The sequence below is a fragment of the Lysobacter antibioticus genome (assembly GCF_000731095.1).
In the GTDB taxonomy this organism is placed as follows: domain Bacteria; phylum Pseudomonadota; class Gammaproteobacteria; order Xanthomonadales; family Xanthomonadaceae; genus Lysobacter; species Lysobacter antibioticus_B.
In genome coordinates this window covers 57,126-114,372 of sequence record NZ_JMTZ01000021.1, presented here as the reverse complement: position 1 = coordinate 114,372, position 57,247 = coordinate 57,126, and the positions used below count along the sequence as shown (strand labels likewise).

At 68.1% G+C, this 57,247-nt stretch carries 49 protein-coding genes (2 of these 49 only partly in view); 22 read left to right on the top strand and 27 right to left on the bottom strand.

Annotated features, from left to right (window positions below; translation table 11 throughout):
• On the bottom strand, positions 1-34 hold the 5' portion of the coding sequence (gene glyA / locus EX88_RS0108505; RefSeq protein WP_031371573.1) for a serine hydroxymethyltransferase. The gene continues 1,220 nt to the left of window position 1, outside the view; 34 of the gene's 1,254 nt are visible here — the first part of the coding sequence; its start codon is at positions 32-34; its stop codon lies off the left edge, out of view.
• A 223-nt stretch (positions 35-257) separates the two neighbouring features.
• On the opposite strand from glyA, the gene lpxO reads away from it, so the two are divergent.
• The 5 genes from lpxO to pyrF all read left to right on the top strand — a co-directional run bounded on the left by lpxO (position 258) and on the right by pyrF (position 5,566).
• Entirely contained in the window at positions 258-1,163 is a 906-nt protein-coding gene (lpxO, locus tag EX88_RS0108500; RefSeq protein ID WP_031371572.1) for a lipid A hydroxylase LpxO, read from the top strand.
• A gap of 291 nt (positions 1,164-1,454) precedes the next feature.
• Positions 1,455-3,116 carry an energy-dependent translational throttle protein EttA gene (gene ettA, locus EX88_RS0108495; RefSeq protein ID WP_031371571.1) on the top strand — a complete coding sequence of 554 codons (1,662 nt, stop codon included), beginning with the start codon at positions 1,455-1,457 and terminating at the stop codon, positions 3,114-3,116.
• A 256-nt stretch (positions 3,117-3,372) separates the two neighbouring features.
• On the top strand, positions 3,373-3,783 hold the full coding sequence (locus EX88_RS0108490) for a hypothetical protein (protein WP_031371570.1): 411 nt from the start codon (positions 3,373-3,375) through the stop codon (positions 3,781-3,783).
• Between the two features lie 77 nt (positions 3,784-3,860).
• A complete protein-coding gene (map, locus tag EX88_RS0108485; protein WP_031371569.1) occupies positions 3,861-4,598 on the top strand; it encodes a type I methionyl aminopeptidase in 738 nt (245 codons plus the stop codon).
• A gap of 155 nt (positions 4,599-4,753) precedes the next feature.
• Positions 4,754-5,566, top strand: a complete 813-nt coding sequence (gene pyrF, locus EX88_RS0108480; protein WP_031371568.1) for an orotidine-5'-phosphate decarboxylase — start codon at positions 4,754-4,756, stop codon at positions 5,564-5,566.
• Between the two features lie 33 nt (positions 5,567-5,599).
• Here the strand turns inward: pyrF and EX88_RS0108475 are convergent, their stop codons facing one another.
• Positions 5,600-6,409, bottom strand: a complete 810-nt coding sequence (locus EX88_RS0108475) for a hypothetical protein (protein ID WP_031371567.1) — start codon at positions 6,407-6,409, stop codon at positions 5,600-5,602.
• Between the two features lie 244 nt (positions 6,410-6,653).
• Here EX88_RS0108475 and EX88_RS0108470 point away from each other — a divergent pair, with 244 nt between their 5' ends.
• Positions 6,654-7,700 carry an MBL fold metallo-hydrolase gene (locus tag EX88_RS0108470; RefSeq protein WP_031371566.1) on the top strand — a complete coding sequence of 349 codons (1,047 nt, stop codon included), beginning with the start codon at positions 6,654-6,656 and terminating at the stop codon, positions 7,698-7,700.
• Between the two features lie 417 nt (positions 7,701-8,117).
• Here the strand turns inward: EX88_RS0108470 and EX88_RS0108465 are convergent, their stop codons facing one another.
• The 16 genes from EX88_RS0108465 to xerD all read right to left on the bottom strand — a co-directional run bounded on the left by EX88_RS0108465 (position 8,118) and on the right by xerD (position 28,553).
• Positions 8,118-9,038 (bottom strand): glycosyltransferase, encoded by a 921-nt coding sequence (locus EX88_RS0108465; protein ID WP_430536900.1) that lies wholly within the window; start codon positions 9,036-9,038, stop codon positions 8,118-8,120.
• Positions 9,022-9,861, bottom strand: coding sequence for a glycosyltransferase family 2 protein (locus tag EX88_RS0108460; protein ID WP_031371564.1), 840 nt, complete (start codon positions 9,859-9,861; stop codon positions 9,022-9,024). Before EX88_RS0108460 ends, EX88_RS0108465 begins: the two co-directional genes overlap by 17 nt.
• A gap of 304 nt (positions 9,862-10,165) precedes the next feature.
• Entirely contained in the window at positions 10,166-12,409 is a 2,244-nt protein-coding gene (gene gspD / locus EX88_RS0108455; RefSeq protein WP_051884753.1) for a type II secretion system secretin GspD, read from the bottom strand.
• A gap of 9 nt (positions 12,410-12,418) precedes the next feature.
• A complete protein-coding gene (locus EX88_RS0108450) occupies positions 12,419-13,249 on the bottom strand; it encodes a hypothetical protein (protein WP_031371562.1) in 831 nt (276 codons plus the stop codon).
• Positions 13,239-13,904 carry a type II secretion system protein GspM gene (gene gspM, locus EX88_RS0108445; protein WP_031371561.1) on the bottom strand — a complete coding sequence of 222 codons (666 nt, stop codon included), beginning with the start codon at positions 13,902-13,904 and terminating at the stop codon, positions 13,239-13,241. Before gspM ends, EX88_RS0108450 begins: the two co-directional genes overlap by 11 nt.
• Positions 13,894-15,066 carry a PilN domain-containing protein gene (locus EX88_RS0108440; RefSeq protein WP_051884751.1) on the bottom strand — a complete coding sequence of 391 codons (1,173 nt, stop codon included), beginning with the start codon at positions 15,064-15,066 and terminating at the stop codon, positions 13,894-13,896. Before EX88_RS0108440 ends, gspM begins: the two co-directional genes overlap by 11 nt.
• Positions 15,063-16,028 (bottom strand): general secretion pathway protein GspK, encoded by a 966-nt coding sequence (locus tag EX88_RS0108435; protein ID WP_081930768.1) that lies wholly within the window; start codon positions 16,026-16,028, stop codon positions 15,063-15,065. Before EX88_RS0108435 ends, EX88_RS0108440 begins: the two co-directional genes overlap by 4 nt.
• A 20-nt stretch (positions 16,029-16,048) precedes the next feature.
• Entirely contained in the window at positions 16,049-16,732 is a 684-nt protein-coding gene (locus tag EX88_RS0108430) for a prepilin-type N-terminal cleavage/methylation domain-containing protein (RefSeq protein WP_051884749.1), read from the bottom strand.
• On the bottom strand, positions 16,732-17,220 hold the full coding sequence (gene xpsI, locus EX88_RS0108425; RefSeq protein ID WP_081930749.1) for a type II secretion system protein XpsI: 489 nt from the start codon (positions 17,218-17,220) through the stop codon (positions 16,732-16,734). Before xpsI ends, EX88_RS0108430 begins: the two co-directional genes overlap by 1 nt.
• Positions 17,217-17,651, bottom strand: coding sequence for a type II secretion system protein XpsH (gene xpsH, locus EX88_RS0108420; protein ID WP_051884774.1), 435 nt, complete (start codon positions 17,649-17,651; stop codon positions 17,217-17,219). Before xpsH ends, xpsI begins: the two co-directional genes overlap by 4 nt.
• Before the next feature lie 151 nt (positions 17,652-17,802).
• On the bottom strand, positions 17,803-18,237 hold the full coding sequence (gspG, locus tag EX88_RS0108415) for a type II secretion system major pseudopilin GspG (protein WP_081930747.1): 435 nt from the start codon (positions 18,235-18,237) through the stop codon (positions 17,803-17,805).
• A 228-nt stretch (positions 18,238-18,465) separates the two neighbouring features.
• On the bottom strand, positions 18,466-19,683 hold the full coding sequence (gene xpsF / locus EX88_RS0108410) for a type II secretion system protein XpsF (RefSeq protein ID WP_031371554.1): 1,218 nt from the start codon (positions 19,681-19,683) through the stop codon (positions 18,466-18,468).
• A 128-nt stretch (positions 19,684-19,811) separates the two neighbouring features.
• A complete protein-coding gene (gspE, locus tag EX88_RS0108405; RefSeq protein WP_081930745.1) occupies positions 19,812-21,605 on the bottom strand; it encodes a type II secretion system ATPase GspE in 1,794 nt (597 codons plus the stop codon).
• A gap of 359 nt (positions 21,606-21,964) precedes the next feature.
• On the bottom strand, positions 21,965-25,921 hold the full coding sequence (purL, locus tag EX88_RS0108400; RefSeq protein WP_031371552.1) for a phosphoribosylformylglycinamidine synthase: 3,957 nt from the start codon (positions 25,919-25,921) through the stop codon (positions 21,965-21,967).
• Positions 25,922-26,188: 267 nt separating this feature from the next.
• Complete coding sequence (locus EX88_RS0108395; protein WP_051884747.1) at positions 26,189-27,073, bottom strand: DsbC family protein; 885 nt, start codon at positions 27,071-27,073, stop codon at positions 26,189-26,191.
• A gap of 532 nt (positions 27,074-27,605) precedes the next feature.
• Positions 27,606-28,553 carry a site-specific tyrosine recombinase XerD gene (gene xerD / locus EX88_RS0108390; RefSeq protein ID WP_031371550.1) on the bottom strand — a complete coding sequence of 316 codons (948 nt, stop codon included), beginning with the start codon at positions 28,551-28,553 and terminating at the stop codon, positions 27,606-27,608.
• A gap of 44 nt (positions 28,554-28,597) precedes the next feature.
• Between xerD and EX88_RS0108385 the strand changes: the two genes are divergently transcribed.
• Complete coding sequence (locus EX88_RS0108385; RefSeq protein WP_031371549.1) at positions 28,598-29,086, top strand: RDD family protein; 489 nt, start codon at positions 28,598-28,600, stop codon at positions 29,084-29,086.
• A gap of 653 nt (positions 29,087-29,739) precedes the next feature.
• Here the strand turns inward: EX88_RS0108385 and lptG are convergent.
• Both lptG and lptF read right to left on the bottom strand, forming a co-directional pair.
• The gene (gene lptG, locus EX88_RS0108380) at positions 29,740-30,840 is read right to left on the bottom strand and encodes an LPS export ABC transporter permease LptG (RefSeq protein WP_031371548.1); all 1,101 of its coding nucleotides are present in this window, start codon (positions 30,838-30,840) and stop codon (positions 29,740-29,742) included.
• The gene (gene lptF / locus EX88_RS0108375) at positions 30,837-31,919 is read right to left on the bottom strand and encodes an LPS export ABC transporter permease LptF (protein WP_031371547.1); all 1,083 of its coding nucleotides are present in this window, start codon (positions 31,917-31,919) and stop codon (positions 30,837-30,839) included. Before lptF ends, lptG begins: the two co-directional genes overlap by 4 nt.
• 200 nt (positions 31,920-32,119) lie before the next feature.
• Between lptF and EX88_RS0108370 the strand changes: the two genes are divergently transcribed.
• The 5 genes from EX88_RS0108370 to EX88_RS0108350 all read left to right on the top strand — a co-directional run bounded on the left by EX88_RS0108370 (position 32,120) and on the right by EX88_RS0108350 (position 38,663).
• The gene (locus EX88_RS0108370) at positions 32,120-33,589 is read left to right on the top strand and encodes a leucyl aminopeptidase (protein ID WP_031371546.1); all 1,470 of its coding nucleotides are present in this window, start codon (positions 32,120-32,122) and stop codon (positions 33,587-33,589) included.
• Positions 33,590-33,591: 2 nt separating this feature from the next.
• Positions 33,592-33,969 carry a hypothetical protein gene (locus tag EX88_RS0108365; RefSeq protein WP_051884746.1) on the top strand — a complete coding sequence of 126 codons (378 nt, stop codon included), beginning with the start codon at positions 33,592-33,594 and terminating at the stop codon, positions 33,967-33,969.
• A gap of 9 nt (positions 33,970-33,978) precedes the next feature.
• The gene (locus tag EX88_RS0108360; RefSeq protein ID WP_031371544.1) at positions 33,979-34,404 is read left to right on the top strand and encodes a DNA polymerase III subunit chi; all 426 of its coding nucleotides are present in this window, start codon (positions 33,979-33,981) and stop codon (positions 34,402-34,404) included.
• A gap of 140 nt (positions 34,405-34,544) precedes the next feature.
• Entirely contained in the window at positions 34,545-37,313 is a 2,769-nt protein-coding gene (locus EX88_RS0108355) for a valine--tRNA ligase (RefSeq protein ID WP_031371543.1), read from the top strand.
• Positions 37,314-37,781: 468 nt separating this feature from the next.
• The gene (locus tag EX88_RS0108350) at positions 37,782-38,663 is read left to right on the top strand and encodes a DUF2785 domain-containing protein (RefSeq protein WP_031371542.1); all 882 of its coding nucleotides are present in this window, start codon (positions 37,782-37,784) and stop codon (positions 38,661-38,663) included.
• Between the two features lie 19 nt (positions 38,664-38,682).
• Here EX88_RS0108350 and rimI read toward each other — a convergent pair whose 3' ends face one another.
• From rimI to pssA, 3 genes are read right to left on the bottom strand one after another with little or no spacing between them, the layout of a single operon-like run.
• Positions 38,683-39,117: a ribosomal protein S18-alanine N-acetyltransferase gene (gene rimI / locus EX88_RS26495; RefSeq protein ID WP_051884772.1), complete on the bottom strand. Its 435-nt coding sequence runs from the start codon at positions 39,115-39,117 to the stop codon at positions 38,683-38,685.
• Between the two features lie 53 nt (positions 39,118-39,170).
• The gene (locus EX88_RS26490) at positions 39,171-39,548 is read right to left on the bottom strand and encodes a hypothetical protein (RefSeq protein WP_031371540.1); all 378 of its coding nucleotides are present in this window, start codon (positions 39,546-39,548) and stop codon (positions 39,171-39,173) included.
• Positions 39,545-40,321 carry a CDP-diacylglycerol--serine O-phosphatidyltransferase gene (gene pssA / locus EX88_RS0108335; RefSeq protein WP_031371539.1) on the bottom strand — a complete coding sequence of 259 codons (777 nt, stop codon included), beginning with the start codon at positions 40,319-40,321 and terminating at the stop codon, positions 39,545-39,547. Before pssA ends, EX88_RS26490 begins: the two co-directional genes overlap by 4 nt.
• A gap of 112 nt (positions 40,322-40,433) precedes the next feature.
• On the opposite strand from pssA, the gene EX88_RS0108330 reads away from it, so the two are divergent.
• From EX88_RS0108330 to EX88_RS0108320, 3 genes are all read left to right on the top strand, one after another.
• Entirely contained in the window at positions 40,434-40,916 is a 483-nt protein-coding gene (locus EX88_RS0108330) for a DUF4124 domain-containing protein (protein ID WP_081930741.1), read from the top strand.
• Positions 40,917-41,075: 159 nt separating this feature from the next.
• Positions 41,076-42,788, top strand: a complete 1,713-nt coding sequence (locus EX88_RS0108325) for a proline--tRNA ligase (protein ID WP_031371537.1) — start codon at positions 41,076-41,078, stop codon at positions 42,786-42,788.
• A gap of 421 nt (positions 42,789-43,209) precedes the next feature.
• Positions 43,210-43,593 (top strand): H-NS family nucleoid-associated regulatory protein, encoded by a 384-nt coding sequence (locus EX88_RS0108320; protein WP_031371536.1) that lies wholly within the window; start codon positions 43,210-43,212, stop codon positions 43,591-43,593.
• A 204-nt stretch (positions 43,594-43,797) separates the two neighbouring features.
• Here the strand turns inward: EX88_RS0108320 and EX88_RS0108315 are convergent, their stop codons facing one another.
• Entirely contained in the window at positions 43,798-45,048 is a 1,251-nt protein-coding gene (locus EX88_RS0108315) for a threonine/serine ThrE exporter family protein (RefSeq protein WP_031371535.1), read from the bottom strand.
• A 133-nt stretch (positions 45,049-45,181) separates the two neighbouring features.
• On the opposite strand from EX88_RS0108315, the gene EX88_RS0108310 reads away from it, so the two are divergent.
• The 6 genes from EX88_RS0108310 to EX88_RS0108285 all read left to right on the top strand — a co-directional run bounded on the left by EX88_RS0108310 (position 45,182) and on the right by EX88_RS0108285 (position 51,218).
• Positions 45,182-46,303 carry an ABC transporter permease gene (locus EX88_RS0108310; protein ID WP_031371534.1) on the top strand — a complete coding sequence of 374 codons (1,122 nt, stop codon included), beginning with the start codon at positions 45,182-45,184 and terminating at the stop codon, positions 46,301-46,303.
• Between the two features lie 85 nt (positions 46,304-46,388).
• Positions 46,389-47,234, top strand: a complete 846-nt coding sequence (locus EX88_RS0108305) for an ABC transporter ATP-binding protein (protein WP_031371533.1) — start codon at positions 46,389-46,391, stop codon at positions 47,232-47,234.
• Positions 47,231-48,115 (top strand): CPBP family intramembrane glutamic endopeptidase, encoded by an 885-nt coding sequence (locus EX88_RS0108300; RefSeq protein WP_036148350.1) that lies wholly within the window; start codon positions 47,231-47,233, stop codon positions 48,113-48,115. Before EX88_RS0108305 ends, EX88_RS0108300 begins: the two co-directional genes overlap by 4 nt.
• Positions 48,116-48,161: 46 nt before the next feature.
• Positions 48,162-49,091, top strand: coding sequence for an MlaD family protein (locus tag EX88_RS0108295; RefSeq protein WP_031371531.1), 930 nt, complete (start codon positions 48,162-48,164; stop codon positions 49,089-49,091).
• 77 nt (positions 49,092-49,168) lie between these two features.
• Positions 49,169-49,855 (top strand): ABC-type transport auxiliary lipoprotein family protein, encoded by a 687-nt coding sequence (locus EX88_RS0108290; protein ID WP_081930739.1) that lies wholly within the window; start codon positions 49,169-49,171, stop codon positions 49,853-49,855.
• Between the two features lie 175 nt (positions 49,856-50,030).
• Positions 50,031-51,218, top strand: coding sequence for a glycoside hydrolase family 16 protein (locus EX88_RS0108285; RefSeq protein ID WP_031371529.1), 1,188 nt, complete (start codon positions 50,031-50,033; stop codon positions 51,216-51,218).
• 244 nt (positions 51,219-51,462) lie between these two features.
• Here EX88_RS0108285 and EX88_RS0108280 read toward each other — a convergent pair whose 3' ends face one another.
• Positions 51,463-52,056, bottom strand: a complete 594-nt coding sequence (locus tag EX88_RS0108280; protein WP_031371528.1) for an alpha-ketoglutarate-dependent dioxygenase AlkB family protein — start codon at positions 52,054-52,056, stop codon at positions 51,463-51,465.
• A gap of 231 nt (positions 52,057-52,287) precedes the next feature.
• Between EX88_RS0108280 and EX88_RS0108275 the strand changes: the two genes are divergently transcribed.
• The gene (locus tag EX88_RS0108275; protein WP_031371527.1) at positions 52,288-53,937 is read left to right on the top strand and encodes an electron transfer flavoprotein-ubiquinone oxidoreductase; all 1,650 of its coding nucleotides are present in this window, start codon (positions 52,288-52,290) and stop codon (positions 53,935-53,937) included.
• 83 nt (positions 53,938-54,020) lie between these two features.
• On the opposite strand, the gene EX88_RS0108270 is transcribed toward EX88_RS0108275, so the two are convergent.
• Both EX88_RS0108270 and EX88_RS0108265 read right to left on the bottom strand, forming a co-directional pair.
• Entirely contained in the window at positions 54,021-56,294 is a 2,274-nt protein-coding gene (locus EX88_RS0108270) for an FG-GAP-like repeat-containing protein (RefSeq protein WP_152566169.1), read from the bottom strand.
• Between the two features lie 54 nt (positions 56,295-56,348).
• Positions 56,349-57,247: the end of an FG-GAP-like repeat-containing protein gene (locus tag EX88_RS0108265; RefSeq protein WP_031371525.1), read on the bottom strand. It continues 1,396 nt past the right edge of the window; only the last 899 of its 2,295 coding nucleotides appear in the window; its start codon lies beyond the right edge, outside the window — the gene reads right to left on this strand; its stop codon occupies positions 56,349-56,351.

Sequence of the window (57,247 nt, the reverse complement as noted above, 5' to 3'; positions counted from 1 at the left end):
CAAATCCGGCAATACGGGTGTGGCTCGGGAACATTACGCGGCCTCGGGAGGGGAGAGTACGGACGGGAGGGAGGGGGAACCTCGCATCAGGCCGGGCCGTGTGGATCCGCGGGCGGGCTTGACGTAAGACTTGAAATGTTAGCCTAGGGGCGTATGGCGGCCAACCGCCAAAGCGGGGCTGCCGCCGGCCCCGGCGCCGACGGACAATACAGCCTGCGCGCTCCGCCGCCTCCCCTGCCTTGCTTCTGGATGTCCCGATCGTGAAATGGGTCTTCGTTTTCCTGTTCCTCGCCAGCGCGGTGTACGTGCACCTGCGCGGCCGCGTACGCCACCGTCTTGGCCGCCAATTGCTCGACCACTCGACCTTCATGGCGCCGGTCAACGTGCTGATGTACGCCTGCTCGCGCGTGCCGACCACCGCTTTCCTGAGCCCGGACCAGCATTTCCCCGAGCTCGAACCGCTGCGCGCGCGCTGGCGCGACATCCGCGCCGAAGCCCTGCATCTGCGCGCGATCCAGCAGATCAAGGCCGCCGACGGCTACAACGACGTCGGCTTCAACTCGTTCTTCCGCCGCGGCTGGAAGCGCTTTTACCTGAAGTGGTACGACGACGCCCACCCCTCGGCGGCCGAGCTGTGCCCGGTCACCACCGAGCTGCTGCGGCAGATCCCCGGGGTCAAGGCGGCGATGTTCACCGAGCTGCCGCCCGGCGGCGAGCTGCGCCCGCACCGCGACCCCTATGCCGGCTCGCTGCGCCTGCACCTGGGCCTGGACACGCCCAACGACGACGCCTGCTTCATCGACGTCGACGGCACCCGCTACAGCTGGCGCGACGGCGAATGGACCATGTTCGACGAGACCTATATCCACTGGGCCCAGAACGGTTCCGAGCAGAACCGCATCATCCTGTTCTGCGACATCGAGCGGCCGATGCGCTGGGGCTGGGCGCGCGGCCTGAACCGGTTCATCGCCAAGAACCTGATCGCCGCGGGCGCATCGCCGAACATGGAAGGCGACAAGACCGGCGGCATCAACCGCCTGTTCAAGTATTTCTATGCCCTGCGCCTGAAGACCAAGGCCTTGCGGGCGCGCAGCAAGGGCACGTATTACGCGCTCAAGTACGCCCTGGTCGCCGGCGTCATCGCGCTGATCGTCTGGCTGTAACCCCGTCGGCGAAGCTGAACCCAGGCACGGCAAGGCTTTCGATCTCTCCAGCCCTGTCCGCAACGAGGCGCCGGCCGCCTGAGGCGCCGATCCGGCCACCGTACAGCCCCCAGCGGCCCTTTCCGGGCCTCGTCTGCGGGCTCTCGGCGGCTCCCCGTCCCGCTACACCCGCCCTATCCCGCCGGCCCTCGCGCTGGAACGCAGCCAGCGCCTGCGGGATAATCGCGGTTTCCCGCCCCGCCCCAGGCCATCCCTCGGCCCGGCTCGGCGCGTCCATGCTTCGGAGCCCGCATGCAATACATCTACACCATGAACGGCGTCAGCAAGACCGTGCCGCCGAAGCGTCAGATCATCAAGGACATCTCGCTGTCGTTCTTCCCCGGCGCCAAGATCGGTCTGCTCGGCCTCAACGGCGCGGGCAAGTCGACGGTGCTGAAGATCATGGCCGGCGTCGATACCGATTTCAGCGGCGAAGCGCGCCCGGCCACCGGCATCAAGGTCGGTTACCTGGCCCAGGAACCGCAGCTCGACCCCACCCAAACCGTGCGCGAAGCGGTCGAAGTGGGCGTCGGCGACGTGCTCAGCGCGCAGGCCGCGCTCGACAAGATCTACGAGGCCTACGCCGAAGAAGGCGCCGACTTCGACAAGCTCGCCGCCGAGCAGCAGCGCCTGGAAGCGATCCTCGCCTCCGGCGATGCGCACACGCTCGAGCATCAGTTGGAAGTCGCCGCCGACGCGCTGCGCCTGCCGCCGTGGGACGCGATCATCGGCAAGCTGTCGGGCGGCGAGAAGCGCCGCGTCGCGCTGTGCCAGCTGCTGCTGCAGAAGCCCGACATGCTGCTGCTCGACGAACCGACCAACCACCTCGACGCCGAATCGGTCGAATGGCTGGAGCAGTTCCTGGCGCGCTACACCGGCACCGTGGTGGCGGTGACCCACGATCGCTACTTCCTCGAAAACGCCGCCGAGTGGATTCTCGAACTCGACCGCGGCCGCGGCATTCCGTGGAAGGGCAACTACACCGCGTGGCTGGAGCAGAAGTCCGAGCGCCTGAAGCAGGAAGAAAACACCGAGAAGGCGCGCCAGAAGGCGCTGGCCAAGGAACTCGAGTGGGTGCGCAGCAACGCCAAGGGCGGCCGCAGCAAGGGCAAGGCCCGTCTGGCCCGCTTCGAAGAACTCAACTCGGTCGAGTACCAGCGCCGCAACGAGACCAACGAAATCTTCATCCCGCCGGGCGAGCGCCTGGGCAATTCGGTGATCGAGTTCAAGAACGTCTCCAAGTCCTTCGGCGACCGCCTGCTCATCGACGACCTGAGCTTCATCATTCCGCCGGGCGCGATCGTCGGCATCATCGGCCCCAACGGCGCCGGCAAGTCGACCCTGTTCAAGATGATCACCGGCCAGGAAACCCCGGACACCGGCGAGATCGTCAAGGGCCCGAGCACCAAGATCGCCTACGTCGACCAGAGCCGCGACAAGCTCGAAGGCAACCACAACGTCTTCCAGGAAGTCTCCGGCGGCGCCGACATCCTCAACATCAACGGCGTCGAGATCCAGTCGCGCGCCTACATCGGCCGCTTCAACTTCAAGGGCCAGGACCAGCAGAAGATGGTCGGCTCGCTGTCGGGCGGCGAACGCGGCCGTCTGCACCTGGCCAAGACCCTGCTGCAGGGCGGCAACGTGCTGCTGCTCGACGAACCGTCCAACGACCTCGACGTCGAAACCCTGCGCGCGCTCGAAGACGCCTTGCTGGAGTTCCCGGGTTGCGCGGTGGTCATCTCGCATGACCGCTGGTTCCTCGACCGCATCGCCACCCACATCCTCGCCTTCGAAGGCGATTCGCACGTGGAGTTCTTCCAGGGCAACTACCGCGAATACGAGGACGACAAGAAGCGTCGCCTCGGCGAAGAAGGCGCACGTCCGCACCGCCTGCGCTTCAAGGCGCTGAAGTAAGGCTCCGGGCCGCCCGCGCTCAGCGCGCGGGCGGCTTGGCCGCATCGATCCCGACGACGGGGCGTCCGTCGTTTTCGCCCGTCCCGAGCCTGCGCGGCAAAACCCGCGCAGCGCAGATCGAGATCGGCGCCGGCATTCGCCGGAACGACGGGACGCGGGTTCGCGCTCTCGCCGCGACGACCGGGCCTTGCCCACCTATCGCCCGATGCGAACCCGGGCCAGACCCGCCATCGCCACTACGCCCACCGGTCCGCACATGCCTGCCGTCCTGCTTCCACTGCTGTGCTTCATCGCCTTTCTCGCCTTCGCGCCCGAGGCGGCGATGAAATTCGCGGCTTGGTTCCTGGTCACCACCGCGGTGGTGCGGGTCGCGGCCGATAAGGCCGTCGGCCTGGAAACAGGTTGGAGCGAGGCGGCCAAGGCGGTGATCTGGGCCGCAGCGCTACCGCTGCTGGCGATCTTCGGCCTGCTCAGTTTCGGCCTGTCCACCGGCATCACCCAGTTCGAAGGTCTCGCTGCGATCGCGATCCTCGTCATGTTGTCGGGCTCGTTCGTCGCCGCCTTCATGCTGGCTTTGCACACCAGCCTCAAGGACAGTGCGATCATCGCCTCGATCACCACCGTCGCCAGCGCGGCGATGGCGATGCTGGTCCGCGCGCTGGCCTGAGGCCGAGGCCCGATACGAACGATGCGCACCGACCGATCGCCGCCGCCCTGCCTCCCCCACCGACCGAGGAGCGCATCATGACCGTCGAACAAGCTTACGAACTCGAAGGGCTGCGCCGCGCGGGCGCGCTGGTGTCGGGCATTCTGGCGACCATGCGCGAAGCCGCGGTGGCCGGTGCGGTCTCGCGCGACCTCGATGCGATCGGCGCGCAGATGATGCGCGCGGCCGGCGCGCGCTCGGCGCCGGCACTGACCTACGATTTCCCCGGCGCGACCTGCATCAGCATCAACGCGGTCGCCGCCCACGGTATTCCCGACGGCACCGTGCTGCGCGACGGCGACCTGGTCAACATCGACGTTTCGGCCGAGCTCGACGGCTACTTCGCCGACACCGGCGGCAGCTTCGTGGTCGGCACCGCCAGCGAGGCGCAACAGCGCCTGCTCGATGCCACGCGCGAGGCTCGCGACGCGGCGATCGCGCAGTTGCGCGCCGGCAACCTGATCAACAGCATCGGCCGCACCGTCGAAGGCATCGCCGCACGGCGCGGTTTCCGGGTGATCCGCAACCTCGGCAGCCACGGCGTGGGCCGTTCGCTGCACGAAGCGCCCGGCAGCATTCCCGGCTACTACGATCCGCGCGATACCCGCCGGCTGCACGACGGCATGGTGATCACGATCGAACCCTTCCTGGCCACCCATTGCACCCAGGTCGACGAAGGCGACGACGGCTGGGCGATGCGTTGCCGCCGCGGTTATGCCGCGCAGTTCGAACACACCGTCGTGGTCACCCACGGCGCGCCGATCATCGTGACTTGAGGGCCGGGAATCGGGAATCGGGAATCGGGAATCGGGAATCGGGAATCGATAAGCGTACAGCGGCGTCGGGACGCTAATCCCGGCACAGACATAGAAATGAAACAGCCGGGTTTGCAACCAACCCAAGCACGGCATCACCACGAGGAATCGCATCGATGAGCTTCATGCAGGCATTGCGTCAACGCTGGCAACAGGCCGGCACTCTCGTCTGCGTCGGCCTCGATCCCGAGCCGGCGAAGTTTCCGGCGCGTTTCGCCGGCGACGCCGATGCGGTGTTCGCCTTCAACCGCGACATCATCGACGCCACCGCCGAATACGCCTGCGCATTCAAGCCGCAGATCGCGCATTTCGCCGCACTGCGCGCCGAAGACGCGCTCGCCCGCCTGATCGCCTACGCGCACGCGAACCATCCCGGCATCCCGGTGATCCTCGACAGCAAGCGCGGCGACATCGGCAGCACCGCCCAGCACTACGTCACCGAAGCCTTCGACCGCTACGGCGCCGATGCGGTCACCGCCAACCCCTATCTCGGCCGCGATTCGGTCCAGCCCTTCCTCGACCGCGCCGACCGCGGCGTGGTCGTGCTGTGCCGCACCTCCAATCCCGGCGCCGGCGACCTGCAGGACCTCGAAGTCGCCGGCCGCCCGCTCTACCAGCACGTCGCCGAGAAGGTCGCACGCGAATGGAACGGCCACGGCAATTGCGCGCTCGTGGTCGGCGCGACCTGGCCGTCGCAGCTGCGCGAAGTACGCGCGATCGTCGGCGAGGTGCCGTTCCTGGTACCCGGCGTCGGCGCGCAAGGCGGCGACGTCGAGGCGGTGGTGAGCAATGCCAAGACCGCAGACGGCACCGGCCTGATGGTCAGCAGCTCGCGCGCGATCCTCTACGCCTCCAACGGCGACGACTATGCCGCCGCCTCGGCTGCGGCGGCGAAATCCCTGCGCGACGAAATCAACCGCTACCGCTGAGCCGCCGCCGAACCTGCGTCTACGCCACCGAGCTTAGCTGGCGAACACTTGCAGGCCGCCGTCGCGGTGGATGAACAAGGCGCGCGACAGGTTGTAGCTCGACGACAGCGCGATCTCGTCGGCGATGTCGCGCAACGAAGCGACGCTGTCGTCGTCCTCGCTGCCGCACAGCATCAGCTCGTCGCGTGCGGCGATCGCGAACACCGGATCGCCCTTGATCTCGATGCGGTCGCGCCAGCGGTCGAACAGCAGCACCATGCTGGCGTCGTAGTTGCGGTCGAGCCGGGCGACATAACGCCCGCCGCCGCCCTGCACGTCGAGTTCGGGCAGGAAACGGGTCAGGTTGTCGAGCGCCTGGGTGTACAAAGTCTCGCGGTCGAAACCGCGGCGCTCGGCCTCGGACGGCGACAGGAAACTCATCGAATCCGGCGTGTCCTCGACATAGGTCAGGACCAGATCGCCGGCCAAGGGCTCGACGATGAAGGGCAGCATCGATTCGCTGCCGAACGAACGCGCCTGCTGCAGCGCGGTCTCGTGCCAGCCGCGCGTCTTCAGCACCGGCAGGATCACCGCATTCGCGGCCTCGGGGCCGCTGACGAAATCGCGTTGGATCGCGCGCGCGCCGGCCAGTTGCTCGGCGAAGATCGCTTCGAGCTCCTGCGGCGCGCCGAGATAACGCAGATAACTGTTGCCGAGGAAATGGGTGGCCTTGAAGCCGTCCGGCAGGCTCCAGTCGACCCGGGTATCGGCGGTCGCCGCGCCGTGCCCGATCTCGACCCGGGCCTCGGGCCAGGCCGCGCGCACCGCCGCGGCGTAGCGCTCGGCGAAGGTCACCAGGTCCATCGGTGCCGCATTTTCCGAACCGTCTGGCTTAGTACCGAACCACCTGCTGAAGATAGACATCACCGACTCCCTGTCGACTGACCGACCCCCTGTGGTCGCCCGACCGACTATACGGCCGGGTTCAAGCCCGCAGCGGCGCGGCGCTGCATTTTCCGACTGGCGGCACAGGCCGCTAGCGAGCGCCGCTCCAGATACGTCCCGGCCGATGTGATCGAGCCCGGGCCGCAGGCATTAGGCTGTCGCCATGGCCGCCATCGACACCCTCTCCCGCAGACGCTTTCTAGCCGCCGCCGGCGCCTTGGGTCTCGGCGCACTCGCTGCGCCGAACTGGCGCTCCGCGCTCGCCGCGCCGAGCTGTCACTCCGCACTCGCTGCGCCGAACTGGCGCTCCGCGCTCGCCGCGCCGAAGCAGCGCGCCGCATTGGCCGCGCCCGTGGACACGACCGCACGCTCGCGCCTGATCCTGCTCGGCACCGCCGGCGGCCCCACCCCGAAGGCGCTGCGCGCGGCGCCAGCACAGGCGGTGGTCGTCGACGACGCGGTCTACATCGTCGACTGCGGCAACGGCGTCGCCCGCCAGATGGCCCTGGCCGGGTTGGCGCTCGGCGCGATCCGCGAGGTCTTCCTCACCCATCACCATTCCGACCACAACGCCGACTACGGCAATCTGTTGTTGCTGGCCTGGGCCGCCGACCTGCGCCGGCCGGTCGGCACCTGGGGCCCGCCGCCGCTCGTGCGCATGACCCGGCGCTTCCTGCAGCTCAACGCCGAGGACATCCGCATCCGCATCGCCGACGAAGGCCGCCCGCCGCTGGCGCCGCTGATTCGTCCGCACGAACTGCGCCGCGGCGGCGTAGTGATGCGCGACGAGCGGGTCAAAGTGACCGCGGCCCTGGTCGATCACCCGCCGATGGCGCCGGCCTTCGCGTACCGCTTCGACTGCCCGGACCGCTCGATCGTCTTCTCCGGCGACACCCGGCCGTCGCCGGCCCTGGTCGAGCTGGCGCGCGGCGCCGACATGCTGGTGCACGAGGTCATGTACCTGCCCGCGCTGGAACGCCTGATCGCCAGCGAAGCCCAGGCCGGGCGCCTGCGCCAGCATCTGCTCGACAGCCACACCACCACCGAACAGGTCGGCCGCCTCGCAACCGAAGCCGGCGTGAAGACCCTGGTATTGAGCCACTTCGTGCCGGGCGGCGATGCATCGCTCACCGACGAAGTCTGGCGCGCAGCGGTCGCGCCGTATTTCGCCGGGCGCTTGGTGATCGGACGCGATTTGATGGAGTTGTGAGGGTACAGCCCTCCCTTCTCCCGCTTGTCGAAGAAGGTGTGCAGTGCGGATGAGGACACGGTTGCATCGCAGGCCGTGCAGACTGCGCTTCCGTCCCGGCCCGGACGCATAGCGTTCGGGCGTTCGGAGCCGTGCGAACCAGTGGCTCGCAGACGCGCCCCCTCACCCCGCAAGCGGGAGAGGGGCTAGAACACGATCTGTGGAGAGGATCGAAGCGAGCGGATGATCCGTTGCAAGCGATGCTTCGCCTTGCCCTCCTCCCGCCTGCGGGAGAAGGTGCGCGGAGCGCGGATGAGGGCGCACGCGACGGAATTCGCCTGGCACATGCAGCCTCAAGAGCCGTCGCGCCATTCCTCGCGCGTGTGCTGAAGAGGGGCTAAGCAGAACGTGGACGACGGCGAGGTACAGCGCCTCAGCTCAACGCCACCACGCCCGCAAGGCCGCAATCGGAAAGCGCCCCCAGATCGCCGCGAACACGCCGGCGCGCACCAGCGCGCCGCGGCGCGAGGCCTCGAACTTGCGGAAATAGCGCCACAAGCCGCGATGCTTGTGCCACTCGACGAAGAACGGCCGCGAACGGCTCGACACGCCGCGCACGTGCACGACGCGGACGCGATTGGCCACCGCCACGATCGCACCGGCTTCGCGCACGCGCCGGCACAGGTCGAGGTCTTCGGCGTGCAGGCGATAGCCTTCGTCGAAGCCGCCGATGCGCGCGAACAGGCGCCTGGGCATCAGCATCAGCGCGCCCGAGGTCGCCTCGACCAGCTGCAACGGCTGCGCATCGTCGGGCGCGACCGCCATCTTCGGCGCCGCCGACGGACGCAGCAGGCCGGCCAGCATCGCGCCGAAATCGGGGTCGCGGCGGCGCACGGCGACATCGCGCTCGCCCTGTTCGTTGATCAGGTCGGCGCTGACCAGGGCCTCGCCGAGCGGCGCCGCCAGGGCGTGCAGTTGCAGCAGGGTGTCGCGCTCGACCATGCAGTCGGGGTTGACGAATACCAGCCAGTCGTCCTCGTCCGCCGACGGCTCCAGGTCGGCCGCGCCCTGGTTGCAACCGACCGAGAAGCCTGGGTTGTCCGGGTTGGCGATGAAGCGCAGGCGCGGGTCGGCGGAGGCGTGGCGCTGGACGATGTCGAGAGTGCCGTCGTCGGACTGGTTGTCGACGACGCGGATCGCCCGGACGCCGAGACTGTTGCGCAACCGGCTCAGGCATTCGTCGATCGTCGCCGCGCTGCGGTAGGTGACCACGATCGCCTTGAGAGCAGGCTCGTTGACAGCCGGCGCGCGCTCGCCGGCGTCGGTGCGCGCCTGGCCGGGGTCAGAGAAAGAGATCACGTTGCGGTTCCGGTGGGCCGACGCGCTCGAGGCGTTCGGCGAGTTGTTGGCGCAGCTCGCGCAGAGGGTCGTCCATGAGGAAATTCGCCAGGCGCGCATGCCAGTCCGGCCAGCGCGCGGCCAGCGCGTCCATGTCGCCGTCGCTGGGCCGGCCTTCGCCGCCGCGCGCGACATAGGCGGTATCGCACAACACGTTGCGCCAGCCCAGTCCGGACAGGCGCAGGGACAGGTCGGTCAGGGCCGCATACCAGGAGCCGTAGCTCGCCGCGTCGAGGCCGCCGGCGCGGCGGCGGGCGCTGCCGCGCAACAGCACGGCGTGGCCGATCGCGGCCGGCAGTTCCGGATGCAGGGCCGGCATCTGCTGCAAGGCCCGCGACAGGCGTTCTGCGTCTTCGGCGTCGGGCAAGGGGGCGATTTCGCCGATCCGCGGCCAGGCCGCGGCTTCGCCGGCGTTGCACCAGGGCGTGGCCGAGGCGATGGCGCCGTCGGCGGCCAGGCAGGCGCTCAGGCGCGACAGCCAGCCCGGCGCCGGCACCGCGTCGGGCGCGAGCACCGCGACGTCGGCGTCGCCGCAAACGCTCAGCACTTCGTCCAGGTGCGCGACTTCGCCCAGGCTGCGCTGACGGCGGCTGTAGTCGGCCTTGAGCGCGGTGCGCTTAAGCCAGCGCTCGACGATCGCGTAGCCGCGGGGCCCGGCGCGGGCGTCGTCGGCCAGCCACACCCGCGCACCCGGCGGCGTGCACAGCTCCAGTGCGGCGAGGCAGGCATCGAGTGCGTCGTCGTCGGCACCGACCGGCACTACGACGATGGGCAATTCAGTCATGGCGGGGTTCTATCACGAAGCCGCATGGTCCCATAGCCCACGCCACCGCGCGCATCGCCGGCACGGCGACCGATCGTTGGTTCCAGCAGTGACGGGCGGCGGACATAGCGGTACGTATTCGACCTGAAGCCGGATCACGACGGCGTCGTCGTATCGTCGGTCACGCACAAAGCACTCGGGCGGCGTGTCGGCTACGGCCCGCGGCGCAATGGAGCCGGCAAGCCGGCGACGGCCTGCACAGCAATGGGGCCGGCAAGCCGGCCCCAGTCAAACACCCCGCATCAAACACCGCACAGCGCGAGGCTTACTTCCTCGGTTTAGGCTGCTTGGATTGCAGCGGCTCCATCGCGCGGAAGCGGCGGCTGTATTCGTCGGTCAGGTCGCGCGACTCCTGCGGGTTGCGCACCAGGGTCGGGGTCAACAGGATGATGGTTTCGCGACGCGTGGTCGCCGACTTCTGCGAGCCGAACACCGCGCCGATTATCGGAATGCGGCTCAGACCCGGCAGCCCGCCCGAGCTGCGCCGGGTTTCGTCGTTGATCAAGCCGGCCAGCATGACCGTCTCGCCGCTCTGCACCGCTGCCTCGGTCTTGAGCTTGCGGGTGTTGACGGTGACGTTGGGGCTGTTGTTGTTAAGCCGTGGGCCGACCGAGCTGACTTCCTGGACGATGTCCATGAACACCATGCCGTCGCGGCTCACCCGCGGGCGCACCTTGAGGATCACGCCGGTGTCCAGGTACTGCACCTGGCTGACGGTGTTGTTGTTGCCGGTGCCGGCATTGACCGAGACCGATTCGATCGGGATCTTGGTGCCGACGTTGAGCGAACCCTCGGCGTTGTTGCGCACCAACAGCGACGGCGTCTGCAGCATATGCACGTCGGTGACCGAGTCCAGGGCCTTGAGGATGGCCGCGGCGTTGTTCTTGATCAGCGACCACGACAGGCCGTTGCCGCTGACGCCGCCGATGCTCGCCGCAACCGTGCTCCACTTCGGCGGCACCGCCGGATTGGTGCTGCGGTTGAGGTCGCCGAAGCCGTTGTCGATGGTGGCGCGGTCGAGGAACCACTGCACACCGTATTCGAGCGCGCCGCCGAGTTCGACCTCGGCCACCTGGGCCTCGATGTGCACCTGCATCGGCATCACGTCGAGCTTCTGGATGACGTCGCGGATCGATTTCCAGGCCTGCGGGCTGCTGCGCACCAGGATCGAATTGGTTTCCTCGACCGCCGATACGCCGACCTTGGCGCCGTCGACCTCGAGGGTGACCGAGCCGTTGCCGGACTGGCGCGAGCCCAGCGATGCGCCGCTGCCGAGGCCGCCGCCGCTGGAGCCCGAGTCACTGCCGCTCTTGCCGATGTCGGCGCTGGAGCCGTTGTCGCTGTCGCGCAGCTCGACCGATTCCAGGCCCGGCATCAGCGAAGGCGGGCCGTTGTCGCCGCCGCCGTTGCCGCTGCGGTTGGAGCCGTACACTTCGGCAAGGCGGTCGGCGAGATCCTTGGCCTTGATGTATTTGAGTTCCAGGGTGAACAACTGGACGTTGTCGCCGGCGCTGTCGATGCGGTCGAGCCAGTCCTTGATGTCGTCGAGGTAATCGGCCTGCGGGGTGATCACCATGACCGCGTTGGCGCCTTCCAGCGGCATGAAGCGGAACATGCCCGAGACCGGCGACTTGCTCTGTTCGCCGAACACTTTTTCCAGGTCGGCCACGACCTTGGTGGCCTTGCCCGACTGCAACGGGAACACGCCGACCGACATGCCGGACAGCCAGTCGACGTCGAACACTTCGATCGTGCGCAGGTAGTTTTCGAGTTCGGCGCGGGTGCCGCCGACGCTGATCACGTTGCGCGAGTTGTCGACGGTGACGATCGCGTTCGGGCGCGCATACGGCTTGAGGATCTTTTCCATCTCGGTGGCCGAGATGAACTTCAGCGGTACCGTGCGCACTTCGAAGCCGCGCGCGGCCGTGGCCGAGCCGGTGCGCGGCGCGACGTTGCCGGCCAGGGCCTGGTCGGACGGAACGATGTTGTAGCGCCCACCGGTGTAGACCAGGCGCGCGTTGTTCCAGCTCAGCACCATCTCGAGCAGGTTCAGCGCCTCCGCGGCGCTGACCGGCTTGGGCGTACCCAGGGTCACGGTGCCCTGCACGCCCGGCGCGATCACGTAGTTCTGGCCGAGCATGTCGCCGAGGATGGCCTTGGCCACCGCATGCACCGACTCGCCTTCGAAGTTGAAGGTGGCGGTGCCGTTGGTCGCGCCCAGGCCCGGCGGCGGCGCCGCGGCGGCGCTGCGGTTGATGACCTGGCCGGTGCCGCGGCGGATCTGCGCCTTCGGACCTTCCTCGTCGGCCTGCCCCTCCAGCGGCTGCTGGACGACGCCGTCGCGGACCAACCGGGCGCGGGCATCCTCGCCCTGGGGTCCCTTGAGAGAGGCCGGATCGCCGTCGCGATGCAGCCGCGGCGACATCACACTGGCGCACGAGGCCAGCTGCGAGGCGATGATCGCCGCAACCAGTGCGTGAGAGGCGTATTGCTGGGGACGTAGCTTCATGCGTTCACTCTACGGCGTGTTGGCCGGTGGTTGAGCGGCTTGTTGCTGCCGCAGTTGCGCGCGACGCGCTTCGATCCGCTTGCGGATGGCTTCCATCTGCGCCTGCTCGGTGAGCGGCGCGGATGCGTTGTTGTCGGTCTGTCCGGCTTCGTTGGGCTTGTTCTGCACCGGCGGTGGCGGCGCAGGCGGCACCTGCGAAACCGTGGAAGCCCGGTTCGTCTGCGATTGCGGTTGCGGCGAAGGCACCGGCATCGGCGGAGGCGGCACCGGACGCACGCCCGGTTGCGGCGCGCTGCCGGGCTGCGGCGGGGCGATCGCGGTCGGCGGTTCGCCGCCCTGGCCGTTGAATACGCGCAGGTCGAGTTCGCGGCGGCCTTCCGGCCCTTCGAACACGGCCCGGCGCGGCTCCAGCGAAGTCAGGCGCCAGGCCGGGTGCGACTCGGGCACCTCGCCCAGCTTGACCCGCACCGACTCGCTGCCGTCGGCCGGCTGCAGGAAGGCCATCGACAACTGCGGGGTGATCAGCACGCTGGTCAGCAGGTAGTCGAACGCGGCGGCCTGGTTCTCGCCCTCGCCCTTGCCCTGCATGAAGAAGGGCTTGGGCCGGCGGTCGTCGACGAACAAGGGGCGCGCGGCGATTTCGCCGTACTTGCTCAGGGGGCCGAGCGCGTCGGTCGCGCTCTTGCGTACCTGCGGCAGGGCCTTGACCAGGCTGGGGTCTTCATCGAGCGGATCGACGCTGCGGCCCATGCCGGCGAGCGCCAGCACCCAGGTCAACAGCGCCCAGCCGGCGGCGGTGGCCAGCAGCCAGGTGCGCGGGCTGGCGTCGTCAAGGCGCATTGGAAGTCACCGCCGCTGGGTTGGCATTGGATGCGGCCGCCGGCGCCGGGCTCGGGCGCAGGTAGCCGTACAGATCGAAGCTGACGTCGAGGCCACCGTCGTTGGCCGGACCGGCGGTGCCGGGCACGAAGTAGCCGCGCGTCGACAACAGGTTGAGGTTGCCGACGAACAACCGCGGCGAGCCGCTTTCGAGCGAGTGCAGCACCGCCGCGGTCTCGGGCGCACCGCAGCGCAAGCGCACCTGCACCACCACGCGCGCGTAGCGGTCGCGCCGCGGCTCGGCCAACGGCGAGCGATTGACGATGCCGCAACTGCGGTTGCCGGGGCTGGCCTCCAGCACCACGGTCTCCAGACGCTGGACCAGGCCGGCGGTGGCGAGTTCGGCGGTGGCCTCGGGCAGGAAGCCGGGACGGCTGGCCTGCTGCTTGCGCACTTCCTCCAGGCGCAGGCGGATCTGCGGGGCCTGCTTGAGCTCCATGCGCTGGCGCAGTTCGCGCTCTTGCAGATTGTCGATCTGTTCGCCGGCTTCCATCATCGGCACCGTCCACCACGGGTGGACCAGCACCGCATAGGCGATCGCCAGCGCGGCCAACAGCAGGCCCAGCGCGAGCCAGCGCTCGCGGTCGGCGGCCCAGGTACGCCAGTTACTGCTCACGCGCGGCCTCCGGGGTCTGCTGCTTGGGCGGTCCGATCTCGGCGGTCAGGGTGAAACGGTCGCGGCTCGTCGCCGGGTCGGGCTGGACCGCACCGGTCAGGGCCGGCGAGCGCCACAGCTTGGTGCCCTGCAACTTGCCGATCAGCGACGAAGCCTCGCGGCTCAGGCCGATCATCAGCAGGCTTTCGTCCTCGATCGCGAGCTTCTCCAGATAGGTCGAATCGGGCAAGCGGCGGCTGAGTTCGTCGATCACCTCGACCGTGCTTGGGCGCGCGGCGCGGGTGCGGTCGAGGAAGGCCTGGCCGTCGATCAAGTCGACCAGCAACTGGCGCTGGGTCGCTGCCTGACGCGCGGCGTTGGCGTTCTTGGCGATGGTCTGCTGCAAGGTCTGGGTGGCCGCGCGGCGGTTCTCGAGCACCTGCCACATCGCGGCGGCGAGCGCGAACAGCGCGACCGCGGCCAGGGCCAGGTTCCAGTAACGGAAGGGGTCGCTGCGGGTACGGCGCTGCGACGGCGGCAGCAGGTTGACCCCGAGCGGCACGCCGTCGGCGCCGGCGACCTCGATCCCGGACAGGGTCGAGGCCAGCGGCCCGATCGCGACGAGCTGCGGGTCCAGCGACTGGCGCGGCACCGCCACCAATTCGGCGTCGAGCTGGCCGTCGCCGTCGCGGCGGGCCAGCACGCGCGCGTCGTAGGCGACGGCGTCGGCGGTGAAAGGGGTCTGGCGGTCGATCTCGAAACCGACCACGTCGCGCAGGCGGTCGGCCGCGGCGGCCGGCAAGGTCAGGCGCCGACGCAGGCTCGCGGCCGGCGGCAACAGCAGCCAGCGCGGCAATTCGCCGACACGCGGCGGCAGCAACGGCGCCAGCGGATCGGCGGCGATGGCCCCGGCCGGCGCATTCAAATCGGCCAGGCTCGGCAGCACGGCCAAGTCGCGCACCTCGTTGGCCTGCTGCAGACGCAGGTGCACGCTGTCGCCGTCGACCTGCAATAGTAAACGGCCGCGATCCACGCCCAAGGCCTGGCGCATGCGCAACGGCAACCACGAGGCCAGGGTGCGTCCCCACCACGAGAAGAAGCCGCCCGCTCCGGGTGCGAAGCGCGCGCTTAAACGTCTGAACCGGTTTTCCCCCAACCGGCTTTCGGCAACCTGCGAGTTCATCGTGACGAAGCTCCCTCCTCCCAACGCAGCGGTGTATAGGCCATTCCGGGAACGGAACTCCCCCCTGCACGCACAACCACTCGCAATACCGATTCACGGCCATCCGCTAGCCGTGCATGGCTGTCGATACTATAGGTGCCGCTGCGTTCGCCGACGAGACCAGCGAGTTCGCCGCCGACTTGCGCACCCGTCAACTGTGACCCGGGCGGCGTTCTGCGCCGTTGCTCTACGAGCTGGGCGCCGTTCATTCCCATAGCATCCAATACTTCCTTCGCTGCGAACGCCGGCTCCGGGCGCGTGCGACCGCTGTAAACCGTGACCAGCGGCTCGATCTTGGCATACAAGGCCGGCGTCATGCCCAGCACTTGTTCCAACTCCGCAACGCTTTCGAATTCGGCATCCTTGGCGCCGTAAGGGCGGCCGGCGGACGCATAGTCGGCGTCTTCGGCGCCGCCTGCGGGTTGGGTCAAGGTGTCGGCATCGCGCCAGTCGAGGATGGCCGCGGCCAGGCGCGCGGCCTCGCCCTGCTCCATCCCGCCGACGCCCTGGATCAACGCGGTCAACAAGGCGAAATCGCCCTGATTGAGGTCGACCTTGCCGTTCTCGTCGACGATCTTGATCTCGAGCTTGGCCTCGCCGAAGCGCCACGGGTTCGGGCGCCCATCGGGCTGCCACTGCAGCTTGGAGTCGGTCATCGCGACTCGCGTCATCGCGTACTCGAGCCCGGCCCGGGCGGCGTTCTGCGCGACCAGGCCGCGCACCAGCACCCGCCCTTGCAAGTTCTCGGTGCGTGCCGACAACGCGAATGCGCCAATCAGCGCAGTCAGCAGAGCGATCACCCACAGCACCAAAAGCAGCGCCGCACCACGCGATCGCCGGGACGCGGTTGTCGCATCGCGACGTTTTCCAACGCAGACCGGCCGCTGCGCCGCGCGCCGCGCGATGCCGTCTGCCGTCGTCATCGTTGCTCGCACCGTCCTCATCACAGCTCCGGCACGAAGCCGCCGGCCGTCGCGCTGGCCAGCGGCAGGGCCACCACCAGCGGCGGCCAGGCACGGCCGTCGCGGTCGGTGAGTGTGACTTCGACGAACAAGGGCAGTTGCTCCGGCGTCTGCCAGCGCTCCTGCCACTCCCCGAGTTCGCCGCGTTGCGGGTCCATTGAACGGTAACGGAAGCGCGCCGACTTCAAGCCTTCGACCAATAGCTCGGGCGGACGCTCGCGTGCCTCCTTGATGGTTTCGCCGGCCAGCACCATCGACAAGGACAACAGGATGCGGGCCTGATCGCCATCACCTTCGATCACGAAGTCGTGCAGGTACGGCCCGCCCTGGCCCAGGTAATCGGGCAGGTCGGCGACGAAACGCAGACGGTCGGGTTCGCCGACGAAGCGCTGCGGCACCGCGGTGCTCTGATCGAACGCGAACGGAATCGGCCGGGTGGCGGCGATGCGCTTGCGCAGGAAACCCTCGACCGCGCGTTCGCGTTCGCTGCGGTGGGCAAGGGCCTCGCCGCGCGCGGCGGTCTTGGTCGCCGCCGACAAGGTCGCGAAGGCCAGGGTCAGGCCGGCGACCAGCAAGACCATCGCCAACAGCACTTCGATCAGGGTGAAACCGCGCGCACCGCGGCGCGCCGGCAGGTTCCGCACCGGGCTCGCCGCGCGCGCCATCAGAACTGCACCTCGTTGGAGGCGGCCGCGCTGCGCAGGGTGCGCAGCAGCAGGCGCCGACCGCCGCCGCCCTCGCCCCACTCCACCGCGAGTTGGACCTCGAACAAGCGCATCGCATTCGGATCGATCGGCTGCGAGGACGCCGGCATGGGATCGCGCCACTGCGCCACGCCGAGGGTCCAGCGATAGCGGCCGTTCTCGAACTCGCCGCTGCGTTGGCCGGGCTTGAGCGGTTGCCCGACCCCGACCTGGTCCATCAGCGATTGCGCATACAAGGCGGCGCGGCCGGCGTCGCTGGACCAGCGCACTTGCCGCGTCGCGCCGGACAAGGTGCCGAGCAACAGAGTCAGCGCCATCGCCAACAGGGCGAAGGCGACGATCACTTCCAGCAAGGTATAGCCGCGTTGACGCGACGACGGCGCGCTACGCAGCGCGCCGAGACGGCGCAAAGAGCCGGCCGAGGCGGCGGACCGCGCGCGCGCGCTCATCGCGGCGCCTCGCCGCGCTTGAGCTTGACCTCGCCGGTCAGCCAGGCGACATCGACGTTCCACGCCGCCTGCTTGACGTTGAGCTTGATCCGCCCGCCGGTGGACGCGCCGTCGGCGAAGAACACGATTGCGCCCTCGCCGCGTCGCGGCTGCACTTCGCGCGCGCCGGTGAAGGTCACTCCAACCGCCTTGGGAATATCCCCATTGCGCCCGTTCGGCGCGGTCCAGGTGCGCGCGGCCGGATCGATGGTGAACTTCTGCGAACGTCCGGTCGAGATCGCCTGGCTGCGCGTATAGCGCAGTTGCGAGGCGATTTCCTTGGACGCCGAGCGCAGCTGCATGCCGCTCATGCCACCGCTCATCATGCCGACGGTCAACACGCCGATCGCCGCGATCAGGGCGATCACCAACAGCATTTCCAGCAGCGACATGCCGCGCACCGCGGCCGGCCGCGGCGCGCCGCCTGCGCGGCTCGCGCGCACGACGCACGCAGGAGCGCACCGGACGGCGTTCGCCCCGGCCCGGTCCCCCCGCCCTCCGGCGGAGGGCCTGTGCCGCAGGCGTTTCATCGCAGGCGCTTACTCAGTTGTTCTTGATGTCGCCGTCGACGCTGCTGCCGCCGGCCTTGCCGTCCTTGCCGAAGCTGACCAGGTCGTAGGGACCGCTTTCGCCGGGCTGGCGGTACTCGATGGCATGACCCCAAGGGTCCTTCAACTCGGTTTCCTTGGCGTACGGCCCCAACCAACCGTTGGCGTCGGCCGGCTGCTTGACCAGTTCCTCGAGCGAACCCGGCAGGCGGCCGGTGTCCATCTGGAACGAGTCGATCTTGCCGGCGAGGGTCTGCACCTGGCCCTTGGCGAGGTTGTAGTCGCCGCGGTCCTTGCCGCCCAGCACGCGGTTGCCGACGAAGGCGAGAACTGCGCCGATCAGCACGATCACGATGATGATCTCGATCAGGCTCATACCGCGCTGGCCGGCCGGAGACGGGGAACGGGTAATCGAACGGGGATTGCGCATCTCAGTGATCATCCATAGTGGTGGGTTCTGGACAGACGTTGTGCTTCAACGGACGAACGATGGCAACGGGGTCGAGTCCGGCCGTTCGCATCCGAAGATGCATAGGATTCTGTTCCGCGCCGATCGGCGAAGTTCGCGCGAATCCGGCCCCGGTACAGCCGGCGTTCAAGCGCACGGCGTGAACGGGCGCCCCGGGGCGAGGACAGGCAAGCGCGGACATCGCCATGCTCAACCGATCGCATTGGTCAGGTCGTACAGCGGCAGCAGCACCGCCATCACGACCGTGGCGACGACGCCGGCCAGGACCACGGTCACCACCGGAACCAAGGCGGCGAGCATGCGGTCCAGGGCCATGCCGGTGTCCTGCTCGAAGGTCTCGGCGGTCTTCATCAGCATCGCGTCGAGCGCGCCGGACTCCTCGCCGACCTGGATCATCTGCAGGGCCAGGCGCGGGAAACGCTTGCCCTTGCCGAGCGCGGTCGACAGGGCGACGCCGTTCTTGACGTCTTCGCCGGCGGCATCGACGTCGGCGGCGAGGATGCGGTTGTTGAGCACGTTGCGGCCGATGCCGATCGCCGTCATCAACGGCACGCCGTTGCGTACCAGAGTGCCGAGGGTGCGCGCCAGGCGCGCGGTCTCGATCTTGGCGATCAGCGGGCCGACGAACTTACGCTTGAGCAGCCAGGCATCGAGCGCCTCGCGGAACGCCGGGTCGCGGCGCTTGCGATCGAACCAGAGGAAGCCGAGCGCGGGAATCGCGATCAACACGATCCACCAGTCGCGCACGAACAGGCCGAGCCACAACACCACCTGGGTGAACATCGGCAGCTCGGCGTCGAGGCTTTCGTACATCGCGCCGAACTGCGGCACCACGTAACCGAGCAGGAACATCAAACTGAGGCCGACCATGACCATCAGGATCGCCGGATAGATCAGCGCATTGATGACCCGGCCCTGCAGCACGCGGCTGCGTTCGAGGTAGTCGTCGAGCCGCGACAGGGTTTCGTGCAGATTGCCGCCGGCCTCGCCGGCCCGGACCATGTTGATGTACAGGCGCGAGAAGGTGCCGTGCTGGCGCTCCAGCGCGACCGACAGCGAGGTGCCGCCGCGCACCGCGTCGCGAATGTCGGCGACCGTGCTCTTGGCGGTGTCGTCCTCGGGCAGGTCGAGCAGGATGGTCAGCGCGCGGTCCAGCGGCTGACCGGCGCCGAGCAAGGTCGACAACTGTTGGGTGAACTGCACCAGCCGCGCCCCGGTGAAGGGCTTGGGCTTGAACAAGGCCTTCCACGACGAAGACGCACCCGCTTCCGAGGCCAGCTTGGCCTCGACCGGCAGATGCCCCTGCTCCTGCAGGCGCTGCACGACTTCGGTGCCGCTCGCGGCCTCCATCTGGCCATCGAGCAGCTCACCGCGCGCGTTCAGGGCTTTGTAGTGGTAGAGGGGCATAAAGGCCGGGAATCGGGAATGGAAAATCGAAAATCGGTTAAGGCCAAAGCATCGGAACTTCGAAGCCAGGGGAATGAACCAGCCGGGACGACCACGATTCCCGACTCCCCATTCCCGATTCCCGGCTCTCAAGCATCCTCGGTCACCCGCAGCACTTCCTCGATGGTGGTCTGGCCGGCGAGCGCCTTGACGATGCCGTCCTCGTACATGGTGCGCATGCCTGCGCTGTCGCGCGCGATCTGTTCGATCTCGCCCATGCCGGCGTGACGCATCACCGCACGCCGCAGTTCGTCGTTCATGACCAGGAATTCCATGATCGTGGTGCGGCCGTGGTAACCGCTCGGCGCCAGCGCCGAACCGCGCGGTCGGAACAGGTAGATGTCGCCCTCGGGTTGGTAGCGGCGCAGGTTGAACTTGTCGATTTCCTCGGGCGAGGCGAGGTATTTCTCGGCATGGGTCGGCTCGAGCCGGCGCACCAGGCGCTGGGCCAGGATGCCGTTGATGGTCGAGGTCAGCAGATAGTCTTCGACGCCCATGTCGAGCAAGCGGGTGATGCCGCCGGCGGCGTTGTTGGTGTGCAGCGTGCTGAGCACCAAGTGGCCGGTCAGCGCCGACTGGATCGCGATGCGGCAGGTCTCCAGGTCGCGCATTTCGCCGATCATGATGATGTCCGGGTCTTGGCGGACGATCGAACGCAGCGCATGCGAGAAGTCGAGACCGATCTGCGGCTTGGCCTGGATCTGGTTGATGCCCTCGATCTGGTACTCGACCGGGTCTTCGACGGTGATGATCTTGACGTCGCTGGTGTTGAGCTTGCTCAGCGCCGTATACAAGGTGGTGGTCTTGCCCGAACCGGTCGGGCCGGTCACCAGCATGATGCCGTGCGGCTGGTCGAGCACCTTCTGGAACTGCGGCAGGAATTCGTCGGTGAAGCCGAGCTTGTAGAAATCGAACACGACCGTCTCGCGGTCGAGCAATCGCATCACCACCGACTCGCCGTGCGCGGTCGGCACGGTGCTGACGCGCAGGTCGAGCTCCTTGCCCTGCACCCGCAGCATGATGCGGCCGTCCTGCGGCAGGCGGCGCTCGGCGATGTTGAGCTTGGCCATGATCTTGATGCGGCTGATCACCGCGGCGGTGAGGTTGGCCGGCGGGCTCTCGCCCTCGGCCAGCACGCCGTCGACGCGGTAGCGCACCTTCAGGCGGTTCTCGAACGGCTCGATGTGGATGTCCGAGGCGCGCAGTTCGACCGCGCGCTGGATCACCAGGTTGACCAGCCGGATCACCGGCGCTTCCGAAGCCAGGTCGCGCAGATGCTCGACGTCGTCGAGATCGCCCGCGCCCTCGCCCTCGGCGGTTTCGACGATCGCGCCCATCGCGCTGCGGCCCTGGCCGTACCAGCGCTCGACCAGGTCGCCGACCTCCGAGCGCAGCGCCACGTAGGGACGGACCTCGCGCTGGGTCGCCAGACGCAGGGCGTCGAGCTGGTAGATGTCCTGCGGGTCGGCCATCAGCACGTCGACGTGGTGCTCGCCCTCGCCGACCGGGCAGACCGCGAACTGCTTCATGAACTTGGGCGTCAGCGCCACCCCCTCGGGCGGCAGCTCGGGCGCGTCCTTGATGCTGACCAAAGGCAGCTCCAGCGCCGCGGCCACGGTTTCGGCGTGATCGCGCTCGGACACCAGCCCGAGCCGCGCCAACAGCGCGAGCAGGCTGCCGCCGGTCTCCTCCTGGAGCCGGCGCGCACGCGCCAGGTCGGGCTCCTTGAGGCGCCCCTTCGCCAGCAAGGCGTCGACGATGCGGATGTCGACCGCCGCTTGGGCGTCCCCCGCCGGTAAGGCGCTGGCGCTCGGTTCGTTGGATGTGGCTACTGCGTTCACGTCACCCTCCTGCGCGTGATCCCCGGACTTTAGCAGTTTCATTCGCCGTCTCGACCAGCCCTGAACAGCGCCGGTGAGCGTCGGTGAGATAAGCACAGTCGTCGAAGCGAGATCGAGGATGCCCGGCGCGAGTCGCAGGGCTTCGGATTCATGAACAGGGGCAGTTACGGACTGAAGGATCAGTCACATTTTGTTCGCGCGGGCGCCATCGGCCGGCGATGCCGGTGCAGCGGAGCTGTGCTAACTGGCGACGCGCGCTCGCAACCGCACCGTAATGTGTGACACCGCTGCTGTCGGTCGATCCAGACGATACCGGCGAGTCGGCCCGAGCACAAAAACAAACGGACGCCCGAATGGGCGTCCGTTCTATAGACAACGATCGAACGACCTCGCCGCGTGGCTTACCCCACCCACACCCGCGCATTGCGGAACATGCGCAGCCACGGCGAGTCGCCGCTCCAGTCGCGCGGCGACCAGCTGAAGTTGGCGTTGCGCAGGGTGCGCTCGGGGTGCGGCATCAGGATCGTGGCGCGACCGTCGTTGCTGGTCAGGCCGGCGATGCCGTCGGGCGAGCCGTTCGGGTTCAGCGGATAGCGGTCGGCGATGCGGCCGTCGCCGTCGATGTAGCGCAGCGAGACGTTGGCCGCGGTCTGGTCGAGGTTGCTGGCGAAGCTGGCCTGGCCTTCGCCGTGGGCGACCGCGACCGGGATGCGCGAGCCGGCCATGCCGCGGAAGAACAGCGACGGCGATTCGGCCACTTCCAGCAGGCCCAGACGCGCCTCGAACTGTTCGCTGCGGTTGCGCAGGAACACCGGCCAATGCTCGGCGCCGGGAACGATCGGCTTGAGCTGGGCCAGCATCTGGCAGCCGTTGCAGACGCCGAGCGAGAAGCTGTCTTCGCGGGCGAAGAACGCGGCGAAGGCGTCGCGCAGGGCGCTGCGTTCGAGGATGCTGGTCGCCCAACCGCGGCCGGCACCGAGCACGTCGCCGTAGCTGAAGCCACCGCAAGCGGCGAAGCCCTTGAAGTCTTCGAGCTGGAAGCGGCCGCTGATCAGGTCGCTCATGTGCACGTCGAAGGCTTCGAAGCCGGCGCGGTCGAAGGCCGCGGCCATTTCGATCTGGCCGTTGACGCCCTGCTCGCGCAGGATCGCTACCTTCGGGCGCACGCCGGTGTTGATGAACGGCGCGGCGACGTCCTCGGCGGTGTCGAAGCTGAGCCTGGTTTTGAGGCCCGGCGCGCTGAAGTCGCGCGCGATCGCCCGCTCTTCGTCGGCGCACTCGGGGTTGTCGCGCAGCTTCTGCAACGCATGGCTGGTCGACCACCAGGCATCGAACAACTCGTCCCAACGCCATTCGACCAGGACCTTGCCGTCTTCTTTAACGCGTACCGCGGCGGCGGTGGTCGGCTTGGCGATGCGCTGAGCGCAATCGATCAGGCCGTGGCGGGCGACGAGGTCGGCGAATTCGGCGCGGTCCTCGGCGGCGATCTGCACGATCGCGCCGAGCTCTTCGTTGAACAAGGTGCGGAACGGATCCTCGCCCCAGCCGTCGAGGCTGATGTCGAGGCCCAGGCGCGAGCAGAACGCCATTTCCGACAGCGCGGCGAAGGCGCCGCCGTCGCTGCGGTCGTGATACGCAAGCAACAGGCCGGCTTCGCGCGCATCGCGGATCAGCTCGAAGAAATCGCGCAGGCGCTGCGGGCTGTCGAGGTCGGGCACGCCGGTTTCATGCCGCGCACCCTCGCCCGGCAGGCCGGCGAAGGCGGGCAAGCCGCCGTCGCTGCCGGCTTCGGGATGGCACTGGGCCAGCACCGAGCCGCCGAGGCGCTGTTTGCCGGCGCCGAGGCCGATCAGCCACAACTCGCTGTCGGTGTCGCGCGACAACAGCGGAGTCAGTTGCTGGCGCACGTCGACCACCGGCGCGAACGCGCTGACGATCAACGACACCGGCGACACCGACTTCGAGGCGTTCTCGCCCGAGCCCCACTGGGCCTGCATCGACAAGGAGTCCTTGCCGACCGGGATGCTCAGTTCGAGTTCCGGACAAAGCTCCAGGCCGACTGCCTTGACCGCGTCGAACAGCAGCGCGTCTTCGCCCGGGTGCGAGGCTGCCGCCATCCAGTTCGCCGACAGCTTGATACGGTTGAGCGATTCGACCGGCGCGGCGCACAGGTTGGTGATCGCCTCGCCGACCGCCATGCGCGCGGCAGCGGCGGCATCGAGCAAGGCCAGCGGCGTGCGTTCGCCGATCGCCATCGCTTCGCCGACGTGGCCGTCGAAGTCCGACAAGGTGATCGCGCAATCGGCCAGCGGCAACTGCCAGGGGCCGATCATCTGGTCGCGGGCGACCAGGCCGCCGACGGTGCGATCGCCGATGGTGATGAGGAAGTTCTTCGCGGCGACGGTCGGGTGCGCGAGCACGCGCAGGCCGGCGTCGTGCAGATCCAGTCCATCCCACTGCAGCGCCGGCCACGGCGCGTCGGCGGGATAACGGGTGTCGCGATGCATCTTCGGCGGCTTGCCGAACAGCAGGTCCATGGGCAGATCAATAGCCCAATCGGCGTCGGCGATCTTGTTCTCGCCATACACCGATTCGACCGTCGCGCCGTAGCCGACCACCAAGCGCTCTTCCGCGGTCGCATAACCGACCACGGCGAAGGGGCAGCGCTCGCGCTCGCAGATCGCGGCGAAATCGGCGACGCGGTCGGCCGGCAGGCCGAGCACGTAACGCTCCTGCGATTCGTTGCACCACAGTTGCATCGGCGACAGCGAAGGATCGTCGCTCGGCACTTTGGCCAGGTCGATCACGCCGCCGAGGCTGGAGTCGTGCAGCAATTCCGGGATGGCATTCGACAGACCGCCGGCACCGACGTCGTGGGCGCTGTCGATCGGATTGGCTTCGCCGAGCGCGACGCAGCGGTCGATGACTTCCTGGCAGCGACGCTCCATCTCCGGGTTGTCGCGCTGGACGCTGGCGAAGTCGAGCGCTTCGGCGCTGTCGCCGGAAGCGACCGAGCTGGCGGCACCGCCGCCGAGACCGATCAGCATCGCCGGGCCGCCGAGCACGATCACCGCATGCCCCGGCTTCAGGCCGAGCTTGGCAACCTGCACCCGGTCGATCGCGCCGAGACCGCCGGCCAACATGATCGGCTTGTCGTAGGCACGGGCCAGGCGGGCGTTGCCGGCCTGGCCTTCGGCCAGCTCGAAGCTGCGGAAATAACCGACCAGGTTCGGGCGGCCGAATTCGTTGTTGAACGCGGCCGCGCCGAGCGGGCCGTCGAGCATGATTTCCAGGGCCGGCGCCATGCGCGGATTGAGCGCGCGTTCGCCTTCCCACGGTTGCGGCAGGGTCGGGATGCGCAGGTGCGACACGCTGAAACCGCACAGGCCCGCCTTGGGACGGCCGCCGCGACCGGTGGCGCCTTCGTCGCGGATCTCGCCGCCGTTGCCGGTGCTCGCACCGGGGAACGGCGCGATCGCGGTCGGGTGGTTATGGGTTTCGACCTTGATGCAGAACGCCGAGGGAATCTGCGCTTCGGCCGCATAGGACTGGCTGCCCGGCTGCGGGCGGAAGCGCCGCGCCGGATAGCCTTCGACCACCGCCGCGTTGTCGCTGTACGCCGAGAGCGTGTTCTCCGGCGTCTGCGCGTGGGTGTGCTTGATCATCTTGAACAGCGACTGCGGCTGCTCGCGGCCTTCGAGTGTCCACGAGGCGTTGAAGATCTTGTGCCGGCAGTGCTCGGAGTTGGCCTGCGCGAACATCATCAGTTCGACGTCGGACGGGGTGCGGCCGAGCGCGGCGTAACGCTCGCGCAGGTAGCCGATCTCGTCGTCGGCCAGGGCCAGGCCGAGACGGCTGTTGGCGGCTTCGAGATCGTCCAGGGCGATGCGTTCGAGCTCGCCGCGCGCGGGCACGGCGAACAGCGCCGCCGCATCGTCGCGCGCTTCGAGCAGCGACTGGGTCATCGGGTCGTGCAGGACCTTGGCCAGCGCGCCCTGGGTGGCGGCATCGCTCGGCCAGCCTTCGAGGTCGTAGCGGGTGCCGCGCTCGACGCGCTTGACCGGCTGGCCGGCGCCGCGCAGCAATTCGGTGGCCTTGCTCGCCCACGGCGACAAGGTGCCCAGGCGCGGCGTCACGTAGCGCGAGACCGCCGCATCGCTGCGGGCGGCTTCATGCGGTTCGGCCTGGAGGATGCGGCGCAGGGTCGCGTCGTCGGGCGTAGCGCCGGTGTCGGGCTCGACCCAGTAGACGGGCCAGGCATCGAGCAGGCGGATACTCGGATGAAGGGCGGACAGTCGAGCTTGGAGACGCTCGCGGCGGAACGAAGACAGGGCCGAATGGCCCTCGAGGACGATCATGTCCGGGGAACCGTGCAACGCAGGGCCCGGTATTGTATCCAAAACCGCCCTCCAGCTTCGGCCCGGCATCCGACCGGGCCGCGCGGCGGTCCACGGCCCCTTGGCCAGCGCGGCCGAAGCGCCCGCTTACACCCCGGCTGCGGCCCCTTCCCGCCCTTGAGCAGGACCCGGCCACCCGCGAAACGCAGCCCCGGAAACGACATCGCCGCCCAGTGGGCGGCGATGCGGTCGAACCTGGCCCGGAGCGCCCGGGCGCGGGGTCGTTACTCAGCGCCCGCCGGTCGGCACGGCGACGGCCGCGGTCGGCTTGGCGCCGGAAGGGGCCGGCTTGGCGTCGGCGGCGATCTTGTCCAGCGCCTCGCGCAACTGCGCCGGCGGCACGTAGCCACCGAGCTGGATGCCCTCGGAGGTCAGGATCATCGGCGTGCCGGTCAGGCCGGCGCGCTGGCCGACGTTGTACTGCATGGTCACGGTGTTCTTGCAGTCCTTGTTCGGAATGCTCTGCTCGCTCTTGGCGTCGGTCAGGGCCTTGCGGCGGTCGGCCGCACACCACACCGAGACCATCTTCTTGTAGTCCTCGCTGCCGATGCCCATGCGCGGGAAGGCCAGGTACTCGACCGCGATGCCCTGCCGGTTGTACTCGGCGATCTCGCTGTGCAGCTTGCGGCAGTAACCGCACTCGACGTCGGTGAAGATCGTCACCGTGTGCTTCGGATTGGCCGGAGCGAAGACGATGCGCTCGCTGGCCGGGATGGTCTTCAGCAGGTCCTTGCGCATACCGGCGAGGCTGCTTTCGCTAAGGTTCTTCTTGGCCTGGGTATCGAACAGCGCGCCGCCCGAGCCCGGCAGGAACAGGTAACGGCCGTCGTCGCTGACGTACACGACCTGGCCCTGGGCCAGCGCCTCGCGGAAGCCCGGCACCGGCGACGGGCCGACCTTGTCGATGCTGACGTTGGGATTGAGCTGGCGGATGGCTTCGACGGCCAGCGCATCGGCGCTGCCGGCCTTGACCTCCGGCGCCGAACCCTTGGCGGCGGCCGCGGTCTTGGCCGGGGCGGCCGGATCGCTCTTGGCGGCGGCGCCCTGCGGCGCCTGGGCACAGGCGGACAGGCTGATCGCGCCGAGCACGGCGAAAATGATGCGCTTCATCAATCGAATCCTTGGCGTTCTGAGGTCGGGGTCTTGGACCGCTCGACGAGGAATAGGTTCTGCCGATTGTGGCACGGCCGGCCACGCGAACGCCGTTCCGCAACCGCAGTCACACGGCGAAGTGGCGATGGGGGTCGCGGTTTGGGGTGCGGATGCCCGCGAAACGGGCCCGGGGCTGCCAAAGCTGCCGGGACTCCCGGACAGGAGCGACTCACACAGATGGCCAATCGCCCGGCATCCAAGGGTAGGAGCGGCGCGAGCCGCGACCGCGTAACTGAGGCCTGCGGCGCCGGCCGGGTTCAAGCAGGCGGTACCAACTATCGCGGCAGTGCCGCCGGCCGCTTCGATGGGGTACTCGCGATCGGCCAGGACGTGCCCCGGCCCGGCGCAGCGCGCCGGGCGTTCGCCAAGCCCAGGCGGCAGTGCCGCCGGCCGCTTCGATGGGGTACTCGCGATCGGTTAGGACGTGCCCGGCCCGGCGCAGGGGCGCCGGGCGTTCAGAGCAGCAGGCGGCAGTGCCGCCTAGCGCTGCTCTTCACCCCCTCGGATGGTGCTTCGCGTGGAGGCGTTTGAGCTGCTCGCGCGCCACCAGGGTGTAGATCTGGGTGGTCGACAGGGAGCTGTGGCCCAGCAGCATCTGCAGGGCGCGCAGGTCGGCGCCGTGGTTGAGCAGGTGGGTGGCGAAGCTGTGGCGCAGGCCGTGGGGGCTGATCTTGGCCGGGTCGATGCCGGCGACGGCGGCGTAGCGTTTGACCAGGTGCCAGAACTCCTGCCGGCTCGGGGCCTCGCCGCTCGCCGCCAGGAACAGCGGCGCCAGCGCGCGTTTGCCGGCCAGTTGCGGGCGCGACTGCGCCAGATAACGTTCGAGCCAATGCTGGGCCTCTTCGCCCAGCGGCACCAGCCGCTCCTTGCTGCCCTTGCCGGTGACCCGCAACACGCCCTGGCGCAGGTTGACCGCGGTTGACGGCAGATTGACCAATTCGCTTACGCGCAGGCCGGAGGCGTACATCAATTCGAGCATCGCGCGGTCGCGCAGCCCGAGTGGCTCGTCCACCACCGGCGCCGCCAGCAAGGCTTCGATCTGGCTTTCGGCCAAAGCCTTGGGCAAGGAGCGCGGCAGCTTCGGCGGCGCCAGCAATGCGGTCGGGTCGTCGCTGCGCTCGCTGCGGCGCAGGCGGAAGGCATAGAACGCGCGCAAGGCCGACAGCAGGCGGGCGTTGCTGCGCGGCGAATAGCCTTCGCGGGTGCGCCAGGCCAGGTAATCGAACAAGGCTGCGCGGTCGGCATTGGCGATGCCGCTGCCGTCGCGCCAGCGCGCCAGGCCTTCGAGGTCGCGGCGGTAGCTGTCGAGGGTCTGCTGGGCCAGTCCGTTCTCGGCCCAGATCGTGTCGAGGAAGGACTTGATCGCCGCATCGTCGGCTTCGCCCAAGGGCGGCAAGGCCATCGCCTGGCTGCGGCGTTCGGCGGGTGTACTGGCACTCATCGCAGCAGCTTAGCAGGCGGTCCGGCTGCCTATATCCTGATGCGATGAGCTCGAACGACACCTCCGCCGCCGATCCCGCATCCGCCAAGCCCGCCGCCCTGGTGGGCTGGCGCCTGTTCGCGTTGTTCTACGACTTTTGGCCGGTCGCGGCGCTGTGGCTGGTCGCAAGCGCGGCGTTCACCGTCGCCTACACCTTGTCCGGGCATGGGCAGCGCGAAAACATTCCGCCTTTCAGTGCGCTGCAATGGACGTTGTGGTTCGTCTGCTGGCTGATCGCCGGCGGCTACGCGATGCTGAGCTGGCGGCGCGGCGGGCAAACCCTCGGCATGCGTCCGTGGCGGCTGCGCGTGGCCGGTGCCGACGGCGCTGCGCCGGCATGGCGGGCGCTGTCGATCCGCTATGCGGTCGGCACCCTGTCGCTGGCCGCGCTCGGCCTGGGCTTCTGGTGGGCCTGGTTCGATCGCGAGCGCCTGACCTGGCACGACCGCGCCAGTGGGACGCGGATGTTGCGGGTGCCTAAGCGGCCGAAGTGAGTGCTGGCGGCCACAGAGTCCAGCGCGGCCACGAGACCTGATCGGACTATCGCTGTAGGAGCGGCGCGAGCCGCGACCCAAGATCGCCGCGTTACATAAGAACGGTGGTTACCTAAGCTTCCAAAGGCTCTCGGCAGGTTTTAAATCGCAGAGTCCTGCGAAGCTGCGGGTACCGATATCGTCAGCACTGTAGGAGCGGCGCAAGCCGCGACCAAGGGACATGTAGAGGCAGCACCGCCCGCGTCGATGATCGAAGCCTCGAACTATCGCGGGGTAGGAGCGGCGCGAGCCGCGACCGCGTAACTGGAGGTGCCGGCGCCGGCCGAGTTCGCGCAAGGGCTCCAGCCATGGAGTCAGTACCCCCGCCGCTTCGTTGGGGTAATCGCGATCTGACCCGACGTGCCCCGGCCCGGCACAGCGCGCCGGGCGTTCATCGACAGCGCGAGCCAATGGCGAAGCTCCGTTGCGAGAACGCATGGACTGGTAGTTGCGACCCCGGCCCGGCGCAGCGCGCCGGGCGTTCATCGAAAGCGCGAGCCAATGGCGAAGCTCCGTTGCGAGAACGCATGGACTGGTAGTTGCGGCCCCGGCCCGGCGCAGCGCGCCGGGCGTTCACACAGTCCACGCGGCAGTGCCGCGTGAGCGGACTGTGTTCACCCCGACCGACGTTTGAACAGATAGGCCGAAACGGCCAGCATCACCACGGTCGGCGCGGCATAGGCCAGGCGGAAGTCGAAGCGGAACACCTTGGCCAGTTCGACGAACTGGGTCTGCAACTGCCAGAACAACAGCGCGAAGACGATGCCGATGAACAAGCGTTTGCCCATACCGCCGCTGCGCAGGCTGCCGAAGGCGAACGGAATCGCCGCCAGGCACAAGGTCAGCACGTTGAGCGGGTAGAACCAGCGGCCCCAGTAATAGGCCTCGAATTCGGCCGCATCGAGGCGGTTGCGCTCGCGGTCTTCGATCGCCTTGTGCAAGGCCTTGGCGCTGAGGTAACGCGGGCGGTTGCTGCCGCTCATCAACGCGGCGCTGTCGAGTTTGGACTCCCAACGCTCTTCGGCGACATGGACCTGCTCGGCCGACTTGGCCAGGAAGGTGGTGCGGGTGACGTCGCGCAACAGCCAGCCGCCCGGGCGGTGTTCGGCGATCTTGGCCAGCGCCAGCGACACCAGGCGCCCGTCCTGGCCGAACTGGTACAGGCTGACGTCGCGCAATTCCAGCCAGCGGTCCTGGCCCTCGCTGCGCTCCTGGCCCTGGCTGGCGCTGAGGATGACATCGCCCTCGCGCGCCCAGACCCCGGAATATTGAGCCACCACCTGGTTGTTGGACTTGGCCGCGGTCTTGAGCGCATCGGCGCGACGCTGGCCTTCCGGCGCCAGGGTCTCGCCGTTGACCACCATCAGCAGGGTCAGCAGCGCGAGCGCGCCGGCCACGGCCAGGCTCAGGCGCCGCCGCGACAGGCCGACCGCGCGCAGCACGGTCAGCTCCGAGGTCGAGGCGAGCTGGCCCAGCGCCATCAGGGCGCCGATCACCGCCGCGTACGGGAACAGCGCGTAAGCGCGGCGCGGCACGGTCATGGCCATATAGGCCAGGGCCTGCATCAGGCCGTAGCGGCCCTTGCCGACGTCGCCGAACTCGCCGACCAGGCTGAGCATGAAATCCAGGCCGAGCAGCACCGCCCAGGTCAGCAGCACCGTGCCGAGCACGGTCTTGCCGACGTAGACATCGTGGATCTTCGGGAACGGCTTCATCGGGCCACCCGCCTGCGCGCGACGCGGCCGTCACGGAAATACAGCCAGCCGGCGACCGCCAACAGCGGCAAAGTCAGCCACCACAGGCCGAGGAAGGTCGGGATCTTGCCGTCCTCGATCCAGCCCTTGCCCATCATCATGAAGTTGTTGCCGATCAGGTAGGCCAAAAAGCCCATCAACACGCTGCCGTAACGGGCCTGGCGCGGAGTGCTGCGCGCCAGCGGCACCGCCAGCAGGGCGAAAGCCAGGGCCAGCAGCGGCGGTGCGATCCGGTAATGCAGCTGGGCCGCGGCCTCGCGGCGCGGATCGCCGAGCAACTGCGTGGTCGACATCATCTCGGGCAGGGACGGGTCGTAGCGGTCCTCGCTGGCCGGCAGCAGCACGTCGTTGCTGGCGTAGCGCATCAGCCGGTAATTCAGGCCGCCGTCCTTCGGGCCCTCGACCTCGAAACCGTCCTCCAGGGTCAGGTAACGGTCGCCGTTCGGGCGCACCGTCAGGTGACCGGCCTTAGAGGTGGTGACGTCCTGACGGTCGGGCTTGTTGCGGTAGATGAAGATGCGTTCGAAACGGGTGCCGTCGTTGGACATCGCGCCGACGTAGATCACCCCGTTGTCGTTGGGCAGGCCGGTGAAGGCGCCCGGCTCCAGGCCGGCCACGATCAGGCTGCGGCTGGCCTCGTTGATCATCTCGCGCGAGGCGCGGTCGGCCCAGGGGCCCAGCCACAGCGAGCAGGCGGCGACCACGGCCACGATCGGCCCGACCACCATCAGCAAGGGCTTGAGCAGCCGGCGCGGGCCGACGCCGATCGAGGCGATCACCGGCATTTCCGAATCGCGATAGAGCCGGCCGATGCCCAGCATCAGCCCCAGCATCAACGCCAGCGGCAGGATCAGCGGCAGCCATTTGATCAGCACCAGGCCCAGCTGGAGCAGCATCAGCCCGGCCGGGACCTTGCCCTTGGCGATGTCCTCGAGCACGTCGGTGAAGGCGCCGCCGACGCTCACGATCAGCAACACCACCAGGGTCGCGAAGACGGCCTGGGCGAATTCGCCAGTCAGGTAACGGTCAAGCTTGAGCATCGGGCTTCGGCATCGGGCAGGCTTGCTTTAAACTCGGGGGTTCGTTCGACGGCCGACCTGTCTGCTGGCGCTCCGGGATAGCCGGAGGCGCGAGGTCGAGGACCCAGGATGGCGGCACGGGCATCGAGCCCGGGACCGACGCCCCGCAAAGCCGTTCGATTGTACGGACAAACTCTTCTTAGCTGCTGGGAATCTGTTGGATGACCCTCGAATTCGACCTGAACCGCGACGCGCTCGCGGCCGCTCAAACTGATTGCGTCGTGGTAGGCGCCTTCGCCGACAAGACCCTGACGGCTGCCGCGCGAACGCTGGATGAAGTCAGCGGCGGGCGCCTGACGGCTTTGCTCGAACGCGGCGACATCAGCGGCAAGACCGGCAAGACCTCCCTGCTCCACGACCTGCCCGGCGTGACCGCGCCGCGCGTGCTCGTGATCGGCCTCGGCGAGGCCGGCAAGTTCGGCGTCGCCCAGTACCTCAAGGCGGTCGGCGACGCCGCACGCGCGCTCAAGGCCGGCCCGGTCGAGCATGCGCTGCTGACCCTCAGCGAAGAACCCGTGACCGGCCGCGACGCCGCCTGGGCGATCCGCCAGGCCGCCATCGCCGCCGATCACGCCTGCTACCGCTACACCGCCACGCTGGGCAAGAAGAAAGACGAGCCCGGCCTGCGCAAGCTGTCGATCCGCGGCGACGACGCCACCGCTCTGGCCCAGGGCCAGGCGATCGCCGCCGGCGTCGCGTTCGCTCGCGAGCTGGGCAATCTGCCGCCGAACATCTGCAACCCGGCCTACCTGGCCGAGCAGGCGCAGGAATTCGCCGGCCGCTTCGACAACACCTCGTGCGAAGTGCTGGACCGCGAGCAGATGCAGGCGCTCGGCATGGGCTCGCTGCTCGCCGTGGCCCGCGGCTCGGCCAATCCGCCCAAATTGATCGTGCTCAAGTACGACAACGGCGGCGACGCCAAACCCTATGTGCTGGTCGGCAAGGGCATCACCTTCGACACCGGCGGCATCAACCTCAAGGTGCAGGGTGGCATCGAGGAGATGAAGTTCGACATGTGCGGCGCCGCCTCGGTGCTGGGCAGCTTCGTCTCGGCGGTCGGCATGCAGTTGCCGATCAACCTGGTGGTGATCGTGCCGGCGGTCGAGAACATGCCCGACGCCGACGCCTACCGTCCCTCCGACGTGCTCACCAGCATGTCCGGCAAGACCATCGAGGTCGGCAACACCGACGCCGAGGGCCGCCTGATCCTGTGCGACGCGCTGACCTACGCGCAGCGCTTCGAGCCGCAGGCTCTGCTCGACGTGGCGACCTTGACCGGCGCTTGCGTGGTCGCGCTGGGCAAGTTCGCCACCGGCCTGATGAGCAAGGACGACGACCTCGCCGCCGAGCTGACCAGCGCCGGCGAGCAGGTCTTCGACCGCGCCTGGCGCCTGCCGCTGTGGGACGAGTACCAGACTCAGCTCGAATCGACCTTCGCCGACGTCTACAACATCGGCGGACGCTGGGCCGGCGCGATCACCGCCGGCTGCTTCCTGTCGCGCTTCACCGAAGGCCAGCGCTGGGCGCACCTCGACATCGCCGGCGTGTCCAACGAAGAAGGCAAGCGCGGTCTGGCCACCGGCCGTCCGGTCGGCCTGCTCTCGCAGTGGCTGCTCGAGCGCACCGCCTGACGATGAAGCGCAATGCGCTGATCCTCGCGGCGATCACCGGCCTGGCCAGCGGCATCTACTCGATGTCGCCGCTTGCGCAGGCCGGTTTCACCCTGGTGGATTGGCTGTTCGTGGCGCTGGGCATGTTCTGGATCTTCATGTGGCTGCATGGCGACCAGCAGGAGTTCGGCCATCGCCGCTCGCCGTGGATGAATATCGGCATCGTCGTGCTGGCGATGCTGTTCGTGCCGATCTACCTGGCCCGGACCCGGCCGGCGGGACGCAAGCTCAAGGCGGTCGGCGCGTTCTTCCTGCTCCTGCTCGGCTGGTTCGCCCTGAACATCGGCGGCGCCCTGCTGGGCTATTTCGTTTTCGGCGGCTCGGCCGCATATACCGGTTGATACCCGCCCATGGCCCGCGCTGACTTCTACTTGATCCAAACGCCGCGTTTCAAGGAACAACCGCTGCGGTTGGTCTGCGAGCTGGCGCGCAAAGCCCACGATGCCGGCCTGCCCACGCTGATCCTGGCGCGCAACGCCGAACAGGCCGAGGCGATCGACGACATGCTGTGGGACATGGGCGAGGACGCCTACATCCCGCACCAGATCGCCGGCGCCGACCTCGACGAGGAAGAAGCCGACGTGCTGATCGCTGCGCCCGAAGTCGACGCGCCGTTGCGGCCGTTGGTGATCAACCTGCGCGACGCACCGGTGCAGGACGGCTTCGACCGCGTCCTGGAAGTAGTCCCCGCCGACGACTCCGCGCGCGGCCCGCTGCGCGAGCGCTGGAAGCAGTACCAGGCCCGCGGGCTGACGCTTAATAAGCACGATATGTGAGGGGCCGGGATTGGGGATTCGGGCGTTGGGATTCGCGAAGCGGATCCGCCCAGTCCCAACCGGCACTCCGCTCTGTAAGTTCTTGCTCTTGGCTGTTGCTTCAACCAATCCCAAATCCCGAATAACGAATCCCGGTTCTTATGTCCCTCGCCTCCAGCTACGACCCCAAGCAGTTCGAAGCCCGCCTCTACGAGCAGTGGGAGAGCAGCGGCGTATTCAAGCCGCGCGGCGAGGGCGAGCCCTACTCCATCTTGTTGCCGCCGCCGAACGTCACCGGCACCCTGCACATGGGACATGCGTTCCAGCACACCCTGCAGGATGCGCTGATCCGTTATCACCGCATGCGCGGCTACGACACCTTGTGGCAGATGGGTACCGACCACGCCGGCATCGCCACCGAAATGGTGGTGGCGCGCAACCTCGGTCGCGAAGGCCTGACCCGCGACGGCCTCGGCCGCGACGGCTTCATCGAGAAGGTCTGGGAGTGGAAGGGCCAGTCGGGCGACACCATCGAACGGCAGATGCGCCGCCTGGGCACCTCCGGCGACTGGTCGCGCTCGATGTTCACGATGGATCCTATCGCCTCCGAGGCGGTGGTCGAGGCCTTCGTGCGCATGCACGAGCAAAACCTGATCTACCGCGGCCAGCGCCTGGTCAACTGGGATCCGGTGCTGAAGACCGCGATCTCCGACCTGGAAGTCGTCAACGAAGAAGAAGACGGCTTCCTGTGGTCGATCTCCTACCCCCTCAGCGATGGCAGCGCCACGCTGGTGGTCGCGACGACGCGCCCGGAAACCATGCTCGGCGACACCGCCGTCATGGTCCATCCCGAGGATGAGCGCTACGCCCACCTGATCGGCAAGACCGTGACCCTGCCGCTGAGCGGCCGGGTGATCCCGGTGATCGCCGACGCCTACGTCGATCGCGAGTTCGGCACCGGCGTGGTCAAGGTCACGCCCGCGCACGACTTCAACGACTACGCGGTCGGCCAGCGCCACGGCCTGCCGATGATCAACATCTTCACCCCCGAGGCGGCGGTCAACGACAACGCCCCGGCGAAGTACGTCGGCCTGGACCGCTACGAAGCGCGCAAGGTCGTGCTCGCCGACCTGGAGGCCGAAGGCCTGCTCGTCGAGACCAAACCACACAAGCTGCAGGTGCCGCGCGGCGACCGCACCAACCAGGTGATCGAGCCGTATCTGACCGACCAGTGGTTCGTGAAGATGGACGACCTGGCCGCGCGCGGCCTGCAGTTGGTCGAGCAGGGCGATATCCGTTTCGTCCCGGCGAACTGGATCAACACCTATCGCCACTGGATGGAGAACATCCAGGACTGGTGCATCAGCCGCCAGCTGTGGTGGGGCCACCGCATCCCGGCCTGGTACGACGCCGACGGCAAGATCTACGTCGGCCGCGACGAAGCCGATGCGCGCGCGCGCGGCGGGATCGGCGCCGACGTCGTCCTGCACCAGGACAACGACGTGCTGGAGACCTGGTTCTCCTCCGGCCTGTGGCCGTTCAGCACCATGGGTTGGCCGAATGCGGCGGCCATGGGCGAGCGCGGGTTCGAGCGTTTCGTGCCCTCGTCCGTGCTGGTCACCGGTTTCGACATCATCTTCTTCTGGGTCGCCCGCATGATCATGCTGACCGACCACTTCACCGGGCAGATTCCGTTCAAGGACGTCTACATCACCGGCCTGGTGCGCGACAAAGACGGCCAGAAGATGTCCAAGTCGAAGGGCAACGTGCTCGATCCGATCGACCTGGTCGACGGCATCGAACTCGAAGACCTGGTCGCCAAGCGCACCACCGGCCTGATGAACCCCAAGGACGCCGCGCGCATCGAGAAAGCCACGCGCAAGGAATTCCCCGACGGCATCCCGAGCTTCGGCGCCGACGCGCTGCGCTTCACCATCTCGGCGCTGGCCACCCACGGCCGCGACATCAAGTTCGACCTGGGCCGCGCCGAGGGTTACAAGAACTTCTGCAACAAGCTGTGGAACGCGACCCGCTTCGTGTTGATGAACACCGAGGACGCGAGTTTCTCGGGCACACCGCAGCCCAAGACCGACGCCGAGCGCTGGATCCTGGCGCAGCTGGCCCAGGCCGCGGCCGAAGCCGAAACCCATTTCGCCGCTTACCGTTTCGACCTGCTCGCCCAGACCTTGTACGAGTTCGCCTGGAACGCGTTCTGCGACTGGTTCGTCGAACTGGCCAAGCCGGCGCTGCAAGGCGACGACGCAGCCGCCGCCGACAGCACCCGCCACACCTTGCTGTACGTGTTGGAGCGTCTGCTGTCGCTGTTGCACCCGCTGATCCCCTTCGTCACCGAAGAGCTGTGGCAACAGGTCGCGCCCAAGCTCGGCATCGCCGAAACCACGATCATGCTGCGCCCGTACCCGCAGGCCAGCGACCTCGGCGCCGACTACGCCCAGGCCGAAGCCGACGTGGAGTGGCTGAAGGCCATGGTCTCGGCCCTGCGCAAAGTGCGTAGCGAGCTCAACGTCTCGCCGCAGAAGAACGTCGGCCTGCTGCTGGCCAAGGGCGATGCCGCCGACCGCGATCGGGCCGCGCGCTTCGACTCGCAGTTGCGCTTCCTCAATCGCCTCGACAGCATCCAGTTCATTGCCGACGCCAACGACGCGCCGCCCGCGGCGTCGGCGGTGGTCGGCGAATTGACCTTGCTGGTTCCGCTCGAAGGCCTGGTCGACCTCGGCGCCGAACGCACGCGCCTGGACAAGGAGATCAAGCGCGTCGCCGGCGAAATCGGCAAATGCCAGGGCAAGCTCGCCAGCGAGACCTTCGTCCAGAACGCCCCCGCCGCCGTGGTCGAGCAGGAGCGCAAGCGCCTGGTCGACTGGAACGTGCAGTTGGAAGGCCTGACCGCGCAGCGCACCAAGCTGGGCTGAGCGGGTCCGGCGCCGCTCGTTCGAGAAAAGCCGTGGCTTGCCACGGCTTTTTCTTTGCGACGAGGTTGGAGCGAAAGGCAGAAGCAAATCCCCCCTGCCCCCCTTTTCCAAAGGGGGGAGTGCACATGCGGGATTCGGGATTCGGGATTCGGGATTCGGGATTCGGGATTCGGGATTCGGGATTCGGGCAGCGGGCAGCGGGCAGGAGCCTACATCCGAGAGCGAGATACCCGCTTCGCATGTCGCCGAACATCGCCACGAATCTCCCAAGCTTCCCCCCTTCGGAAAAGGCGGGCAGGGGGATTTGCTCGTGCTCCGCTCGTGCTCTGCCCTGCCGGCTCCTACCGATCGCCCCAACACCCTCTTCCTCGCCGCCGCGCACAGCGCACCAACCCGCAACTCCAGCCCTTGCGGCGCCGTAAGCCGGCAACCTAGGCTGGAACTCCTGGCCTTGGGGAAGCGAAAGCCATGCGTCTTGTCCTGCTGTTAGGCGTCTGCCTGCTGGCGACCCCGGCGTTCGCCCAGAATTGCCCACCTGCCGGGCACACCGCAGCGTCCCTGCAGGCACTGAAAGCGCGCCAATTCGCCCTGCCCGACCCGGCGGAAAAACAAGCGCTGGCGACCGGCCTGATCGGCTGTCTGTCCGCCTCCGATCCCGAGCTGCGCGATGGCATCGCCTTCGAAGCCCTGAGCCAGTGGATGCGCGCCGGCGATTTCGACGCAAACGCACTGCGAGCGATGCGCGACTCGCTGTACGCATCGCTCGATAGCAAAGACCCGCAAGGGTTCGGCAAGCCGTTCGCGGCCCTGGTGCTGTCGGAAGTCGCGCGCACCGACCGGATCAAATCGTGGATGACACCGCAGGAAAGAGTGGCGATGGTCGAGCGCGCGGCGGCCTACGTCGAAGCGGTGCGCGACTACCGCGGCTATAGCGAAGGCCAAGGTTGGCGGCACGGCGTCGCCCACGGCGCCGACTGGCTGATGCAGTTGAGCCTGAATCCCGCCCTCGAACGCGCGCAATACGATCGCATCCTGGCCGCGATCGCCTCCCAGGCGGTGCCGGGCAACGGTCATGCCTATGTGTTCGGCGAACCCGAGCGCCTGGCCCGGCCGCTGTTGTTCACGGCCCAACGCGGCCTGCTGTCGGCCGAGGACTGGCAGGCGTGGTTCGCCGCTTTATCGGCGAAGGTCGGCAAGCTCGACCGCACCGACTACGCCGGCTGGCTCGGGCGTCGCCACGATCTGACGGCGTTTCTGAGCGGTCTGTATGTGCAGGCGGATCAGAGCGAAGACGCTGCGATCAAGGCACTGAAGCCGGCGATCCTGGCAACCTTGAAGCAGGCGCCCTGACCGCGCGCCGACAAACCGGTCATTCCTCGGCAAACAGCTCGATCGCCATGACCAGGGCATCCTCGCGTCCGCCGCGCGCCGGGTAATAGCGCGGGCGGCGGCCGATCTCGTTGAAGCCTTCGTTGTGGTACAGCGCGATCGCGCCGGTATTGGACGGCCGCACTTCCAGGAACACGCGTTCGGCGCCGCGGCCGCGGGCGATATGGACCAACGCGCGCAACAGCTTGCGGCCATAACCGTGGCCGTGCGCTTCCGGCGCCACGCAGACGTTGAGCACGTGCGCTTCGCCGGCGGCCACGCTCATCAGGAAGTAACCGATGATGCGTTCGCCCTCGGACAACACCCAGGCCGGATAGTCGGCGCGCAGGCAGTCGCGGAAGATGCCCGGGGTCCAGGGGAACTCGTAGGCGCGGATCTCGATGGCATGGACGACTTCGAGGTCGTCCTCGCGCATCGGCCGCAGCGCGGCCGGCGCCGTGCCCGGATCGAACTCGGACGCCTGCGCGCTCACCTCGCCGCGCTCCCGCGCCGCAGGGCGCGCAACTGCGGCCACAGCGCGCGCTTGGCGGCGGCATCGCCGCGCAGAGCCTGCGCATCGAACAATGCCAGCACCGCCGGATCGTCGGCGCCGCGGCGGGCGGCGCGCAGCACCGCACGCAGCAAGGCGCTGTCGGCACCGGACGCTCGCGCGGGAGCGACCGGGCGCGCCGGCTCGGAGCGCGGTGCGCTCGCAACCGCTTCCGTCGAAGCAACCTGCGCCGCCGGCGCAGATGCCTCGCGTGCGACGACCGGCACCTCCTCGACCTTGTCCGAAGCCAGCTTCATCACCGAATGGCCCATCGCCTGCAGCCATTCGCGCTGCTCGGCGCTCCACAGCGCGCTCATGGCGGGCCAGCCTCGGCCGGCGGCATGCGGCGCAGACGCCGATACGCGGCATAGACCGGGCCGGACAGCGCGTACGGGGCGAAGATCGCCAGCAGCACGCGCGGCGGGTCGATCGCGATCGCGATCACCACCACCACCACGATCAGAATCGCCAGGAACGGCACCCGGTCGTTGCGCGGGCCGCTGCCCTTGAAACTGAAGTAGCGCATGCGGCTGACCATCAGCAGTCCGGCCACCACGGTCAGCGCCAGTGCGGCGTAGCGCAGTTGCTCGCCGACCAGGTCGAAGCTGTGGCAGGTCCAGACGAAGCTCGCCACCAGTCCGGCCGCGGCCGGGCTGGCCAGGCCGATGAACCAGCGCTTGTCGACCTGTCCGACCTGGGAATTGAAGCGGGCCAGGCGCAGCGCCGCGCAGGCGGCATACAGGAAGGCGCCGATCCAGCCGATCTTGCCGGGGATCACGCCGTCGAGCTTGGTCGACTCCAGCGCCCAGTGATACATCACCAGGGCCGGCGCCAGGCCGAAGCTGATCAGGTCGGCCAGCGAGTCGTACTGGACGCCGAATTCGCTCTGGGTGTTGGTCAGGCGCGCGACCCGGCCGTCGACGCCGTCGAGGATGGCGGCGATGAAGATCGCCATGCAGGCCTCGTCGAAGCGGCCCTGGGTGGCGGCGATGATCGCGTAGAAGCCGGCGAACAGGCCGCCGGTGGTGAACAGGTTCGGCAGCAGGTAAATGCCGCGTCCGCGCGGGCGGGGCGTGTGATGGGGTTCCATAACTGGGAAGTGTAGCGCTTGCCTGTGCCTCGGCAGGATGCTGCAATCGTCGCTTCCCCCGCTCGACCGGCTTTACGCCGTCCGTTCCGTTTGCCTGCCTCGGAGCTTCGCTATGCCCTGCCCGTCCCGCCACTCGCTATTTCGCGCCTTTCCGGCGCTCGCCGCCAGCGCCGTCCTGGTCGCCCTGCTGGCCGCGCCGGCGGCCGCCACCGAGCTGTACCAGTGGAAGGACGCCAACGGCGTCACCCACTACTCCGATTCGCCGCCGCCGAACCAGGGCGGGGTCAAGAACCGCGTGATCAAGAACAAATCCGGCACCGCCACCTCGGCCCAGTCGGCCACCGAGGACAGCCCGGCCGAGAACGCCCAGTGCACGACCGCGCGCGGCAACCTCAAGCAGTTGCAGAGCTCGGCCTCGGTCGGCGTCGACGCCAACAAGGACGGCAAGCCCGACAACATCCTCGACGCGCAGCAGCGCGCGGCCCAGGTCCAGCTCGCCGAATCGGCGGTCAAGGCCTATTGCATGCAGCCGGCGGCTCCGGCCGTGGCACCGGCCTCGACGCGCCCGTCGACCGCCAAGCAGGGCGACGCCTGATCCCGGCGGCCTGATGCTCCCGGCGGCCCGACCAGGCCGCCTCTCCCGCCCCGGACCGGCCCCCGCCGCTCCGGGGACCGGCCCGACCCACCCCGGCGGACGGAGCCACCGCCTCGGCATGGCAAACTGTTCGCTTTCCACGTACGCGAACCCCAGCCGATGCGTCTGTCGCAATTCCATCTCCACACCAGCAAGGAAACGCCCGCCGAAGCCGAAATCGTCAGCCACAAGCTGATGCTCAAGGCCGGCATGATCCGCAAGCTCGCCGCCGGCCTCTACACCTGGTCGCCGCTGGGCCTGCGCGTGCTGCGCAAGGTCGAGCGCGCGGTGCGCGAGGAGATGAACGCCGCCGGCGCGATCGAAGTGCTGATGCCGTCGGTGCAGCCGAAGGAGCTGTGGGAAGAGACCGGGCGCTGGGAGAAATTCGGCGGTCAGCTGCTGAAGATCCAGGACCGCAAGGAAGCCTGGTACTGCTACGGCCCGACCCACGAGGAAGTCATTACCGATTTCGCCCGCAACGAGCTGGCCAGCTACAAGCAGTTGCCGGTCAATTTCTTCCAGATCCAGACCAAGTTCCGCGACGAAATCCGCCCGCGTTTCGGGGTGATGCGCGCGCGCGAGTTCCTGATGAAGGACGCCTACTCCTTCCATCTGAGCGACCAGGACCTGGATCGCGAATACCGCAACATGTACGACACCTACAGCCGCATCTTCACCCGCCTGGGTCTGAAGTTCCGCGCCGTGTTCGCCGACACCGGCGCGATCGGCGGCAGCGCCTCGCACGAGTTCCACGTGCTCGCCGATTCGGGCGAGGACGCGATCGCCTTCTCGGACGGTTCGGACTACGCCGCCAACGTCGAACTCGCCGAAGCGGTGGCGCCGCATGCGCGCGCCGCGGCCGCCGAAGACCTGCGCAAGGTCGACACGCCGACCCAGAAGACCTGCGAAGACGTCGCCGCGCTGCTGGGCATCGCCCTGGCGCGCACGGTCAAGTCAGTCGCGATCGTCGGCGCCGATGGCGAAGGCAAGCCGCAGTTCGTGCTGGCGCTGGTGCGCGGCGACCACGTGGTCAACGAGATCAAGCTGTCCAAGCTCGCCGGCCTGGCCGAGTACCGCCTCGCCACCGAAGCCGAGATCCTCGAACACCTCGGCGCGCAGCCGGGCTTCCTGGGCCCGCTCAAGCCGGTAAAGACCATCCGCGTGATCGCCGACCGCAGCGTCGCAGCGATGCACGACTTCGTGGTCGGTGCCAACGAAAACGGCTACCACCTGGCCGGCGTCAACTGGGGCCGCGACCTGGCCGAGCCCGACGAGGTCGCCGACATCCGCAATGCCGTCGCCGGCGACCCCTCGCCCGATGGCCAGGGCACGCTCGGCATCGCCCGCGGCATCGAAGTCGGCCACGTGTTCCAGCTCGGCCGCAAGTACGCCGAAGCGATGAAGCTGACCGTGCTCGACGAAACCGGCAAGGCCGCCACGCCGGCGATGGGCTGCTACGGCATCGGCGTGTCGCGCATCGTCGCCGCGGCGATCGAGCAGAACCACGACGACGCCGGCATCGCCTGGCCCGAGGCGATGGCGCCCTGGCAGGCGGTGGTGTGCATGATCAATCCCAAGAACGACGCCGCGGTGACCGAAGCGGCTCAGGCCCTGTATCGCGAACTGCTGGCGGCCGGCGTCGACGCCGCGCTCGACGATCGCGGCCTGCGTCCCGGCGCGATGTTCGCCGACATGGAATTGATCGGCGTCCCGCACCGCGTGGTGGTGTCCGAGCGCGGCCTGGCCGCGGGCAGTTTCGAATACCGCCACCGCCGCGCCAGCGAAGCCGAGAATCTCGACCGCGCCGCGGTGTTGGCGCGGATCGCCGGATAAGCCCGGCGATTACTTTCCCGCTTACCTCCCGCCCCAAGTAAGGTAAGTCGGGGAGGTAAGTCGGGGATCGTCCGCCGCCGGGGCGACCGGCGTCGATCGATTATCCGCAGCGACCCGAATACGGCCCGCTCGTACGGTGCGCGCGGTTTATGGCAATTACATGGCAAACCGCGCCCCGCACCCGACGGGACGGGGCCACGGCGAGGCTGCTCCCGCCTACTACCTTCGTGCAGTTAGCGCAGCGGCCAATACCCGATTACATTAATCCACGCGTCGACGGCGAACCCGATGGATTCGCCCCCTATAAGAACGCGAATATCTGCACGGACCTTCGGCACATTTACGCGGAGTGAATGTGCCTTTACTATTCCGCCGCGCGCCAGGGACTGGCCAAAATCCGAACCCACTCCCCGGAGGCTCCATGTCGATCGATCTCTCCACGTTGTCCGCGAAAGAACTCGAGTCACTGATCAGCCAGGCCAAGAAGCGCAAGACCACCCTCAATAAGCGCAAGCCCATTGCTGCGGTGCGAAAGAAGGTCGCGCAGGTGCTCAAGACCGAGGGATACACCCTCGAAGAATTGTTCGGCAGCGCCGCTCCCGCCAGCCGCGCCACCAAGGCCACGAAAGCCGCCAAGCCCGCAGCCGCAGACCGCAAGGCCCGCAAGCCGCTCGGTAAAGTCGCACCGAAGTACCGCAACCCCGGCAATACCGCGGAAACCTGGACCGGCCGCGGCAAGCAGCCGCGCTGGCTGGCCGCGTACGTCGCCGCGGGTCGCAAAATCGACGATTTCCTCATCAAGTAATCGGCGATACGCAGCGAAGAGGCCGGCCCTGCGCCGGCTTTTTTGTGGGCGGGAAAATCTTAGGGCGAGCGGAGGATCGGCGGAGATTTGGCTCGCCGCCTCGGAAAACCGGCCGCCGCAAGCGAATCGCCGTGCCGTCCGGGCCCGCGCCGCAGCCCCGAACCGGCCATTACGGCCTGCACGGATTGGCCTTCCGGGCCGGGCTTAGAGATTCCGCCGCGCCGGCAGCAACAGATTGCCGAATATCAGGCCGGCGATCAGCGCCAGCAGGATATTGAGCACGGCCAATACCGCATCCTGGCCGACATTTACGTCCTGCTGCTGGATCATCGACAGCAAGCCGCGCAGGCTGACGCTGCCGGGGACCAGCATGATGATGCCGGGTACGCGGATGATCGCCCCGGGCCGATTACCCCAGCGGGCGTAGGCATTGCCGACCGCGGTCAGGGTCAGCGCGGCGAGGAATATCCCGGCCGGGCTGCCCCAGGCCAGGCCGACGAAACGCGAAATCAGATAACCGCCGGCGGCGGCCGCCATGACCTTGGGATAATCGCTGCGATGGGCGCGGAACAGCACCGCGAACGCGTAGGCCGCGACCGCAATGCCGCACCATTCGACCCAGGCCTCCTGTGGACGCGAGGCGCGGATCTGCGGCTGCAGCCCGATCAGGTCGGTCAAGTACAGCGCGATCACCGTGCCGACCGCGAGTTTCACCACCGTGGTCAGGGCGCCGGCGAAGCGCGCCGTGCCCGAGACCAGATGCTGGCTGGTCAACTCGTTGACCGCATTGGTCAGGGCCAACCCGGGCAGCAACACGATCAGCGAGGCGATGATCACCGTGTTCTGGTTCAAGGGCGCGATGAAGCTGGCGACCAGCACGGTCATGCTGGCCGCGAACATCGCCGCGATCGCTTCCAGCGCTTCCTTGAAGCGCGGACGCGAGCCGGAGATGTCGACCAGCAGGCCGATCATCAGGCCGTTGACCGCGGCCACGCCGATGTCCAGCCACGGCAGCCGCAACAAGCTCGCGACCGCGCCGGCGGCCAAGCCATACGCGACCACCTGCATGGCGCGCCAGCGCTTGCTGCGCGGCCGGTCCAATTGTTCGAGCGCGGCATGGCCGGCGGCGAGGTCGAGACGGCCGGCCATGACCTCTTCGGCGATGCGGTCGGTTTCGCTGAGCCGGTACAGATCGTTCTCGCCGGGCGGCAGGCGGATCACCCGCGTGGTGTCGCTGTCGCCGAGCGGCCGGTTGGGATCGCTGAAGGTCAGGATCAGGCCGGTCGGGTTGGACCACGGCTCACATTCCAGACGCAGCTTTTGCGCGACCGCCGTCACCGCCCCTTCCAGGCGCTGGGCGGTCGTGCCGTAACTGTGCAGCCGCTCGGCCAGCTCGACGACGAAGGCGATGCGGGCGGCATAGCTGGTGGCGCTGAGCGGGTGCGGGGTCGACATAACGGCGAAGCATCGCATGAGCGCGCGCCGCTGGGCAGACGGGCCGCGCGACCGGGCTCGGGCTTCGGTCAGCCGGCGTTGCACGTGACACTCACCTGGCCGTCCCTAGCCTGTATTCTCCGCCCGAGGCTCTATGACCGTATCGACCACGCACGCGCCGGAAATTACCGCCGATGGCCAAGCGCCCTCGCGGCTACGCCTTTCCGGTTGCTGGACGCTCGAGCACGCGATCCAGATCTCCGAAGCCCTCAAGAGCGCCCCGGAAGGCGCCACCCAGATCGACGCCAGCGGCGTCGACCGGCTCGACTCGGTCGGCGTGCTGCAGCTGATGCGCTATGCGCGCCGGCACGAGCTCGATTTCGATACCGCCTTCACCTTCCACGACAGTCACCGCGCCCTGGTCAGCGCGATCGAGGACGTCGCCGACGAGCGGCCGAAGAAGAAGCGCGAGTACGGCTTCCAGGCCGCGCTCGCGCGCCTGGGCTTCGCGGTCACCGATAATTGGAAGGAAGTCCTGGCCTTGGTCGCCTTTTTCGGCGAAACCCTGGTCAAGATGCTGCGTCTGTTCAAGGAGCCGGGGCGATTCCGCCCGACCGCCACCGTCCACCACATGGAGCAGGTCGGCCTCGACGCGGTGCCGCTGATCGCGCTGCTGTGCTATCTGGTCGGCGCGGTCGTGGCCTTCCTCGGTTCGACCATCCTTAAGGACTTCGGCGCGACCATCTTCGTGGTCGAGCTGGTCAGCATCGCCTTCCTGCGCGAGTTCGGCGTGCTGCTGACCGCGATCGTGCTCGCCGGCCGCACCGCCAGCGCCTTCACCGCCCAGATCGGCGCGATGGTCAGCCGCGAAGAAGTCGACGCCATCCGCACCCTCGGCATGGACCCGATCGACCTGCTGGTGATCCCGCGCGTGCTCGCCCTGCTGGTGATGCTGCCGCTGCTGACCTTCATCGCCATGGTCGCCGGCCTGCTCGGCGGCCTCACCGTCGGCGCCTACGGCCTGGACATTCCGCCGCAGCAATACCTGGCGCGCATGCACGACACCATGCAACTGCGGCATTTCCTCGTGGGCCTGTCGAAGGCGCCGATTTTCGCCCTGCTGATCAGCCTGATCGGCTGCCTGGAAGGACTGCAGGTCGAGGGCACCGCGCAGTCGGTCGGCGAACGCACGACTTCGAGCGTGGTCCAGGCGATCTCGCTGGTGATCGTGCTCGACGCCTTCTTCGCGATCTGGTTCATGGAGATGGGCTGGTGATGCGGCCGGGAATAGGGAATCGAGAATCGGGAATCGTGGAAAGGCGTGCCTCGCCTGCGTTCGCGCACGTAGCAAGGAAACCGCTGTGACGATTCCCGATTCCCCATTCCCAATTCCCGAAGGCGGCGGCGAAGCCGACGCCCCCATCATCCGCATCCGCGGCCTGGTCAATCGCTTCGGCGAACAGGTCGTTCACGACGGCCTCGACCTGGACGTGCGGCGCGGCGAGATCATCGGCGTGGTCGGCGGCTCGGGCACCGGCAAGTCCGTGATGATGCGGTCGATCCTGGGCCTGCGTAAGCCCGATGCCGGCGAGATCGAAGTGCTGGGCATCGATGCGCGCAATCCCGACCCACGCCTGCGCCGCGAGATCGAGCGCAACACCGGCGTGCTGTTCCAGGACGGCGCCCTGTTCTCGTCGCTGACCGTCGGCGAAAACGTGCAGGTGCCGCTGAAGGAGTACCACAGCGACCTGCCCGATTCGCTGCGCTACGAACTGTCGCTGCTCAAGGTCAAGCTGGCCGGCCTGCCGGCCGATGCGATCAACAAGCTGCCCTCGCAGCTGTCGGGCGGCATGCGCAAGCGCGCCGGCCTGGCGCGCGCGCTGGCGCTGGATCCGCCGTTGCTGTTCCTCGACGAGCCCACCGCCGGCCTCGACCCGATCGGCGCGGCCGCGTTCGACCGCCTGATCCGCACCCTGCAACAGGCGCTCGGCCTGACCGTGTTCCTGATCACCCACGACCTAGACACCCTGTACGCGATCTGCGACCGCATCGCCGTGCTCGCCGACAAGAAAGTCATCGCCTGCGCGCCGATCGCCGAAGTCGAAAAGCTCGAGCACCCCTGGGTGCAGGAATATTTCCATGGCCCGCGCGCGCGCGCCGCGCAGGTCGCGCGCGACCAGAACCTCGCGGATGCGCCGCCGCCATGACCGCCTGGGGACTGCCGGCCGACGCGCTGTGGAGCGTGTCGCTGTGGGGACTGCTGTGCGCGGCCGCGGCCTTGCTGTGGTGGCCGAAGGCGCGCGCGGCGAGCCTGTTCCTGCTCGGCGCGGTCGTGGCCGGCGCGCTGCTGCGCGGGTTGCTCGATCCCATCGCCTTGGTGTCCTTCGCCCTTCTCGGCCTCGCCGCCTGGCTGGTGCTGCCGGCCCGCAGCAAGGCCTGGCGCATTACCGGGCATGTGCTGTTCGTGCTGGTCGCCTTCGCCCTGGGCCTGCACCTGATGCCGGGCTTCCACAACCCGCAGCTGCTGACCGATCTGCGTCTGACGCCCGACGCGGCGCCGATGTCGTTGTACTTCAATTTCGACAAGCCCCTGGCCGGGTTCTGGTTGCTGCTGTGTTGGCCGTTGCTGAAACGCTTCGGCGAAGGCGAGCAACCGCTCGCGGCCTCGCTGTCGGCCGGCCTGATCGGCGCGGCGCTGGCCGCACTGCTGTGCCTCGGCCTGGCGCTGGCCCTGGGCGCGATCGCCTGGGCACCGAAGTGGCCGGCGTTCGGCGCCGTGTGGGCGCTCAACAATCTGCTGCTGGTCGCGCTGGCCGAAGAAGCGATGTTCCGCGGCTATCTGCAAGAGGCCTTGCAGCGGCGCTGGCGCGAGCTGCGGCACGGCGCGACCTACGCCACGATGCTGTCGGCATTGGCCTTCGGCCTGGTCCACGCCGGCGGCGGCTGGCGTTGGGTGCTGCTGGCGAGCCTGGCCGGCCTGGCCTACGGTTGGGCCTATCGCAAGGGCGGCCTGTTTGGGGCCGTACTCGCCCACTTCGGCCTCAACCTCATTCATTTCACCGCGTTTACCTATCCCATGCTGGCATGATGCCGGCCATGAAACACGGCAACGCCCCGTCGTTCAAAGGTGCCTGATGGAAACCAAGGCCAATTACGTCCTCATCGGTGCGTTCACGATCGTCGTGACGCTGTTCCTGCTGTTGTTCGCCCTGTGGGCGGCCAAGTACTCCTCGGAGAAGAGCTGGCGCGAGTACGCGGTGATCTTCAACGAGCCGGTCACCGGCCTGTCGGAAGGCAGCACCGTGCAGTACAACGGCATCTCGGTCGGTACCGTGCAACAGCTGAGCCTGGCGCCGGACGACCCGCGCCGGGTCATCGCCAAGCTGCGCCTGCAGGCCGACGCGCCGATCAAGACCGACACCCGCGCCAAGCTGTCGATGACCGGCATCACCGGCAGCCCGATCATCCAGCTCACCGGCGGCAGCCCGAACAGCCCGGCGCTGGCCGACGCCGAGCGCAGCAGCGACATCCCGGTGATCCAGACCGAGGCCTCGGCGCTGCAGAACATCGCCGACACCGCCAACCGCCTGGTCGCGCGCATGGACCAGGTGCTCAGCGACGAGAACGTCAAGCACGTGTCGAACACGCTGGCCAACATCGAATCCTTGACCGGTTCCATCGCCGGCCAGCGCGAAGACCTGCGTGCGCTGATCACCAATGCGCGCAAGTCCAGCGAGCAGCTCGCCGTGACCCTCAACACCACCAATCGCGCGGTCGAGAGCGTCGACCGCGAGCTGGTCGACAAGCTGCCGGGCCTGATCGCCAAGCTCGACAGCACCCTGACCAAGCTCGATTCGGCCGCGACCGGCGCCAACGGCATCCTCACCGACAACCGCGCCGCGATCAGCAGCTTCGCCAACGACGGCTTGGCCCAGCTCGGTCCGACCCTGAGCGAACTGCGCTCGTTGGTGCGCGATCTGCGCCGGATCAGCGACCGCCTCGACAACAACCCGACCCGCTACCTGCTGGGCCGCGATGCGACCAAGGAATTCGAGCCCGAATGAGGCGTATGGCGAGGCCATCGATACAGCGGTCGGCAGACCAAGCCGGCGAACGTTCGAACCATGTTGCGAAGACGATCATGACTCAGACTCCCCGATTCGATGCATCCTCCGGCAGCTCCGCTTTCGTACGTCGCTTCGGTTGGCTCTTCGCCGGTGCGGCCGTATTGGCCTTGGCCGGTTGCTCGTCGATCCTTGGCGAAAAGCCGAAGAAGCCGACCACCCAGTACGCGCCCGATCCGCGCGTGCAGGCCGATCCGTCGTGGCCGAACGCGAACTGGCAGCTGTCGTTGAGCGCGCCCAACGCCGCGCGCATGATCGATAGCCTGCGCATCGCCGTGCGCCCGACCGGCAACGAGATCGAGGTCTACAAGGGCGCAGCCTGGGCCAAGCTGCCGAGCAGCATGATCGAGGACGCCCTGCTGCGTACGCTCGAGGACTCCGGCAAGATCGCCGCGGTCGCGCGCCAGGGCAGCGGCATCGGCGGCGACTACAAGCTGGTGCTCGACATGCGTCGCTTCGAGTCCGACTACGGCCAGGGCGCAGCGGTGCCGTCGGCGACCATCGAGATCAACGCCAAGCTGATGCACAACCCCGACCAGAAGGTCGTCGCCTCGCACACCTTCCTGCAGGCTCAACCGGCCGCGACCACCGCGGTGCCCGACGTGGTCGACGCCTTCGAGCGCTCGCTGGAAACGATCACCGGCGAGATCGCCGGCTGGACGCTGACCTCGGGCGACGCGCACGATAAGAGCCACAAGCGCTGATCGAGCTGCGGCCGCAAGGCCCGCATCCCTCATCGCCCCGCCGCGGTGTCCGCGCCTCGCGAAAGCCGCGTGAAGGCTTTGCGCAAGAATGTACGCGGTGACCGGCGACACAAGCCGTCCTGAAGCCGCTGCCTAGACTGCCCTGGCGCCATCGTGGCGTGCATCGGGGATAGGCATGACCGCACCGTTCTCGCAACGCCGTCGCGCCAGTGCGCGACGCAGCCTGCTCGCGCTCGCGATGGCCCTGGAACTGATCGCCTGCATCGGCCTCGCGCAGGCAACCCCGCCCGGCACGATCGACTACGAAACCATCGGCGCGACGCCGCTGCGCGCGCTCGGCCGCGACCTGCAGGCACCCGACACCACTACCAACGTCCTGTTCGGCGCGCGCCTGGCCAACCCGGCCCCGGTTACCTACGAACAGATCGTGTTCGCGGTGCGCGACGCCGCCGACCGCAACTACGACCTCGGCCACCAGAGCGGCTATACGGTCGGCACGAGCGTGCGCGAGCTCACCGGCAGCGGCCGCTTCCCGGCCGGCCAATATCGTTACTGGGTTTCCTACTACGCCAACGGGCGCTGGACCGATCTGGCGCCGCAACGCAGTTTCAGCGTAACCGCGGCGCCGGTCACCGACCCCACCGCGACGCGTCCGCTCGGCGCCGGCACGAACTGGGTGTATCGCTTCGGCGACGAATTCGACGGCAGCGTCGTCGATTGGAATCGTTGGGCCGACGACTCTTCCGCCGAAGCCGACCACGGCCACGGCAACCCCGGCAATCAGCAATTGGAATGGAACCAGGGCAAGAACTGCTCGGTGAGCAACGGCGTGCTGTCGATGCTCGCCAAGCGCGAGAGCGTGCGCTCGCCTTCGGGCCGCAGCTACGACTGGACCTCGTGCCTGCTGTCCTCGCACAAACGCTACAACTTCCGTTACGGCTTCATCGAAGCGCGCATGAAACTACCGGCGGCGGCCGGCTTCTGGCCCGCGTTCTGGACTTTCCAGGCACCGGGCGCGCAGCAGTGGAACGAGACCGATGTGTTCGAGTACTACTCCGACAACAAAAGCCGGCTGTACTTGAACCAGTACGTGATCAAGAACGGCATCGAGCAGTTGGACAGCTACATCCACACCACCAGCTTCGACCCGAGCGCCGGCTATCACGTCTACGGCGCCGACATCGCCCCCGATGCGACGCGCTTCTACATCGACGGCCAACTGGTGCGCACCACCGCCAACGTCAGCCAGATCGAAACCTCGATCCTGCTCGACCATTTCGTCTACGCCGGCAAACCGCCCGCTGCGACGACCCAATCGGCGATCACCTGGGTCGACTACGTCCGCGCCTGGCAGCGGCCGTAGCGGAGTCGTTCGGCCGCAAGGCCGGAAGGGCTTCGGCTGATCCAACCTCTTGGGCCGGCGCGGCGCAAGCCGCGACCGCGTCCTCTCAGTCGCGTCGTAGTTGCGGATTCGCGGTCGCAGCTTGCGCAGCTCCTACAAGGCGCTTCGGCTGGACTCGACTGACTCTTGCTCTTGGGTAGGAGCGGCGCGAGCCGCGATCGCGCCAACGCACCGACTGCGTCACCCGCACAGAACCAATGCCCTGTCACACCCGCGGCCCGATTACCCGGAACGTCAGGTTGATCCGCTCGCCCACCGGCCGCGCCGTGCGCGGCAGCGCATGGCGAAAATTCGCCTGGGTCGACCCCGACATCACCAACAAACTGCCGTGCCCCAGTTCCAAGGCGCCCTTCAATTCCGCACGGCGCCGATGCTTGAACGCGAAGCGGCGCGTCGCCCCGAGGCTCAAGGACGCAATCACCGGCCTCGGCCCGAGCTCGCGCTCGTCGTCGCTGTGCCAGCCCATCGCATCGCGGCCATTGCGGTAGCGATTGGCGAGCACGCTGTTGAAGCCGACCCCGAGCTCGCGCATCAGCCGCTCGCGGATCGGCGCCAGCGCAGCGGGCCAGGGATACGGACGGAAGTCGGCGCCGGAGTAGCGGTAGTGCGCCTCGGGGTCGCCGATCCAACTGCTGAGCCGCGGCGAATCGTGCTCGCGCCCGAACAGGCGGATGCGGTGTACCTCCCAGCGGATGTCTTCCACCAGGGCGGCGTACAGGGCATCGGCGGCGGCGCGCTCCAGCCAGTGCGGATCGAAAGCCAGTTCGGCGTCTTCCAGAGGCAGGCGTTGCAAGGGCATGGCGGCACGCTAGCACGCGTCGCGCGGGCCTCGCGATCCGGATCTTGCGCCCGCCCGGCGGCCATCGCCCGGCCTCCATACGCCCCTCGCCGCGAACGTCCGGGAACGCGTGCGCAACAGTACGCAAAGCGTTTTAAACGCCGGCGCAGCGCGGCGCCGACGGGGTCACATTTGGCGCTGCCGCCGCAAACCCGCGACAATATGCGGATCGCACGCCAGAGTCCCGCCAGCATGAGCGAACAGCCGATCGATACGGTCCAGCCGTCCGACACGCCAGCCATCGAAATCGAACGCGACGTCATGGAGTACGACGTCGTCACCGTCGGCGCCGGCCCGGCCGGGCTGTCGTTCGCGATCCGGCTCAAGCAGCTCAATCCGGAGCTGTCGGTCTGCGTGATCGAAAAATCCAGCACCATCGGTGCGCACATCCTGTCCGGCGCGGTGATCGAGACCGGACCGCTGGACGCGCTGCTGCCGAACTGGCGCGACAACCCGCCGCCGATCTGCGTGCCGGCCACCGACGACGAGTTCTGGCTGCTCAGCAAGACCGGCGGGCGCAAGCTGCCGGTGCCGCCGGGCATGCACAACCAGGGCAACGTCATCGTCAGCCTCGGCGCGATGTGCGCCTGGCTGGCGCCGCAGGCCGAAGCCCTCGGCGTCGAGATCTACCCCGGCTTCGCCGCCGCCGAGACCCTGCACGACCCCGACGGCCGCGTCGCCGGCGTGCGCATCGGCGACATGGGCATCGCCAAGGACGGCAGCCACAAGTCCGGCTTCACCGCCGGCATCGACATCCGCGCCAAGGTCACCGTGTTCGCCGAAGGCGCGCGCGGCCATCTGACCAAGCGCCTGATCAAGCGCTTCAAGCTCGACGCCGACAGCGACCCGCAGGGTTATTCGATTGGCATCAAGGAACTGTGGCAGGTGCCGGAAGACCGGGTCAGCCCGGGCAAGATCGTGCACAGCTTCGGCTGGCCGGCCGACAGCCACACCTACGGCGGCAGTTTCCTGTATCACCTCGACAAGGGCCGCATCGCGCTCGGCTACGTCAGCGGCCTGGATTACCGCGACCCCGACTACAAACCGTGGGAGGCCTTCCAGCAATGGAAGAACCACCCGATGGTCAAACCGCTGCTGGAAGGCGGCAACCTGGTATCGGCCGGCGCGCGCGCCATCGTCACCGGCGGTTACCAGTCGCTGCCGAAGGTCGAGATGCCCGGCGCGCTGCTGATCGGCGACACCGCCGGCCTGCTCAACGTGCCCAAGGTCAAGGGCACCCACCAGGCGATCCGCTCCGGCATGCTCGCCGCCGAACACCTGGCGCAGTCGCTGAGCAGCGAAGGCTTCGACGCCAAGCTGCGCGCCTCCGATGCGATGGCCGAACTCAAGAAGGTCCGCAACATCAAGCCCGCGTTCAAGCGCGGCCTGTGGTTCGGCATGCTCAACGCCGCCTGGGAAACCGTCACCGGCGGACTCTCGCCGTGGACCCTGAAGAACAAGGCCGACTGGTCGTCGTTGCAGAAACTCGGCGAGGCCGAGAAGCCCAAGCGCGATTACGTGGATCGCAGCCTGGCGCCGCGCGATCGCCTCGCCTCGGTGTACTTCGCCGCCACCGAGCACGACGAAGACCAGCCGGTGCACCTCAAGGTCGCCGACACCAACATCTGCATCACCCAGTGCGCCGAGGAATACGGCAACCCCTGCACGCGCTTCTGCCCGGCCGGCGTCTACGAGATCGTCGAAGAAGCCGGCGCCAAGCGCCTGCAGATCAACTCGGCGAACTGCGTGCACTGCAAGACCTGCGACATCAAGGACCCGTACGAGATCATCAACTGGGTCACACCGGAAGGCGGTTCGGGGCCGAATTACCAGAACCTCTGAACGGCTCCGCGTAGCGATCGCCGCAACCGGCAGACCGCCCTCGGGCGGCCTGTCGGTCTTCCGCCTTAGCGCCGCAGTCGTAATCAGAACAGGGCGACGATCGTCCAATCCGGCGGATACGGCCTGTAATCCGTGTAGCGGCGGCCGCCGCCCCCGACGTACTCGTAGCCCATCGACGGCCAGGATTCGCCCTGACGCGGCGGGCGGTTCCAGATCAATTCGGCGCCCGGCGCGGGGCTGTAATTGCGTGCGGTCACGAAACTCTGGCCCGGCACGACCGGCAGACTAGGATTGGCCTGGATCGCAGTCCCGTTCATCAGCCAATAGCTCAGCACGTCGCCGTTGGGCGACATCCAGAACATGTCCTCGCGGCCATCGTCGTTCATGTCCGCGGTGGCGACGTACTTCCAGCCGGCCGGACGCGCAGCGAGGCGGGTGCCGGCGAAACCGTTGCCGTTGAGGTTGACGTAGAGATTCAGGTCGCTGGCGCTGGCATAGACGATGTCGCTGAGGCCGCGCCCATGGAAATCGCCGATGCCGAGGATTTCGAACCAAGCCGGCATCGGCGCGGTCCTGCGCTCGGACACCGACAGCCCGCGCATGATCCAGACCACGATCTCGCCTTTGGCGAGGTCGCGCCACAGCAAATCGGCATTGTCGTCTCCGTTGAAATCGCCGGTGCCGACGAAGGCGAGCCCGCTGGCGGCTTCGTTGATGAAGCCCTCCACGAAGCCGTCTTCGTGAGCGGTCCATACCGTCAGCGAACCGCTGTCCGGATCGCGCCACAGCACGTCTATACGCGAATCGGTGTTGAAATCGCCCAAGCCGATCGGCCGATACTTGCGCCACGGCGAATAGAACGCGCCGGAAGCGTACATGGTCCCGCCGCCGCGCCAGTACGAGAACTGCGCCTCGGCCGCGTTGTGCCAGAACATGTCGGCATAGCCGTTGACGTCGTAATCGTCGCGCGCGGCCGGGGCGCGCACGGTCTCGTTGCGGAACGCGCCGGCCACCGGCGTGGTCCGGTTCAAGGTCAGCGCGTTGTCGGCGTAACCCGCCTGCCCGCAATAAGTCCAGCCGCAAGGCGCGGCTATACGCGGATTCGAGAACACCGAACCGCCCCACAGATAGCGGTCCGCTTCGTACGCCAGGAAGCTCCCGGACGGGTACTGGCCGCTCATGTAGCGGTAGCCGTACGAATACGAGTACGCGCCGGACACCGCCGAACCGTCGATGCCGGCGTGTTCGCGATCGTGCTGGGCGCCGAGGTTGTGCGCGACTTGATGCATCAAGGCGGTGTTGGCACAGGCGGCGTTGATCACCGAATAGCCGTAGCCCGAGTCGCCGGCGCTGATGCCGCGTCCGCCGGCGCCTATCAGCCAACCCGCGCCGCAATCGGCGGTCGAGCTCCCGGCGTCGCGCAGCAGCACCACCAGGTCGCCGCCGTGCGCTTCGCGGGCGGCGCGAAGTACGTCGAACGCAGGGTCAACGCTGACGCCGCTCGCGCCGCTCATGCGTTCCAGCACGGCCTGGCTGGACAACCCGGAAGCGTAGTTCACCGGCAAGGTGCGCACGACCCGCAACCGGGCATTGACCAGGCTCTGGAACAGCATGTCGTTGCCGACCGCGACCATCTGATTGAGCTTGGTCAGCATCGCATCCTGGTTCGGACCGGTGATTCCCACCACCAGGTCGATCACGGCCGACGGCGGCGAATAGGCGCTGGCGGCCGCCATCGTCGCTCCGTTTCCGGACCGCACCGCGCCGGGCGTCGGGGCGGGCGGCACCAGGAAGTCGGACGACGCTGCGGCTTTGCCGGCCGCGACGCTCGCGGCCTGCGCAGGATCCGCCTCGACCACCCACGCCGCGCCGTCGCGCGTGGTCAATTCCAACGGTGCGGCGCCCGGCACCGAAATCGATCCGTAAGCCGCCGACACGCCGAAGGTCAGCACGACCCGCCCGCGCGCGGCCTCGCCGTCGATGCGGCCGATCCAAGTCCAATCGCCCGATGCGGCGGTCGCGTCGCGCTCGTAACGCACGCTCAGCGCGCGCCCGCCGGGCGTGCGCAAATGCAATCGGCCACTGGCCACCGCGGCGCGCGCATGCGCTTGGCTGAGGCCGATGCGATGCCAGAGCAACCCGTGCTCGCGCATCGCGACGGTCTTGTCGGGATAGACCAGCAGTTCGCCGCGATCGGCCGCAACGCCAAAACGCAGGTGCGGCCGGCTCCCGGCGACATGCGTCTGCGACGGAACGGTCGGAGTGCGGGCAGCATCCGATCCTTCGCGGTCCCGGTCGACCACGATGCAGCCTGCGCCGGACATCGCCAGGATCGCCATCCACAGCCACTTGTTCATCGCCATCCCTACCGTGCTTCTATGCGTGTTCGTGCATGGCCGACCGGAGCCCGGTCAACGCATCGGATGCAACTCCCAGCCGACCGGGTACTGGTGGTAGACAATGAAATCGAAGCCGTTGATCAGGGTATTCCTGCCGACATTGCGCTCGCCGACGCTGGTCCCGCCCTTGGGCACGTCCCAGATCACGTCGGCTTCGGCGATATGGCCCGGGCCGCGCACCACGCCCGCCAACTGATGCCCGGCGCGCAATGTCTGGCTCGGGTTGGCGGTGATGCGCGGGCCGTCCATGACCCAGCGGCTCAACGTATCGCCGGCGGGATTGGCCCAGTACATATCGTCGCGGCCGTCGCCGTTGTAATCGCCCGTCGCCACGTAGGTCCACCCCGGATGCCCGGCGACCACGGCACCGGTGAAGCGCATCGCATCGTTGACGTACAGGTTGACGTTGGCGCCGTCGGCGTAGACCACGTCGCTATAGCCGTCGCCGTTGAAATCGCCGATACCCAGGATCTCCATCCAGCCCGGCATCGGCGCCACGGCCTGTTCGACGATGCGCTCCTCGCGCATCGCCCAGACCTTCATTTGCCCGGTGGTGTAGTTGCGCCACAGCAAGTCGTAACGCTCGTCGCGGTTGAAATCGCCGACTCCGACGATGTGCATCCCGGGCTCGTAGCCGCCGACGATGCGCTGCTCGAAGCCCTCGCCGACCGCCACCCACAACACCAGGAACCGGTCCAGGTCGCTGCGCCACAACACGTCAGCGCGACCGTCGCCGGTGAAGTCGCCGATGCCGGCGACCCGGTAGGCGGAGACCATGCCGAACGCCTGCGAGGACTGTTGCGGGCTCATGCCGCTCCAGTAGGCAAACAGCTGCTGCCCCTTGTTGCGCCAGAACAGCTCCGGATTACCGTCGCCGTCGGTGTCGTAGCGGGCGAAACCGCCGCGCGTCA

Coding starts and splice junctions, on each gene's coding strand:
- ettA (WP_031371571.1), top strand. CDS start 1,455: ATGCAATACATCTACACCATGAACGGCGTCAGCAAGACCGTGCCGCCG.
- EX88_RS0108490 (WP_031371570.1), top strand. CDS start 3,373: ATGCCTGCCGTCCTGCTTCCACTGCTGTGCTTCATCGCCTTTCTCGCC.
- map (WP_031371569.1), top strand. CDS start 3,861: ATGACCGTCGAACAAGCTTACGAACTCGAAGGGCTGCGCCGCGCGGGC.
- pyrF (WP_031371568.1), top strand. CDS start 4,754: ATGAGCTTCATGCAGGCATTGCGTCAACGCTGGCAACAGGCCGGCACT.
- EX88_RS0108475 (WP_031371567.1), bottom strand. CDS start 6,409: ATGGACCTGGTGACCTTCGCCGAGCGCTACGCCGCGGCGGTGCGCGCG.
- EX88_RS0108470 (WP_031371566.1), top strand. CDS start 6,654: ATGGCCGCCATCGACACCCTCTCCCGCAGACGCTTTCTAGCCGCCGCC.
- EX88_RS0108460 (WP_031371564.1), bottom strand. CDS start 9,861: ATGACTGAATTGCCCATCGTCGTAGTGCCGGTCGGTGCCGACGACGAC.
- gspD (WP_051884753.1), bottom strand. CDS start 12,409: ATGAAGCTACGTCCCCAGCAATACGCCTCTCACGCACTGGTTGCGGCG.
- EX88_RS0108450 (WP_031371562.1), bottom strand. CDS start 13,249: ATGCGCCTTGACGACGCCAGCCCGCGCACCTGGCTGCTGGCCACCGCC.
- EX88_RS0108440 (WP_051884751.1), bottom strand. CDS start 15,066: ATGAACTCGCAGGTTGCCGAAAGCCGGTTGGGGGAAAACCGGTTCAGA.
- EX88_RS0108435 (WP_081930768.1), bottom strand. CDS start 16,028: ATGACGACGGCAGACGGCATCGCGCGGCGCGCGGCGCAGCGGCCGGTC.
- EX88_RS0108430 (WP_051884749.1), bottom strand. CDS start 16,732: ATGGCGCGCGCGGCGAGCCCGGTGCGGAACCTGCCGGCGCGCCGCGGT.
- xpsI (WP_081930749.1), bottom strand. CDS start 17,220: ATGAGCGCGCGCGCGCGGTCCGCCGCCTCGGCCGGCTCTTTGCGCCGT.
- xpsH (WP_051884774.1), bottom strand. CDS start 17,651: ATGTCGCTGCTGGAAATGCTGTTGGTGATCGCCCTGATCGCGGCGATC.
- gspG (WP_081930747.1), bottom strand. CDS start 18,237: ATGCGCAATCCCCGTTCGATTACCCGTTCCCCGTCTCCGGCCGGCCAG.
- xpsF (WP_031371554.1), bottom strand. CDS start 19,683: ATGCCCCTCTACCACTACAAAGCCCTGAACGCGCGCGGTGAGCTGCTC.
- gspE (WP_081930745.1), bottom strand. CDS start 21,605: ATGAAACTGCTAAAGTCCGGGGATCACGCGCAGGAGGGTGACGTGAAC.
- purL (WP_031371552.1), bottom strand. CDS start 25,921: ATGATCGTCCTCGAGGGCCATTCGGCCCTGTCTTCGTTCCGCCGCGAG.
- xerD (WP_031371550.1), bottom strand. CDS start 28,553: ATGAGTGCCAGTACACCCGCCGAACGCCGCAGCCAGGCGATGGCCTTG.
- EX88_RS0108385 (WP_031371549.1), top strand. CDS start 28,598: ATGAGCTCGAACGACACCTCCGCCGCCGATCCCGCATCCGCCAAGCCC.
- lptG (WP_031371548.1), bottom strand. CDS start 30,840: ATGAAGCCGTTCCCGAAGATCCACGATGTCTACGTCGGCAAGACCGTG.
- lptF (WP_031371547.1), bottom strand. CDS start 31,919: ATGCTCAAGCTTGACCGTTACCTGACTGGCGAATTCGCCCAGGCCGTC.
- EX88_RS0108370 (WP_031371546.1), top strand. CDS start 32,120: ATGACCCTCGAATTCGACCTGAACCGCGACGCGCTCGCGGCCGCTCAA.
- EX88_RS0108365 (WP_051884746.1), top strand. CDS start 33,592: ATGAAGCGCAATGCGCTGATCCTCGCGGCGATCACCGGCCTGGCCAGC.
- EX88_RS0108360 (WP_031371544.1), top strand. CDS start 33,979: ATGGCCCGCGCTGACTTCTACTTGATCCAAACGCCGCGTTTCAAGGAA.
- EX88_RS0108355 (WP_031371543.1), top strand. CDS start 34,545: ATGTCCCTCGCCTCCAGCTACGACCCCAAGCAGTTCGAAGCCCGCCTC.
- EX88_RS0108350 (WP_031371542.1), top strand. CDS start 37,782: ATGCGTCTTGTCCTGCTGTTAGGCGTCTGCCTGCTGGCGACCCCGGCG.
- rimI (WP_051884772.1), bottom strand. CDS start 39,117: ATGCGCGAGGACGACCTCGAAGTCGTCCATGCCATCGAGATCCGCGCC.
- EX88_RS26490 (WP_031371540.1), bottom strand. CDS start 39,548: ATGAGCGCGCTGTGGAGCGCCGAGCAGCGCGAATGGCTGCAGGCGATG.
- pssA (WP_031371539.1), bottom strand. CDS start 40,321: ATGGAACCCCATCACACGCCCCGCCCGCGCGGACGCGGCATTTACCTG.
- EX88_RS0108330 (WP_081930741.1), top strand. CDS start 40,434: ATGCCCTGCCCGTCCCGCCACTCGCTATTTCGCGCCTTTCCGGCGCTC.
- EX88_RS0108325 (WP_031371537.1), top strand. CDS start 41,076: ATGCGTCTGTCGCAATTCCATCTCCACACCAGCAAGGAAACGCCCGCC.
- EX88_RS0108320 (WP_031371536.1), top strand. CDS start 43,210: ATGTCGATCGATCTCTCCACGTTGTCCGCGAAAGAACTCGAGTCACTG.
- EX88_RS0108315 (WP_031371535.1), bottom strand. CDS start 45,048: ATGTCGACCCCGCACCCGCTCAGCGCCACCAGCTATGCCGCCCGCATC.
- EX88_RS0108310 (WP_031371534.1), top strand. CDS start 45,182: ATGACCGTATCGACCACGCACGCGCCGGAAATTACCGCCGATGGCCAA.
- EX88_RS0108300 (WP_036148350.1), top strand. CDS start 47,231: ATGACCGCCTGGGGACTGCCGGCCGACGCGCTGTGGAGCGTGTCGCTG.
- EX88_RS0108295 (WP_031371531.1), top strand. CDS start 48,162: ATGGAAACCAAGGCCAATTACGTCCTCATCGGTGCGTTCACGATCGTC.
- EX88_RS0108290 (WP_081930739.1), top strand. CDS start 49,169: ATGACTCAGACTCCCCGATTCGATGCATCCTCCGGCAGCTCCGCTTTC.
- EX88_RS0108285 (WP_031371529.1), top strand. CDS start 50,031: ATGACCGCACCGTTCTCGCAACGCCGTCGCGCCAGTGCGCGACGCAGC.
- EX88_RS0108280 (WP_031371528.1), bottom strand. CDS start 52,056: ATGCCCTTGCAACGCCTGCCTCTGGAAGACGCCGAACTGGCTTTCGAT.
- EX88_RS0108275 (WP_031371527.1), top strand. CDS start 52,288: ATGAGCGAACAGCCGATCGATACGGTCCAGCCGTCCGACACGCCAGCC.
- EX88_RS0108270 (WP_152566169.1), bottom strand. CDS start 56,294: ATGAACAAGTGGCTGTGGATGGCGATCCTGGCGATGTCCGGCGCAGGC.